The sequence below is a fragment of the Sphingomonas sp. Leaf407 genome (genome assembly GCF_001425385.1).
GTDB lineage: Bacteria > Pseudomonadota > Alphaproteobacteria > Sphingomonadales > Sphingomonadaceae > Sphingomonas.
On record NZ_LMQO01000003.1, the window covers coordinates 337,656 to 391,248 of the forward strand.

The following is a 53,593-nucleotide window of genomic DNA, read 5'->3' on the forward strand; positions in this document are numbered from 1 at the left end:
GGCGATTTTTCGGACATTTTCGAGGGGCTGTTCGGCGGGCGCGGCAATGCCGGTGGTCCGGGCGGCGGTTTCGCCAGCGGGTTCGGCCGCCGACCGCAGCCCAAGGGCGCGAACGTCGCCTATCGCCTGAAAGTCCCGTTCGAGGATGCCGCGACGCGCAGCCCGCAGCGCATCACGCTGGCCGACGGCAAGACGCTCGACCTGAAACTGCCCGCAGGGGTCGAGAGCGGTACGCAGATGCGGCTGTCGGGCAAGGGCGAGCAAGGCCCCGGCGGGGCGGGCGACGCGATTGTGACGATCGAGGTCGAGCCGCATCGCTTCTATGTCCGCGACGGCGACGACGTTCGCGTCGACCTGCCGATCACGCTGTCCGAAGCGGTGCTGGGCGCGAAAATCCGCGTGCCGACCGTGGAAGGCGCGGTGATGCTGAGCGTGCCGCGGGGATCGACCTCGGGCAAGACGCTGCGGCTGAAAGGGCGGGGGTTCCACCGCAAGGATGCGACGCGCGGCGATCAGTTGGTGACGTTGCTGGTCGATCTGCCGGTCGATGACGATGCGCTGGTCGAATTCGTCCAGCGGTGGGATGGACCGGCGACGGACCCCCGGGGCCGCTTCGGCGTTTGACGCCGACCTGAACCCGGCTGGAGCAGCCATGACCCAGCCGTCGCCCGAAAGCCCCGAAGCACGCCACCGGCGCGGCCGCCCGGCCCTGTCGCGATTGCGCCCGTCGGCGCGGGCGATGGAAGTGGCGAAGCGGGTGGTCGTCGGCACGTTCAACGACGGCTTCACCCATGCCGGCAACCTCGCCTATCTGTCGCTGCTGACGTTGTTCCCGTTCTTCATCGTCGCGGCGGCGATCGCGCGGGCGTTCGGCCGCAGCGACGACAGCGTCCATGCCGTCAGCGCCTTCCTCGAAACCGTGCCGGCCGAAGTGGCGAGCGTCCTCCAGCAGCCGATCCTCGACGTGTTGCAGGCACGGTCGGGATCGCTGCTGTGGCTCGGTGCGCTGGTGGGGCTGTGGACGACCACCGGGTTCATCGAAACGGTGCGATCGATCCTGCGGCAAGCGTATGGCGTGCCGTTCTCGCGGCCATTCTGGGAATATCGGCTGGGATCGATCGGGCTGATCGTCGGGTCGGTCGTGCTGTTGATGGTAGCGTTCAGCCTGCAGGTCGTGCTGGTCGGCGTCGAGCAACTGATCTATCGCGCGTTGCCGTTCCTTGCGCCCTATGCCGCGTATCTGTCGATCGCGAAGCTGTTTCCGGCACTCGCCCTGCTGCTGGCGCTCTACATCCTGTTCTATACGCTGGCCCCCAAGCGATACCGTCAGTCGGGTTGTCCCAAATGGCCGGGCGCGGTGGCGACGGCCGGGGTGTGGATCGGAACGACGCAGCTCCTGCCGCTCGCGCTCGACATGCTGGGGGGGTATGACCGCACCTATGGCAGCCTTGCGGGCGTGATGATCGCGCTGTTCTTCTTCTATATCGTCGGGCTGGGCGTGGTGATCGGCGGCGAATTGAACGCGGCGCTGGCGGAGACGCCCGAAGCCGCGCTAGAGGGGCCGACGGACGAAGAAAAAGGGAAAGTCGCGTGAACGGACTGATGCAGGGCAAGCGCGGGGTCATCATGGGACTCGCCAATGATCGGTCGCTGGCCTGGGGCATCGCCAAGCAACTGGCCGCGCAGGGGGCCGAACTGGCCTTCACCTATCAGGGCGAGGCGCTGGAGCGCCGCGTGCGGCCGCTGGCGGGCGAGCTGGGATCGGACTTTCTGATCGAATGCGATGTCGCGACGATGGAGTCGCTCGACACCGCGTTCGAGCGGATCGCGGCGCGCTGGCCGACGATCGACTTCGTCGTCCACGCGATCGGCTTTTCGGACAAGAACGAGCTGCGCGGCCATTATTACGACACCAGCCTCGACAATTTCCTGATGACGATGAACATCAGCGTCTATTCCTTCACCGCCGTCGCCAAGCGCGCGCGGGCGCTGATGCCCAACGGCGGATCGCTGGTGACGCTGACCTATTACGGGTCGGAAAAGGTCGTGCCGCATTACAATGTGATGGGTGTTGCCAAGGCGGCGCTCGACATGTCGGTCAAATATCTGGCGATGGACATGGGGCCGGAGAATATCCGGGTGAATGCGATCTCGGCGGGTCCGATCAAGACGCTGGCCGCCAGCGGCATCGGCGATTTCCGCTACATCCTGAAATGGAACGAGCTGAACTCGCCGTTGCGCCGCAACGTCACGATCGACGATGTCGGCGGGGCGGGGCTGTATCTGCTGAGCGACCTGTCGAGCGGCGTGACCGGCGAGATCCACCATGTCGATGCCGGCTACAACGTCATCGGCATGAAGGCCGAGGACGCACCCGACATCGCGTTGTCCTGAGGTCATCGTGGCGGTGATCCGTGCCGCGACCGGCGGCGATGCTCCGGCGGTCGATGCGTTGCTGCGCACCTGTTTCCCACGGGATGAGGAAGCGCGGCTGGTGCAGCACCTCGCCATCGACGGCGATCTGGTGCTGGTGCTGGTCGCGGAGGATGCCGGCGCGATCACCGGCATGGTCGCCGCCAGCCGGATGCACGTCACCGCCGATACGCGCGAGGTGGCGGCGGTCGCCATCGCGCCGCTGGCGGTGGCGCGCGAGGGGCGTGGGCAAGGGGTGGGCGAGGCGCTGACCGCCGCCGCCATCGCCCATCTGCGTAGCGGTGGCGCGGAACTGGCGTTCGTGCTGGGCGATCCGGCGTTTTACGACCGCTTCGGCTTCGACGCCGCCGTCGCGGCGGGTTTTGATAGCCCTTATGCCGGCGAGCATTTCATGGCGCTGCGCCTGAACGACGGGCCGTGCATCCACACCCCCGGCACGGCGACCCACGCCAGTGCGTTCGCGGCGCTCGGAGACGATTGATGAGCCACAACAGCTTCGGGCATCTGTTCCGGTTCACCACTTGGGGCGAGAGCCATGGGCCGGCGCTGGGCGCGGTCGTCGACGGGTGTCCGCCGGGGTTGCTGCTGAGCGAGGAAGACATTCAGCCGTTCCTCGACGCACGGCGGCCGGGCACCAGCCGGTTCACGACGCAGCGGCGCGAGCCGGATGCGGTGCGCATCCTGTCGGGCGTGTTCGAGGGTCGGACGACCGGCACGCCGATCAGCCTGATGATCGAGAATGTCGACCAGCGGTCGAAGGATTATTCGGAGGTCGCCAAGGCCTATCGTCCCGGTCATGCCGATTACGCCTATGACTCGAAATATGGTTTTCGCGACTATCGCGGCGGTGGCCGGTCGTCGGCGCGGGAGACGGCGGCGCGGGTCGCGGCGGGTGCGGTCGCGCGACTGGTCATCCCCGAAGTGACGATCACCGCATGGGTCGAATCGATCGGCGGCGATGCGATCGATCCGGCGAAGTTCGACCGGCAGGAAATTGGCCGCAATCCGTTCTTCTGTCCCGATGCCGCCGCCGCCGCGCGCTGGGAGGCGCTGGTCGACGGCGCGCGCAAGGCGGGATCGTCGCTCGGCGCGGTGATCGCCTGCGAAGCGGTCGGCGTGCCGGCGGGGTGGGGGGCGCCGCTCTATGCCAAGCTCGATGCCGAACTGGCGAGCGCCGCCATGTCGATCAATGCGGTAAAGGGCGTCGAGATCGGCGACGGCTTCGCGGCGGCGGCGCTGTCGGGGGAGGCGAATGCCGATCCGATGCGCCCCGGCGCGAACGGGCCGGAGTTTCTGGCGAACCATGCCGGGGGGATCGCGGGCGGCATCTCGACGGGACAGCCGGTCCGGCTGCGCGTGGCGTTCAAGCCGACCAGCTCGATCCTGACGCCGGTCGAGACGATTTCGCCGCAGGGCGAAGCGGCGGTGATCGCGACCAAGGGCCGCCACGATCCGTGTGTCGGCATCCGCGGCGTGCCGGTGGTGGAGGCGATGGTCGCGCTGGTGCTGGCCGACCAGAAACTGCGGCATCGCGGGCAGACCGGCTGAACCGGCCGGACCGGCCATCGTCGATCGGCAACGGCTGGTCCGGGAAATGTTGGTATCCTGCGATGGGTTGAGCAGGACTGGTGGAGCCAATCGGACGCCCGGGGACTTGAACCTCCTGCTTGATGCAAGGAGACTTCCGATGCGTAAGACCATCTTTACCGGCCTGCTGATCCTCGCGGGATCGACCGCCGCCATCGCGCAGGTGCCGCAGACCCCGACGTCGCCGACCTCACCGACGACGACACCCGGCACGATCGATCCGACCCGTCCGACGCAGCCCGCGCCGCTGACGACCGGTCCGACCAACCCGGTGCCGGAACCCACGACGCAGCCCGACGATCCGGCACGTCCGACCGATCCGTCGACAACCACGACCGACGATACGACCCCGCCGAATACCACCGGCGATACACCGGTCGGCACGCCGCCGGGCGCGACGCCCCGCTGACGCGGTACGGATTGCGTATGAAAAAGGCCCGCCCGGAGGTTCCGGGCGGGCCTTTTTCGCGTCGGTCGACGTGCGATCAGTCGGCGAAGGGATCGCGGACGAGGATCGTATCGTCGCGCTCGGGGCTGGTCGATACCAGCGTCACCGGGCACTGGATCAGTTCCTCGATCCGGCGGATGTACTTGATCGCCTGCGCCGGGAGTTCGGCCCAGCTCCGTGCGCCCGCGGTCGATTCGGACCAGCCGGCAATGGTTTCGTAGATCGGCTCGACCGCCATCTGGTCGGCGGCATGGGCGGGGAAATAATCGAGCGTGCGATCGCCGAGGCGATAGCCGGTGCAGATGCGGATTTCCTCGAACCCGTCGAGCACGTCGAGCTTGGTCAGCGCGATGCCGGTCACGCCCGATACCGCCACCGCCTGACGCACCAGCACGCTGTCGAACCAGCCGCAGCGGCGCTTGCGCCCCGTGACCGTGCCGAATTCATGGCCACGCTCGCCCAGCCGCTGGCCGGTGGCGTCTTCCAGTTCGGTCGGGAAGGGGCCGGAACCGACGCGGGTGGTGTACGCCTTGGCGATGCCGAGCACGAAGCCGACCGCGCCCGGTCCCATGCCCGAACCGCCCGCCGCCGTGCCGGCGATGGTGTTGGACGAGGTGACGAAGGGATAGGTGCCGTGATCGATGTCGAGCAGCACGCCCTGCGCGCCTTCGAACAGGATGCGCTTGCCCTTCGCACGGGCGTCGGCGAGCACGCGCCACACCGGCTGGGCATAGGGCAGCACGAAGCCGGCGATCTCGCGCAGTTCGGCGATCAGTTGCGCCCGGTCGATCGCGCTCTCGCCGAAGCCGGCGCGCAGCGCGTCGTGATGCGCGGTGAGGCGATCAAGCTGCGGTTCGAGCTGGTCGAGATGGGCGAGGTCGCAGACGCGGATCGCGCGGCGGCCGACCTTGTCCTCGTACGCCGGGCCGATGCCGCGACGGGTGGTGCCGATCTTGCCGGCGCCGCTCGCATCCTCGCGCAACCCGTCGAGGTCGCGGTGGAAGGGGAGGATCAGCGTGCAGGTTTCGGCGATCATCAGCGTGTCGGGCGTGACCGAGACGCCCTGATCGCGCAGCCGCTCGATCTCGGCCTTGAGTGCCCAGGGGTCGAGCACCACGCCGTTGCCGACGATCGACGGCGTGCCGCGCACGATGCCCGAGGGCAGCAGCGACAGTTTATAGGTGGTGCCGCCGACGACCAGCGTATGGCCGGCATTGTGCCCGCCCTGAAACCGGACGACCATGTCGGCGCGTTCCGCCAGCCAGTCGACGATCTTGCCCTTGCCCTCGTCACCCCATTGGGCGCCGATCACCGCTACGTTGGCCACTCCGTCCAATTCCTCGATACTGTCCGCGTATGTGGACGGCGCTTAGGCGCGTCGCGGGGCCGCGTCCACCGTGCGCGGTGCCGAAGGCGGCGGAATGTGACGATAGAGTTGCGATTCCTCCTGCCGGATGCGCTGGCCGAGCGCGGCGAGCACGGCACGGGTAGCGTGGACGAAGCCGTCGGGATCGGCGGCGAGGGCGGTGCCGTCCCAGTCGCGCATATAGGCTTTGAACGCATCGGCGAGGCCGCCCATCTGCGCCTGCATCCGCCGCGACAGATTGGCGACCTCCGGCGACGGATCGCGTTCGAGCAGCGGGTAGAGCAGCTGGTCCTCGGTCGCGAGATGGGCGAGCAGCAGGCGGCTGAGCTGCCAGCGGGCCCGGGCGACGGCACCCGGATCGAGCGGACGGGTGGCGCACAGGCCCAGCAAGCCGGCGGCGACCGCTTCGATCGCCTTGTGTTCCTCACTCAGTCGATCCCGGTGCAACATCGCTCGATTCCCCCGGTGCGGTGCGGATGACAATACATATGGATCGTATGAAAACGCTAACAAAGCATGAGGGATACGCGCCCTCGACATCCGTGAAACCCGCGCGCACAACCGGGCGCACAGGATAATCGCAGGAGAGCGTGCCCATGAAACTTGCCAGCCTCAAGCATGGCCGCGACGGCCGGCTGGTCGTCGTTTCGACCGACCTGGCGTGGTATGCCGATGCGAGCGCGATCGCGCCGACGTTGCAGGCGGCGCTGGACGATTGGGACCGGGTGGCAGGCGACCTGCGCAACCTTGCCACCGATCTCGACCATGACGTGATTCCCAAGGACCGGTTTCACGAGCGCGACGCGGCATCGCCGCTGCCGCGCGCGTATCAATGGGCCGATGGCTCCGCCTATGTGAACCATGTCGCGCTGGTGCGGCAGGCGCGCGGCGCGGAGATGCCCGACAGCTTCTGGCACGATCCGTTGATGTATCAGGGCGGGTCGGACGGGTTCCTTGGCCCGCGCGATCCGATCCCGGCCGGCGACGATAGCTCGGGCCTCGATTTCGAGGGCGAGGTGGTGGTCGTGACCGGCGATGTCGCGATGGGCGCGTCGCGCGAGGAGGCGCTGGCGGCGGTGCGGCTGGTCGGGCTGACCAACGACGTCAGCCTGCGCGGGCTGATTCCCGGCGAACTGGCCAAGGGGTTCGGCTTCTTCCAGTCGAAGCCGGCCTCGGCCTTCTCGCCCGTCTTCGCGACGCCCGATTCGCTGGGCGACTGGTGGCGGGACGGCAAGCTGCACCGCCGGCTGTGCGTCGATCTGAACGGCGTGGCGTTCGGCCGGGCGGAGGCGGGCGAGGACATGACCTTCGACTTCGGCACGCTGATCGCCCATGCCGCGAAGACCCGCGCGCTGGGGGCGGGGACGATCATTGGCTCTGGCACCGTGTCCAACCGCGATGCCGACGGCGGGCCGGGCAAGCCGGTGGGCGACGGCGGGGTCGGCTATTCGTGCCTCGCGGAACTGCGCACCGTCGAGACGATCCGGGGCGGCAAGGCGGCGACGCCGTTCCTGAAACGCGGCGATACCGTCCGCATCTGGGCCGAGGACGACCGGCATCATCCGATCTTCGGGGTGATCGAACAGGTCGTCGGCGGGTAACGTTCAAGGGAACGGGGGTGGCCCCTCGACGATTTGTAGCGGAGTCGTAACCGTCGGGGGCCATGCCATGATTCACGCCAAACCGCTGCGCTGGGCGCTGCCGCTGTTGCTCGCCGGGTGTGCGACGATGCCGGGCGCGCCGCCGGTGGCGCAGGTATCGCGGGCGGGCGCGGTGGCGACACCGGCCGAGCGCTTCGGGCCGTTGTTCGAGGCGGTGCAGATGCGGCGCATCTTTCCCGACGGCAAGACCTTCGTCGATGCGGTGCCGAGGCGGAGCGACGCGGCGATCCTTGCCGAGTATCGCCGTGGAAGCTTTGCCGATGACGCGGCGCTCCGCGCGTTCGTCCTCGCCAATTTCGACGTGCCGGGGCTGGAGACGCCGCCCGCGTCCGCCACCGGGCCGCGCCTGCCGATCGCGCGGCATATCGCCGAGCTGTGGCCGCATCTGACCCGCGATCCCGTCACGCCGCCGCCGGGGTCGAGCGCGCTGGCGGTCAGCGACCGGTTCGTGGTGCCGGGCGGGCGGTTTCGCGAGTTGTACTATTGGGACAGCTATTTCACGATGCTGGGGCTGGCGGCGGACGGGCGGCAGGACCTGATCGAATCGATGGTCGCGGGCTTCACCGATCTGGTCGAGCGGTACGGCCATGTGCCCAATGGTACGCGCAGCTATTATCTCAGCCGGTCGCAGCCGCCGTTCCTCTATCTGATGATGGGGCTGTCGAAGGTGCACGACCCGGCGGTGTTGAAGCGGCGGCTGGCGGCGCTGAAGCGCGAGCACGCCTTTTTCACCGCGCCCGAACGATCGGTGACGTTGCCCGACGGCGCGGTGCTCCAGCATTACTGGGATGGGCGCGACACCCCGCGCGACGAATCTTGGCGCGAGGATGTCGAGACGGCGCGGGCGAGCGGGCGGCCGGCGGCCGAGGTGTATCGCCACCTGCGCGCCGGGGCGGAGAGCGGCTGGGACTATTCGTCGCGCTGGCTGGCCGATGGGCGGACGCTGGCGACGATCGATACCGCCAACCTGCTGCCCGCCGATCTCAACAGCCTGTTGTGGGGGCTGGAGCGATCGATCGCCGATCTGGCGACGCGGACCGGCGATGCGGCGACCGCGCGCGACTTTGCGGCGCGGGCCGCGCGGCGCGGCCAGGCGATCGAGCGCTGGCTGTGGAGCGAGGGCGAGGGGCGCTATGGCGATTATGACGTCGCCCGCCGGCGGTTGCGCGGCGGGGCGAGCGCCGCCACCGCCTTTCCGCTGTTCGTCGGGCTGACGACCGGGCCACGCGCCGCGCGGGTGGCCCGGACGATCGAGGCGCGGCTGGTCGCGCCCGGCGGCCTGCGCAGTACCGAGGTGGAGACCGGGCAGCAGTGGGACCGGCCGAACGGCTGGGCGCCGCTGCAATGGGTGGCGGTCCACGGCCTCGACCGGGTGGGCGAGCGGGCGCTGGCCGACCGGATCGCCGGCCGCTTCCTGACCACGGTCGAGCGCGAATATGCCGCCTCGGGCAAGCTGGTCGAGAAATATGACGTCGAGGCGGTGCGGCCGGGCGGGGGTGGCGAGTATCCGTTGCAGGACGGGTTCGGCTGGACCAACGGGGTGACGCGGGCGTTGCTCGACCGGGCGTCGGCGGGGCGGAATTAGGCCGGACTTGCTATCCTCCCTGGAAGGGAGGGGTTGGGGGTGGGTTGGTCGGTTGTGGGGCGGTTGCGGTTCCTCTTTAGCCTACCCACCCCCGACCCCTCCCTTGTCAGGGAGGGGGGATTAGTACGTTTCGTACCGAAAGTCGGTCCAAAGTTTACAAAGTTTACACTAGCGACGTGTTTGTTGCGAATGCGTAGCATTCCGATGTGGCACGATCATCCGCTCGCCGCACGGAATTTGGCGAACATGTCGGCGAGCGTCAGGCGGGTGTCGATCGCGGTATAGACTCGCATCGGCCGGCCGCCGGGCATGGGCGCATAGCCGCCGCGATCGGTGATGCGCGGGGTCGGGCGCAGGCGATAGGCGCTCGATGAGGTGTCGGCGTCGAACGCCGATTGCAGCGCGGTGAGCGTGACCAGCGGACTGTCGCCCAGCGCATAGGTCTCGCCGAGCCGGTAGCGGGCCAGCGCGATCGTCGCTTCGAGCCGGTCGAGCAGATAGTCGCCGAGCGCGCCGGTGCCGCGCAGCCCCTCGACCAGTTCGGCATGGCTGACGAGCAGCGTGCGATAGACGTCGCGCGCGACCTGCCAGATTTCGACGCCCGAATCGTTGAACACGGTTTGCGCGGCGGCGAGATCGATGGTGAGGTTGTATTCGGGGGTGGCGGTGCGGAGCGGATCGCCGTGTTCGGGTCCGCCGATCCAGACCAACTTCATGCGCGAGGCGATGCGCGGGTTGATCCGCAATGCCTCGGCGAGATCGGTAAGCCCCGCGCCTGCGGCGTAGAACAGCGGCAGGTCGGTATCGGTGCGCAGCGCCTCGGCGATGATCCGGCGGGCGGCGAGGGTCGCTTCGGGCGGTGCGCCGGGCGGCGGCGCGGCGTTGCGGCCGGCGATCAGAACGGGGCGCTGCGCGAGGCGCATCCGGTCGATCACTTCGCTGGCGACGCGCACCGCATGGTCGGCCTGCGTCGTGCTTTTGTCGAGGAAGTCGTCGAGGTGGATGTGCGATCCGATCACCAGCGGCACGGTGACGGCGGGCGAGAGCAGATGATGCGCAAGCTGGAACAGCCCGTCGGGATCGCCCGAAAAATCATTGTCGAGGATGACGCGCGAGCGGGGGCGGGCGCTCAAGGTCTGCGCGGCGGCGGGGCGGGGGAGGATCGCGGCGCAACCGGCCGCGCCGATGCCAGTCAGGATCGATCGTCTGTCCATCGCGGGTTCCTCCTGTCGCGTCGCGTCCGGGCGGCATCCTGCCGCAGCGTGGCGGTGTAGGACAGGGGGTGGGTCCGATCGACCTTCAGTTCCAGACCCCAAAAAACCGTCACCCCGGAACAGGCCCGGGGTGACGAAGGGGCAACATGACGGATCATGTGCCGCTACGCCGCCCAGGCGGCGACATCCTCCTGCGCGCCGATGAGGGCGAGGCCGTGGGCGACCGAGGTGAGTTCGCCGCCGCTGGCCAGCCGCCCCTCGCCGAAGCGGGTGGCGAAGGCGCGGCGGATGGCGGGGGTGAGCGAGGTGCCGCCGGTCAGGAACACGCGGTCGATCGCGTCGGCCGATACGCCGGCGGTGTCGAGCGCGCGCTCGACAACGCCCATGATGCGCTCGATGTCGGGGGCGATCCAGTCCTCGAACTGGGCGCGGGTGACGGGGGCCTCGATTGCGATGCCGCCGCCTTCGAACGCGAAGGTCGCCTCGTCGCCCTGCGACAACGCGCGTTTGACCTGGCCGACCGCGTCGTAGAGCGGATAGCCCTGTTCGCCCTCGATCACCGCGACCATGCGTTCGATCGCCGCCGGATCGGTCGCGGCGCGACGCAGCGTTTCGAGTTCGGCGAGCGTCTTGCGGTTGCGCATCAGCGCGAGGCGCGACCAGTCGCCGAAGTCGGTGAAATGGCCGGGCGGGATTTCCAGCACCTTGTCGAACGAACGATAGGTGCCGCCCTTGCCGAGCAGTGGCAGGACGAGGCGGTCGAGGATGCGGCGGTCGAACTGGTCGCCGGCGATGCCGATGCCCGCCGAGCCGAGCGGGGTAGCGCGGCGCTCCGACCCCGGTGCCTCCAGCCGGACGATCGAGAAGTCGCTGGTGCCGCCGCCGAAATCGGCGACGAGGATCGTCGCGGCGGCATCCAATGTCGCGGCGTGGCTGAACGCCGCGCCGAGCGGCTCGTGGACATAGACGATCTGCACGCCCAGCGCGGCGAACATCGCGTCGTAGCGGGTGCGTGCCAGCGCCTCGTCGGGGCGGTGGCCGGCATAGGTGACGGGGCGGCCGACGACGATCCGCTTCGCCCCGGTCAGCGCGCCGCCGGCGTGGCTGGCGAGATGATCGAGGAAGGTCCGGCCGAGGTCCTCGAAGCGGTAGCGGCGCTGGAAGATCGGCGCGCTGTCGAACGAGGCGCTGGCGGCGACCGATTTGAACGATTGCAGGAAGCGGCAACCCTCCGGGAACTGGAGATATTCGTCGATCGCCCATGGGCCGGCGGCGTGGGCGATGCCGCCGGGCACCTCGTCCTGCCAGAAGCACAGTGCCGAGCGGAACACGCTGTCGGGACCGTGCGGGGTGGCGAGCGGGACCAGCGTGGCGCGGCCGTCGTCGCCCGCCCGCGCGAGGACGGTGTTGGTCGTGCCGAAATCGAGGCCGAGGACGGGGGGCATGGGGCACGTACTCCGGTAGCGGCGGGGTGCCGTACACCGGTGGTGGCGATGGCAACAAGCCGTTCGTCACTGCCTTGGGACCGATCGACGTTCAGCCGGACGGCGGGTCATGGCCTCTCCCCTCCCTGACAGGGAGGGGAGCAGGTTGTGAAGGGATTGCGGTTGTCGACACCTGCCTGCGCGGGGATGACGTAAAGGAACCACACCCCCTTCGACACCGCCGTCCCCACGCGCTAGGGGTAGCGACAATGTCCGACTCCTTTCTCGACCTTGACCTGCCGGCGGTGCCGGAGGCGGCGCAGCCGTACCGGGTGCTGGCGCGCAAATACCGGCCGCAGACGTTTTCGCAGCTCATCGGCCAGGATGCGATGGTCACGACGCTGGGCAACGCCATCGCGCGCGGGCGCCTCGCCCATGCGTTCCTGCTCACCGGGGTGCGCGGGGTCGGCAAGACGTCGACCGCGCGGCTGATCGCCAAGGCATTGAACTGCATCGGCCCCGACGGGCAGGGCGGGCCGACGATCGATCCGTGCGGGGTGTGCGAGCCGTGCCGCGCGATTGCCGAGGGACGGCATATCGACGTGATCGAGATCGACGCCGCGTCGAACAACGGCGTCGACAGCGTGCGCGAGATGACCGAGGCGGTGCGCTATGCCGCGGTGTCGGCGCGCTTCAAAATCTACATCATCGACGAAGTCCATATGATGTCGACGCCGGCGTTCAACGCGCTGTTGAAGACGCTCGAAGAGCCGCCGGCGCACGTCAAGTTCCTGCTGGCGACGACCGAAGTCCACAAGGTGCCGGTGACGGTGCTGTCGCGCTGTCAGCGGTTCGACCTGCGACGCATCCCGGCGGAATTGCTGGCCGGGCATTTCGCGCATGTCGTCGAGGCCGAGGGGGTCGAGGCCGAGGCGGAAGCGCTGCAACTGATCGCGCGCGCGGCCGAGGGGTCGGCGCGCGATGGCCTCTCGATTCTCGACCAGGCGATCGCGCACGGCGGGCTGGAGGGTGACGGCGTGCGCGCCGATGCGGTGCGGCAGATGCTGGGGCTGTCGGATCGCGGGGCGATCCGCGCGCTGTTCGACCTGTTGTTGCAGAGCGACGCGGCGGGGGCGCTGCGGGCGCTGCGCCAGCAATATGATCTGGGCGTCGATCCGGCGTCGGTGCTGCGCACGCTGCTCGAGACGGTTCACGGCGTCACCATCGTCAAGGTCGGCGGGGATCGCGGGGCGGGCCAGTCGGCCGAGGAGCGCGCGGCGTTCGATGGGTGGAGCGCGCTGTCGTTCCCGATGCTGCACCGGTTGTGGCAGTTGCTGCTGAAGGGGCATGAGGAAGTGTCGCGCGCGGCGCTGCCGATCGAGACGTGCGAGATGGCGCTGCTGCGGATCGTCCATGCCTCGTCGCTGCCCGATCCGGGGGCGCTGGCGAAGCAACTGGCCGCCGGGCAGGTGCCTAGCGTTCCGGCGCCGGTCGCCGCGCCGCCCGAGCCGGTCGCGCCGCCCAGCCCGGAGACGATGGAGGCGGTGGCGCAGTTGCTCTCGAAGCACGGCCGCCATTCGCTCGAGGCGCAGTTCCGCAATTGCGCGCGGATGCTGCGGCTGGAGCCGAACCTGCTGGAGCTGAGCGGGAGCCGGCCGTTGCCGGCGGACTTCGCGCGCGATCTGGAACAGGCGCTAAAAGGGATCACCGGGGTCCATTGGCGCGTGCTGATCGGCGAGGGGGCGGGCGAGGCGACGTTGCGCGAACAGCACGAAGCACGCGCGATGGACGAACGCGCCGCGATCCTCGCCTCGCCGCTGGTGGTGGCGGCGTTCCGGGCGTTTCCCGATGCCGAACTGATCGAATGGAAGAAGGTGGAACGATGAAGAATCTCGACGATATCATGGCGATGGCGCAGAACGTGCAGAACGAACTGACCAAGGCGCAGGCGAACCTCGACACGATCGAGGTCGATGGCCAGTCGGGCGGCGGGCTGGTGAAGGTCCGCGCGTCGGCCAAGGGGCGCATCCTCGGCGTCGACATCGACGATTCGCTGTTGCAGGTATCCGAAAAGCAGATGCTGGAGGACCTGATCGTTGCCGCGTTCAACGACGCGCGGGCGAAGGCGGATGCGGCGAGTTCGACCGAGATGTCGAAGCTGACCAGCGGCCTGCCGCTGCCGCCGGGGTTCAAGCTGCCGTTCTGATGGTTGATCGGTAGGATTGCTCCCCTCCCTGACAAGGGAGGGGTCGGGGGTGGGTTGCTAGGGCAGGTCAGCGTCCGCCTTGGGCCGACCCACCCCCAGCCCCTCCCTGTCAGGGAGGGGAGTTGACTGAGGGCGGCCCGTTTCCGGCGAGGGAGTGGGCCGTTCGTCGTTGCGGACGGTTGATACGCTGCTGGAACAAGCTTCCGGGCGGGCGGTTGTTGCTGCAATCTTTCCGCAACGGAGTTCTTGTCATGGCCGAGGATCGCATCGAGACGACGACGAACGGCGCGCCGCATACCACGATCATCGAACGGCGCGGGTCGGGCGGCGGGTTGCTGATCGGGCTGGCGGTGCTGATCGCGGTGATCGTCGCGGCCTATTTCCTGCTTAATCAGGCGAACAACGACAATGCGCGGACCGGTGCGGTGACATCGGCGGCCAAGAGCGTTGGCGATGCTGCGGACAAGGCCGGCGACGCGGTGGAGCGGGCGACGAAGTAAGCGGTCAGGGTCGATCGACCTTCAGCATTGCCGGCCAGTCTTCATCATTTTCGGCCGCAACAGCCACCCCTTTCGTCACCCCGGACTTGTTCCGGGGTCCACGGCTCGGCAACCGGTGCGCCTTGAGGCTGTATCGACAGCGTTTGCGGCGAGGTGGACCCCGGAAGAAGTCCGGGGTGACGACGCGCGAAGGAATGCCGATCCGCTCAGTTCAGGCAGCCGTCGAAGCCCTGACGGCGGACGACGCCGATGCGGGTTTCGATCGTGCGGGCGTAGCGGCGGGTGAAGCCGGTCGGCGCGATGCCGGCGCGCTTCTTGGGCAGCGGCAGGACGGCGGCGATCTGCGCCGCTTCGCGCGGGGACATGCGCGCGGCGGAATGTTTGAAATAGCGCTGGGTGCCGGCTTCCACGCCGTACGTGCCGATGCCGGTTTCGGCGACGTTGAGATAGACTTCCATGATCCGGCGCTTGCCCCACATCGCCTCGATCAGCACGGTGAACCATGCCTCCAGCCCTTTGCGGAAATAACCGCCGTTCTGCCAGAGGAAGACGTTCTTCGCGGTCTGCTGGCTGATCGTCGAGCCGCCGCGGATGCGCCCGCCGGTCAGGTTGCGGCGCGCGGCGTTGGCGATCGCGGCATAGTCGAAGCCGTTGTGCGCGCAGAAGCGGCTGTCCTCACCAGCGATGACCGCGCGGGCCATGTCGGGATCGATGCTGGACAACGGCCGCCAGCTTTTGGTGACGCCGTGGCCGGTGGGGACATCGCCGAGCATCGTCAGCGTGATCGGCGGCGGGACGAAGCGCAGGATCAGCACCAGCACGACCGATAGCACGACGAAGCCCAGCACGAGCTTGATCGCCCAGCCGAGGAGGCGGCGGTGCCACGTCGTGGCGGCGGGGCGGGAGCGGGGGGCGGTGCGGGCGGCCATGCCATGCTCGCTACGCTTTGGGGGTGGGGGAGGGCAAGGTGGCAACTGCGCGCGGCAGGAGTCGGGAGGGGGTGGGGCGGCGGTCGCGTGGTGTCTTGATGCTTCCCGCGCTTTCGGGGTTCGCTTGCCGGGTGCGTTGGCGGCTTCGACCGCTGCCTGTGCTGACGGTGTGAGGAGCACAGGTCGGCAATTGCGGTCGCGGCTGGAGCCGGGAGGGCATGGGTTATGGATTCCGGCCTTCGCCGGAATGACGGAGGGGGGTGGGGCGACCGTCGGTGGTCGCCCCGATGGGTTACACCGCCGCCAGCATCCGGCGGTCGCCGGCGAGGCGCATCATCGCCTTTTGCAGTTTTTCGAACGCGCGGACCTCGATCTGGCGGACGCGCTCGCGGCTGACGCCGTAGACCTGCGACAACTCCTCAAGCGTCTTGGGATCGTCGGTCAGGCGGCGTTCGGTCAGGATGTGCTTCTCGCGGTCGTTGAGGTCGTCCATCGCCTCGACCAGCATGCCGTGGCGGACGTCGGCCTCCTGCGCCTCGGCGACGACCGAATCCTGCAACGGGCTGTCGTCGGCCAGCCAGTCCTGCCACTGGCTCTCGCCATCCTCGCGCATCGGCACGTTGAGCGACGTGTCGCCGCCCATCGCCATGCGGCGGTTCATCGAGGTGACTTCCTCCTCGGTGACGCCCAAGTCGGTCGCGATCTTGTGGAGATGTTCGGGGCTGAGGTCGCCGTCCTCGAACGCATCGAGCTTCGACTTCATCCGGCGCAGGTTGAAGAACAGTTTCTTCTGCGCGGCGGTGGTGCCCATCTTCACGAGGCTCCACGACCGCAGGATGAATTCCTGGATCGAGGCGCGGATCCACCACATCGCATAGGTGGCGAGGCGGAAGCCGCGATCGGGTTCGAACTTCTTCACGCCCTGCATCAGCCCGATATTGCCTTCGGAGATCAGCTCGCTGACCGGCAGGCCATAGCCGCGATAGCCCATCGCGATCTTGGCGACCAAGCGCAGGTGCGAGGTGACGAGCTGCGCGGCCGCCTCGGGATCGCCATGTTCCTGGAACCGCTTGGCGAGCATATATTCCTGCTCGGGTGCCAGGATCGGAAATTTGCGGATTTCCGACAGATAGCGGTTGAGGCTCGCCTCGCCGCCGAGCGCCGGGATCGTCGCCGGGACGTTGCTGCCAGTTGCCATCGTCTAAACTCCCTTTGTCCCTGTCAGGACGTGCCGCAGTGCGGCGTGTCCGACCTTATACGTGAAGATGCCCCAACAGTTCCTGCATGTCTGCCGGAAGGTCGCTATCGAACGCCAAAGCGTTTTTTAGCACGGGGTGGATGAACCCGAGATGTGCGGCGTGCAACGCCTGCCGCCGGAAGCCAAGGCGCCCCAGCAGCGACTGGAGCGCGGGCCGCCGCCCGGCATAGACCGGATCGCCGAGCAGCGGGTGGCCGATCGACGCCATATGCACCCGCACCTGATGCGTCCGCCCCGTTTCCAGCCGGCATTCGATCAGCGTCGCGTCGCGCAAGGGGCGAAGCGGGCGATAGTGCGTCACCGCATGTTTGGCATGGGGGGCACGAACGATCGCCATCTTCTTGCGATCGTTGGGCGAGCGCGCGAGCGGGGCGTCGACCTTGCCGGTCGAGGTCGTCACCCGCCCCGCGACGACCGCCAGATAGCGGCGATCGATGCTGTGATCCTTGAACTGGCTGGCAAGTCCCTCGTGCGCGGCATCGCTCTTGGCGACGACCAGCAGCCCCGAGGTATCCTTGTCGATGCGGTGGACGATGCCCGGGCGCGCGACGCCGCCGATCCCCGACAATTGCCCCGCGCAATGGTGGAGCAGCGCGTTGACCAGCGTGCCGTCGAGATTGCCGGCGGCGGGATGCACCACCAGCCCGGCAGGTTTGTCGACGACGATCAGGTGATCGTCCTCATAGGCGATCGACAGCGGAATATCCTGCGCCACCGTATCGAGCGGCACGGCGGCGGGAACGGCGATGGTGAAGCTCTGCCCGGCGGCGACCTTGCGCGACGAATCGGTGATCGGGCCGGCATCGCCCGCGACATGGCCCGCCGCCATCAGCGCCTTGATCCGTTCGCGCGACAGGTCGGCGACGACATCGGCCAGCGCCTTGTCGATCCGTTGTCCGTGCAGCCCATCGGGAATGCGTGCGGTGATCGTGGAAACCCCCCGGTCCATCCGTTACGAGATGGGAATGACGCCGATCTTTTCAAGCGAACTGCTCCTCGCCCTGCTGCGCGAGGGGGCGGCGAGTCCGGTCGAGCGCTGCGGTATCCTGCGCGGCCAGGGCGCGCGGATCGTGCGTGCGGACGCGACGGCGAACGTCGCGCCCGACCCGGCGCGGCATTTCGAGATCGATCCCGCCGCGCTGCTGGCGGCGCACCGCGATGCGCGGGGTGGCGGCGCGGCCATCGCCGGCTGGTATCACACCCATCCGGGCGGGCGGCCCGACCCGTCGCCGACCGACGCGGCGCAGGCGGCGGCGGACGGCATGCTGTGGCTGATCGTCGGCCACTGCACCGCCCGGCTGTGGCGCGCGGTGGCGGGCGGGGCGGTGCATGGCCGGTTCGATCCCGTGGCTTTCACGGTCGAACTGCCCAATCGCGTTGAAAAAAAATGTCTGGCGGTCCACATGGAGGATGGCGAACGGACAGTGTCGTTCCGCCCGTCAAGGATTGCACCGCTTTGAGCCTCAGCCCCGCCGATTTCGCCAGCCTGCTGTGTTCGCGGTTGTGCCATGACCTGCTGAGTCCGGTCGGGGCGCTCAACAACGGGCTGGAACTGCTGGCCGACGAGCATGACCCGGACATGCGCGCCCGCTGCCTCGAACTGCTGGCGGACAGCGCGCGGGCATCGGCCAACAAGCTGAAATTCTTTCGCCTCGCGTTCGGTGCGGCGGGCGGCTTTGGCGATTCGATCGACACGCGCGAGGCGAAGGCGGCGATCGAGGGGCTGTTCGTCGACAACCACCGGGTCAAGCTCGGCTGGATGGTCGACGCGCCGTCGCTGCCCAAGCCGGCAGTGAAGGTGCTGCTGAACCTTGCGCTGATCGCGGGCGATGCGCTGGTGCGCGGCGGGCAACTGGACGTGGGCGCCGAGACGGGCGGTGGCGGTGTCGAGATCGTGGTGCGCGCCGACGGGCAGCGCATCGTGCTCGACCCCGAACTGCGCGGCGCGCTGCTGGGCGATGCGGCGATGATGACTCCGCGCGCGGCGGCAGCGTGTCTGGTGCGCGAACTGGTCGAGCAGGGGAATGGCGAGTTGCAGGTGTCGCCGGTCGATTCGCCGGTGCTGTTGTTCGGGGCGTCGTTTCCGCCGCGCTAGACGGGATCGACCTTTAGTTTTGGCGGGGGGGATTTGCCCCCCCCGCGTCATCCCCGCGCAGGCGGGGATCCATACACGCCAACGCCAGTGATGGAATCGCGCCCGTTGCGTCTATGGGTTCCCGCCTGCGCGGGAACGACGAAAAGGCGTAACATCGGCTGAATATCCCGTCCGGCCCAAGGGCCGATCGACATTTGGCATTTCCGGCCGAAACGGCCGCCCCTTTCGTCACCCCGGACTCGTTCCGGGGTCCACGGCTCGGCGATCGGTACGCCTTGAGCCTCGATCGACCGCCTTTGCGGCTAGGTGGACCCCGGAACAGGTCCGGGGTGACGACGCGCGAAGGAATGTCGCGTCCGGCCCACGGCTGCGCTGACCATCGGACCGATTGCGAAACGACGATCGTTTTGCGATGCCTCCTGCGGGGGTGATCTATGAGCGAATCCGGGACAGGCGAAGCCGCGCGGCCATGGTTGCGCGAAATCGGCAGTATCGTGCTCGGCGTCCTGATCGCGCTGGCGATCGGCGAGGTTGCCGACGGGTTGCGCCACCGCGTCAATGCGCGGGCGACGCTGGCGGTGATACGGACCGACCTGGGCCGGAACGGCGTCAGCCTCGAGGAACGGATGATGAAGGGGCGGTGCTACCTGCGCCGCCTCGACGAGCTTCGCGCCGAGCTGGCGGCGGCGCGACGGACGGGCAGGTTGCGGCCGATCGGCGCGATCGGCCGGCCGAACATCCGGCCGTTCTATCAACCGGGCTGGAATACGCTGCTCGGCAGCGGCGAGCTGAACTATCTGCCACGTCGGCAGATCGACGGTATCACGTCGTATTTCAGCATGGTCGAAACCTATGACGAGATGCAACGGGAGGAGCAGTCGGCGTGGGCGAGGCTGCGGGTGCTGGAGAATCGGACGGGGCCGGTCGAAGGCGATCTGATGGCGGAGCTGGAAACGACGATCGAGGAAACCCGTAATCGCTCCGAGATACTGAACGTTACCGCACGGCAGATGTGGATCTTCCAGCACTATCTGGGCGTGGCGACCGATCGGAGCTTTTTCGACAACGGCACCACGGCGGCGATGGCGCGCGCCAGTGTCGTCTGTCAGCCGTTGCAGGTCGCCGCCTCCTAACCCCCTCTTAACGACCCGTCGTCCATGCTGCCCCTTACGAACGGGCGGAGCCGCATGGACGATCTGTTGCAGGAATTCATCGCGGAAACCCGCGAGACGCTGGAGCCGCTGGCCGGCGAGATCGTCGCGTGGGAGGCCGCGCCCGACGATCGCGCTCGGCTGGATGCAATCTTCCGCTTCGTCCATACGGTGAAGGGAAGCTGCGGTTTCCTCGATCTGCCGCGCCTGTCGCGCCTGAGCCATGCCGCCGAGGATGCGCTGTCCGAGGTGCGCGACGGGCGGCGGCGGCCCGACCGGGCGCTGGTCGATGCGGTGCTGGCGATCGTCGACCGGATCGGCGCGCTGGTCGAGGCGATCGATTCGGGTACGTCGCTGGGCGACGGGGACGAGGACCGGCTGATCGCCGCGCTGGCCGAGGGCGGGCCGGCGGTGGTCGAGGTGCCGGTGGCGATGCCGGCGCCCGCCGCCGGGCGGGTGGCGCAGCGCAGCGTGCGGCTGAACGTCGATCTGCTCGAACGCATGATGAGCGGCATGTCCGACATGGTGCTGGTGCGCAACGAACTGGTGCGGCGGCTGCGCGAGATCGACCTCGATCCGCAACTGGAGGCGGCGGTGGAACGGCTGTCGGCGTCGGTCGCCGACATGCGCGATGCCGTCACCCGGACGCGGATGCAGAAGATCGAGACGCTGTTCTCGGCATTGCCGCGCATGGTGCGCGATACCGCCGCGACGCTGGGCAAGGCGGTGACGCTGACGATCGACGGCAGCGACGTCGAACTCGACCGCGAGATGATCGAAGTGATGCGCGATCCGCTGCTGCATGTCGTGCGCAACGCGATCGACCATGGCATCGAGGCGCCGGCGGAGCGCCGCGCGGCGGGCAAGCGCGAGGCCGGCCGGCTGCATATCGTCGCGCGCCAGTCGGGCAACCAGATCATCGTCGAGATCGCCGACGACGGGCGCGGGATCGATACCGAGGCGCTGGTCCGCAAGGCGGTGCGCGGCGGGCGGAGCGAGGCGGAACTGCGCGCACTGTCCGAGCGCGAACGCTGCGAACTGGTGTTCGCGCCCGGATTGTCGTCGCGCGACGTCGTGACCGAGATTTCGGGACGCGGCGTCGGCATGGACGTGGTCAAGGCGTCGGTCGACCAGATCGGCGGGCGCATCACCCTCGACAACATGCCCGGACGGGGCTTGCGCATCGTGATGCAGGTGCCGCTGACCCTGTCGATCGTGTCGACGATCATCGTGACGGCGGGCGGCCATCATTTCGCGATTCCCCGGCAGGCGATCAGCGAGATCGTGAGCCAGCGTGGGCGCAATATCCGGGTCGACACCGTCGGCGGCACGCGGGTGGCGGCGGTGCGCGACCGGCGGATGGCGGTGGTCGACCTGTGCGAGCTGATCGGCGCGGACAGCACCATCGCGCCGGGTGCGCAGATGCTGGTGGTGGTCGGCATCGGCGGCGGCGACTTCGCGCTGGCGGTCGATCAGGTGTGCGATACCGAGGAACTGGTGGTGCGGCCGGCCTGTCCCTCGGTGATGGCGTGCGGCCTGTATGCCGGGCAGACGCTGCCCGATACCGGCCAGCCGATGCTGCTGCTCGACTGCGCCGGCGCGGCGCAACTGGCCGGGCTGCGCTTCGACGATACGCTGCGGCAGGCGGCGGTCGAGGAAGCGGTCGTGGAGCCGGGGATCGCCGCGCTGCTGTTCGAGGATCTCGACGGACAGCGGCGCGTGTTGCCGCTGGCGGCGATCGACCGGATCGAGAAGGTGCCGCGCGACGCGCTGCGCCAGAGCGCGGGACGGTTGCGGATGACGATCGACGGGCGGATCGTGCCGGTCGAGGCGATGGGGCCATGCGACGGGACCGGGCCGGTCGAGGTGCTGCGGCTGACCGACGGCGCGATCGAGGTGGCCTATGCGATCCGCGAGGCGATCGACATCGTGACGCTGCCGGCGGAGATGGTGCCGGCGCGACAGGCGGGGCCGATCGCGGGCGTGGTGATGCTGGACGGCGACCAGACCGAGCAGGTCGACGTGCTGTGGCTGTTCGAGCAGCATGCCGAAGGCAGCATGGCGGCGCGGGCGGCGCGGCCGACCTGCCTGCTGAGCGATGGCGGCGGATGGATGGCGACGTTCTTGCGCCCGATGCTGGAACAGGCGGGATACCGCACGATCGACCGCGCGGAGAGCGATGCCCCGCCGGCGATCGTGCTGGCGCAGGCGGGCGATGCGCATGTCGCGTCGGGTGGCGCACCGGTGGTGCGGCTGCGCGAGGCACTGGCCGACAGCGGCGATGGCAGCATCTATCGCTACGACCGCGAAGGCGTGTTGCGCGCGGTGCGCATGGCGGTGGGGGAATGACGATGGTCGAACTGCTGCTGATGGCGACGATCGATGGACAGGCGGTGGCGATCCGGTCCGATCAGGTGGAATCGGTGGTCGACATCGGCACGGTCACGCCGGTGCCGCTGGCAAGGCGGGCGGTGCGCGGGCTGGCGGCGCTGCGCAGCCGGGTGGTGACGGTGATCGATACCGGCGTCGCGCTGGACGAGGCGATCACCCCGCCGCCGCGTCGTCGCGCGGTGGTGACGCGGGTCGACGGGCATCATTACGCGCTGCTGGTCGATGCGCTGGACGACGTGCTGGAGTTCGAGGTGCAGCCGCTCACCCCCGGGCTGGTGCTGTGCCCGCGCTGGGCGGCGGTGGCGGACGGCATGATCGAGCGTGGCGACACGCCGGTATTGATCGTCGACCTGCCCGCCATCGTCGCGCGGGTGACGGGTGAAGGGCGGATCGCTGCGTAGCATTTCGTATCCGGCGCTTAACGCGACGCTTACGAAGTTCGGCCATGGTGACGGCGTGATAGTGGTAGAGGGTATCCGATGAAGAGCTGCCTGGTCGTCGATGACTCGAAGGTGATCCGCAAGGTCGCGCGCCATATCCTCGAGACGCTCGACTTCGAGGTGCGCGAGGCGGCGGACGGGCGCGAGGCGCTGGCCTGCTGCACCGAGCGTTCGCCCGACGTGATCCTGCTCGACTGGAACATGCCGGTGATGAGCGGCATGGATTTCCTGCGCGCGCTGCGCCAGAGCGAGGGCGGCGACCGGCCAAAGGTGGTGTTCTGCACGACCGAGAACGGCATGGCCTATATCCGTGCCGCGATCGAGGCGGGGGCCGACGAATATGTCATGAAGCCGTTCGACCGCGAAACGCTGGAGAGCAAGCTCCAGATCGTCGGCGTTTCGTAAGGCGCCGGTCGGAATGGCCCGGTGATGGCGCTGGCCCGACCTTCGAGTGATACCGTGACGCACCATGACGTGCGGGTGATGGTGATCGACGATTCAGTGGTCACGCGGGTGATCGTCGCCCGGATCATCGATGCGATGGCGGGGCATGCGGTGGTCGCGGCGGTCGGCGGGATCGGCGCGGCGCTGGCGGTGCTGGCGCGTGAGCGGATCGACGTGATCCTGCTCGACCTGAACCTGCCCGGGATCGACGGGCTGTCGGGGTTGCCGACGCTGGCGGCACTGGCCCCGCAGGCGGCGATCCTGGTGCTGTCGGCGACGTGCGACGACGGATCGGCGGCGGCATTGCACGCCCGGTCGCTGGGCGCGGTGGCGACGATCGCCAAGCCCGCCTCCTCGGCGATGGTCGGGCGGTTCGCCGAACGGTTGCAGACGGCGGTGGTCGATGCCGTGCAGTCGCCGGGCCCTGCCGCCCGGGATGCGTGGGACGTCATCGCGATCGGCGCGTCGACCGGCGGCATCCACGCGCTCGCCCCGTTGCTGGCGGCGATCCCGGCCGAGTGCGACGTGCCGATGTTGCTGACGCAGCATCTGCCGGCATCGTTCACCGGCTATTTCGCCGGGCAACTGGCGCGGCTGGCGCGGCGACCGGTGGATGTCGGGGCCGACAGCCTGCGCATCCGGCGCGGACGGATGGTGCTGGCACCGGGCGATGCGCATCTGCGGGTGGTGGCGACGACCGACGGCGCGGCGATCCGGCTCGACCGGACCCCGGCGGCGAGCGGTTGCCTGCCCTCGGTCGATCCGATGTTCGAATCGGTCGCGCGGGTCTATGGCGCGCGCGCGCTGGTGGTGGTGCTGTCGGGCATGGGGCGCGACGGGTGCCGGGGCGCGGCGCAGGTGAAGGCGCACGGCGGCGCGGTGGCGGCGCAGGAGCGGCAGTCCTCGGTCGTCTGGGGAATGCCGGGCGCGGTGGTCGAGGCGGGGCTGGCCACGACGATCGGGACGCCCGAACAACTGGGCGCGTTCATCGCCAGGGGGCGGCGGCCGGCATGACGATGGCGCTGCCCCTCGCCCCGCGCGGATCGGCGGTCGCGACGATCGTCGCGCTGCTGGAGGCGCGCACCGGGCAGCAGCTCGACGCCGGGCGGACATGGCGGATCGACAGCGCGCTGCAACCGATGCTGCGCGAACGCGGCCTCGCCACGCTCGACGAACTGGTCGCGCGGATGTCGGCGGACACCGAACGCGGTCTGGGCGACGCGGTGGTCGATGCGCTGCTCAACCAGGAAACGTCGTTCTTCCGCGATGCCGGCGTGCTCGAACTGGTCGCCGGGGCGGCGGGCGACATGATGCGCGAGACGCCGGATCGCAAGGTGCGGCTGTGGTCGGCGGCCTGTTCGACCGGGCAGGAGCCGCTGTCGCTGGCGATGCTGTTCCACGAGCATCATCTGGCGAGCGGGCAGGCGATCCCCGAAATCCGCGCGACCGATATTTCGGCACGCGCGCTGCGGCGCGCGCGCGACGCGCGCTATACCCAGTTCGAGGTGCAGCGCGGCCTGCCGATCCGGCGGCTGATGACATGGTTCGACCAGCGCGGCGAGCTGTGGGAAGCGAAGGCGGAGTTGCGCTATCGCATATTGTACTCGCAACAAAATCTGATCGCCGAGCCGCCGATGGCCGGGCGGTTCGACATCATCCTGTGTCGCAACCTGTTGATGTACCTGTCGCCGCCGATGCGACGGCGGGTGCTCGACCGGATCGCCTGTTCGCTGCGGCCCGGCGGCGTGCTGGTGCTGGGCGCGGGCGAGACGGTGATCGGGCATTGCGACGCGCTGGTCCCGTCCGAGCGGTATCGCGGACTCTATCGACCGGCGCTGCGGTAGCGGCCAATCCTGTTGCGTTTCGCGCGGTCCCGCCGCAAGCCAGATGCGAAGCGTGATGGAGGGTGCGGGCAAGTGGACTGGATCGAGACGCCGTCGCCCAATTTCAACGAACGGCGGCTGCCGGTGACGATGCTGGTGCTGCATTATACCGGCATGATCGATGCGGCGTCGGCGATCGCGCGGCTGACCGATCCGAACGCCGAAGTGTCGGCGCATTATGTGATCGAGGAGGATGGCTGCATCCACCGGCTGGTGGCCGAGGACAAGCGCGCGTGGCATGCGGGCAAGTCGCACTGGCGCGGCATCACCGACGTGAACAGCGCGTCGATCGGCATCGAACTGGTCAATCCCGGGCATGAATGGGGCTATCGCGCCTTTCCCGATGCGCAGATAGGCGCGCTGATCCCGCTGCTCCACGCGATCAAGGAACGGCACGGCATCACCCGTGGCAATGTCGTCGGCCATTCGGACATCGCGCCGGCGCGCAAAGATGATCCGGGCGAGTTGTTCCCGTGGGGGAAGCTGGCGCGATTGCGCCTTGCGCTGCCACGTCCGGCCAAGGGGCTGATGGACCCCGGCTGGAGCGACGCGGGATTCCTGCTGGCGCTCGAACGCTTCGGCTATGACGTGACCGACGAGGTGGCGGCAGTGACGGCGTTCCAGCGGCGCTTTCGCCCCGAGGTGATCGACGGGGTGGTCGACGGCGAATGCCGCATGCTCCTGCTCGCGCTGTTGTTGCCCAAGCCGCAAGGCGACGATTGAATCGCGCCGGCCGATTGGCTAGGGGCGGCTGCGTCAGAGGGTCGGGCGGCCGCGCTGCGCTTCGTGCGTATCGAGGAAAGTCCGGGCTCCACGGAAACAACGGTGCCGGGTAACGCCCGGCGGGCGGATCGCTTCGGCGATACGTTCAGGGACAGTGCCACAGAGAGCAGACGGCCTTTGGCTTCGGCCGGGTTACGGTGAAAGGGTGCGGTAAGAGCGCACCGCGCGGACGGTAACGGACGCGGCATGGCAAACCCCACCGGGAGCAAGACCGAATAGGGGCGGCATGGAGCGCGGCAACGCGCTTCGGGGCATGTTCCGGCCCGCTGCCCGGGTTGGTTGCTGGAGGCGCCACGCAAGTGTCGCCCGAGAGGAATGGTCGCCTATCCCGCTTCGGCGGGTGGACAGAACCCGGCTTACAGACCCTCTGACACTGGTTTTGATCCGCCTGACGGCGGATGCGGTGCCGGCCCGCTCCCCCTCCCGGCCACCCATCAAGGATACGCTGTGGGTGGCCGGGAGGCACATCACCCGCAATGGGTTGCGCCGGGCGGCGCAGGGCCTATTTCGGCAGGCCATGGCACGGCACACACGATCGAACGACTGGGGTTTTCCCCGCTGGCGCGGCTATACCGCCGGGCGCGAGGCGCAGCCGGTGCGGCTGTGCGACCGGCACGGCTGCGAGGCGCCGGGCGACCGGCCCGCGCCCAAATCGCCCAACAGCCCCGACCGCTGGTATTTCTGCGAAACGCACGCCGCCGAATATAATAAGGGCTGGAACTACTTCGAGGGGCTGAACGAGGAAGAGGCCAAGGCCCGCGAGGCGGACGAGCGGCGGACCGCCAACGGCTATGCCGCGTCGGCGTCGAACGCCTGGGCCGGATCGGGCGACGGCAGCCGATCGCGCGACGAGATGCGCGCGCTCGACGTGCTGGAGTGCGATCCCGACGCCGATTTCGACACGATCCGCCTGGCATGGCGCAAGCTGGCCAAGGTGTATCACCCCGATGTGCGGCCGGGCGATGCCGAGGCGGCGAAGCAGTTCCACGCGATTCAGGCGGCGTATGACGTGCTGCGCGTCGCCGAGGAACGGCGGAGCTGGAAGCCGGCATGAAGCGTGACGTCCGCTCGCGCTGGCAGAAGGCGGTGCTGGTGTGCGCGAAATGCTCGAAGAAGCTCGACGCCGGTTTCGGCGATGACGGCAAGCCGCTGGCCAAGGCGCTGCGCCGGCACCTGAAGCTGAAGAACGGGCCGAAGGCGGCGGCGGGCGTGGTCGAGGTCAAGTGCCTCGACGTGTGTCCCAAGGGCGCGGTGGTCGTGGTCGACAGCGCGGCCCCGGGCGAATGGCTGCTGGTGCGGCCGGGCGACGACCTGGACACGGTAGCGGCGCGGCTGGGGATGGGGCGGTAGGCGTTCAGTCGTCGAAGGGAAGCGGCAGGTCGGTGCCGCCGCCGACCCCGAACAGCGCCTGCACCGCTTCGTTGACGTCGATCTGGTCGCGACGTTCGCGTAAAGGACATTCGCCTTCGCGAGTCGCGGTGATCTGCCAGCGCGCGCCGGCCTGTCGTGCAGGGTTCCACCCCGGACCGCCGCCACGATCTACCCCGGTCTGCTCCATCTCCACCATATAGACCAATCGGATACGGCGTTCGTCATATTGCCCGGTCAGCGTGAGGCTGCTCGTCGAACTGCTGCTGGTCGCCAAGGCGCTGGGTGGCGGGCGGCTGTTGCTGCAACTGCGCCGGCCGTCGATCCGGCCGTTGCCGAACGCGAGCCTCATCCGGTTGCAATGGTCGCCCATCGGCATCGGGCTGGTCTCGCTCGCCGCGCGGCGCAGCATCGCCTCGATCGCGCCCGAGGGGAGGCATTGGGTGAAGTTCATCGGCTGCGCACCGACTCCCCCACCGCCGAGCAACAGTGTGGCGCTGCGCCGGAAGCGCCACAGGCCGCCGCGCATCGTCGGGGTACTGCCGGTGACGACGATGTCGGGCTGTTCGCCGGTCACGACGATGTCGGGACCGTCGGGCGCGCGAGGCGTCGGCGGTGGTGTGGCGGGCTGGCGTGCGCCGGGATCGGCGAGCATCGCCGCCTCCGCCGCATCGTCGAGCGAGTCGATACGGCCGGCGATGCAGGCCTTTGCCTCGTCGACTTCCCGGTGCCCCGATTTCACGCAGGCGCGCAGGATCGCGCACATGATGCGGTCGATCCGGTCGTCGCCGCTCGAAATATCGATGTCGCAGGTGCGGACCCAGCGTCCGTTCGTCGCATACCGGATGCGGACCTTGCGCAGCTTGCGGGCGATGACGACGATGTCGGGGCCGTCGATCGCCGGTTCCTGCTGCGCCGGCTGCGGGGCATGGGCGGCGGGCGGGACAATGCCCATGCCGGCGGCGGCGAGCAGTCCGGTCCAGCGCAGTCCCACCAGCATCCACGCCTCCCGTCATGCCCGGTCGATCGCCGGAGTTCGCGGGGGCCAGCCTATGTCGGAAAAGCGCCGTCCGCCAGTGGGTTCAGGCGAGGCGACCGGCGGTTTCGCGGATGAGCGCGATCATGTTGGGAATGCCCTGCGTCCGGTTCGAGCTGAGCTGATTACGCAGGTCGAACGGGGCGAGGGCCGCGTCGACATCGGTGGCGAGGATCGCGGCGGGATCGCGGTCCTGCACCGTCGTCAGGACCAGCGCGATGATCCCCTTGGTGATCGCGGCGTTGCTGTCGGCGAGGAAGTGGAGCGTGCCGTCGTCCCGCGTCTGCGGATAGACCCAGACCGAGGCCGAACAGCCCCGCACCAGCGTCGCGTCGGTCTTGAGCGCGTCGGGCATCGGTTCCAACTGGCGGCCCAGATCGATCAGGAGCCGGTAGCGGTCGTCGCCGTCGAGAAAGTCATAGTCGTCGCGGATGTCGTCGATGCTCTGCATGGACGCCGCTATACCCGCTGCGCCCTACAGTTCCACCCCGGCGGCGATCGCTTCCAGCTTGCGGATGCGTTCCTTCAGGTCGGCGATCTCGATCCGGGTGCCGGCGTTGGGCACCGGGGCGCTGAACGGCTTGTCGCCCAGGCGCTGCTGCTGGAGCGAGAGCCAGCCGCGCCAGCCCGAGAGCATCGTGACCGAAACGATGGCGACCGCGCCGAGCGAGGTGAGGGCGAGCGCCAGGAGGAAGGTGGGGTTCATGGGGATCACGCTCCCTTGGGATCAGTTGAGGGGTTTGTCGCGCAGTCGGTCGATCTCGTCGGAGAGATCGACGCCGCGGTCGGTGATGATGCGTTCGAGGACGCGGACCCGCTGTTCGAGGCGTTCGGTCTGCGCGGCATATTGCGCGGCCTTTTCGGCAAGCGCGTTGGCTTCCACGGTCAGGCGGCGTTCGCGGTGTTCCAGCCATGGCTTGAACACCAGATTGGCGAGGATGGCGATGATCGGGATCGATACGCCGAGCAGCGGAATGAGAAGCGGACTCATCGACGTTCCTTTCAGTTCGCGCGGCCGCGCAGTTGTTCGATCTCACGGTCCAGCGAATGCGCGCCGTCGGTCACGATCCGCTCGACATTGGCGAGCCGGTCCTTGATCGAGCCGAGTTCGGCCTTCAATTGCGCGTTTTCCTGGCTGAGCAGGCGGACCCGTTCGACCGTCTGCGCGTCGGCTCCCTTGGGATAGACCGCCTGGCCCCATGCCCCGTCAAGGGGGTAGCCGTTCTTGACGCGCAGCCAGGTGGTGAAGATCCAGCCGCCGATCGCGGCGAGGCCGATGACGGTGGCGATGACGATCAGCGTGGAGGGGGGCATGGTCGAAACTCCTGTTCGGTTCAGTGCAGCGCGTCGATTTCGCGGGCGGTGCGGACGGCGGGGTCGGTGGCGATGCGTTCGAGGACGGCGATGCGTTCTTCGAGGCGCAGGACCTTGCCCTGCAACTGCTCGTTCTGCTGCGCCATCAGCAGCGCCTGCCGTTCGACGGCGATCCGGTCGCGGTTGCGGTGACGCTTGCCCTTGCCTTCATACTCGTCGTCCAGCGGATAGCCGTGCTTCGCGCGGATCGCCGTCTTCACGATGCCCGCCGCCATGACGATCGCGATGATCGCCAGCACGAACCCCGGTCCACCCCAACCCATCGTCTTACTCCCTCATTCGCGCCCCGGCGGGGACCGGATCAGCGCAGGCTGTCGATCTCGTCCGCCAGACGGGTGTTGCGGCTGGTATAATACATTTCAATATCGGCGAGGCGACGGTCGATGTCGCGGAAGGTCGAGCGCATTTCCGATGCGGTGCGCGTCGGGTTCGACCGTACGCCCTGCCAGAATTTCTCGTCCTCATGGCTGTCGTAGAGGCCGTAGGGCTTCTTCTGCGCCATCCAGGCGATCATGAAATAGGCGATGACCGTCCAGGGGAAGCCGCCGGCCAGCGTCAGCAGCACCGTGCCGATGCGGATCCACATGACCTCGACGCCGGTATAGTCGGCGATGCCGGCGCACACGCCCGACATCTTGCCATTCGCCTTGTCGACATAGAATTTCGTGCGTGCGCCGGACATCAGTCCCTCCGTGAATAATCGTGGTTGCGGAAATCATTTTCCGGGAAGTCCCGGCGTGGTGCCGAGGGGCGGAAGTCCGGGTTGTCGGCGGCGATGATCCGCTCGATCGTCTGGAGCCGCTCCTCGAGCCGCCGGGCGGTGAGGTGCATGTCGTCGAGCAGCCGTTCGTCCTCGTTCGTCAGCGTCGGCGACTGTTTCCACTTGGTGATATAGTGGAGGATCAGCCACGGCAGCCCGATGAACAGGACGCTGATGACGACCGCCACGGTCAGGAATTCGCCCATCGCGCTCAGCCCTCCCGGTTGAGGCGGGCCTTCAGCGCGGCCAGCTCGGCATCGATCTTGTCGGACGAGCGCAGCTCGGCGATCTCTTCCTCAAGGCTCTTGGGCGCCTGGCCCATGCCGGCGGCATCGGCGCGACCTTCGGCCAGATCGGCGCGGCGTTCCAGCACGTCGAAGCGGCTGAAGGCGTCGGCCGTCTTGCTGCCGGCATACATCTCGCGCAGCTTGGTGCGGTTGTTGGCGGTTTCCATCCGGGTCTGGATGGCGCTCTGCCGGGTCCGTGCCTCGCGCAGCTTGCTCTGCAGCTTGGCGATGTCGACTTCCGAGGCGCGCAGCGCATCGTCGAGCACGACGATCTCGCTGTTGAGCTGTTCGGCCATGTCGACCGCCTTCTGCCGTTCGACGAGCGCGGCCTTGGCCAGATCCTCGCGATCCTTGCTCAGCGCCAGCTCGGCCTTTTCGGTCCAGCTTTCCTGAAGCTTGTCGAGCTTGCCGATATGGCGGCGCATTTCCTTCTGGTCGGCGATGGTGCGCGCGGCGGACGCGCGGACCTCGACCAGCGTCTCCTCCATTTCGAGGATAATCATGCGGATCATCTTCGCGGGGTCTTCGGCCTTGTCGAGCAGGTCGGTGACGTTGGCGGCGATGATGTCACGGGTGCGGGAAAAGATACCCATCGGTTACTCCTGAAGGAATTGGGTGGCCGGAGCGGAACGGGGCAGAACCGCCCCGGCCTGCCGCGTCACGCCATGGGCGCTGCGGCAAGGGTGAAGGCGAACGGACCGGAAGCGGTCGTCAGCCCAAGGGCGAACAGGCTGACCACGATCGCACCGGCCATGCTGGCGAGCGACTGGGAAAGCGAGATGTTCGAGAGGTTGCGCATTGGGGGGTCTCCCTGAAACCTTTGTGTCGTGGCGCCCTGTGTCGGGCTTGTAAATTGCCTTGCAGGAGCCGTGCCAGTTTCAAAAATGGCAGTTTTGCGTCGGTTCTGGTCGCGGTGGATACGAGTGCGAAATGACGACTTGCGAATTGTTGGGAAATTACGCCACACATCCGCCCCATGGAACGTGCATCCCAGGTCGTCGGCCAGTCCGGCCCGTTTCTCGACGCGCTGGAGCGCGCCAGCCGTGCCGCCGCGCTCGATCGCCCGGTGCTGGTGATCGGCGAGCGCGGCACCGGCAAGGAACTGGTCGCCGAGCGGCTCCACCGCCTGTCAGGGCGGTGGGACCAGCCGCTGGTGGTGATGAACTGCGCCGCGCTGCCCGAAACGCTGATCGAGGCCGAACTGTTCGGGCATGAGGCGGGCGCGTTCACTGGTGCGACCAAGGCGCGCACCGGCCGGTTCGAGGAGGCCGATGGCGGTACGCTGTTCCTCGACGAACTGGGGACGCTGTCGATGGGGGCGCAGGAGCGGTTGTTGCGCGCGGTGGAATATGGCGAGGTGACGCGGATCGGATCGTCGCGGCCGATCCGGGTCGACGTGCGGATCGTGGCGGCGACCAACGAGCATTTGCCCGACCGGGTCGACAGCGGCACGTTCCGCGCCGATCTGCTCGACCGGTTGAGTTTCGAAGTGGTGACGCTGCCGCCGCTTCGCGCGCGGCCGGGCGACATCATGGTGTTGGCCGATTTCTTCGGGCGGCGGATGGCCGCCGAGATCGGGCGCGACGAATGGCCGGGGTTCGGCCCCAATGCGGTCGACCAGTTGATGGAGCATCGCTGGCCGGGAAATGTTCGCGAACTGCGCAATGCGGTCGAACGCTCGGTCTATCGCTGGGAACGGCCGGGGCCGATCGACCTGTGCGAGATCGATCCGTTCGCCTCGCCCTATCGCCCGCGCGGGGGGCCGGCGGCGACGCCTGCCGCCGTGGCGCCGGGCGCGGTGGCGGCGGAACCGGCCGAGCGCGACAATCCGGGCGACGACTTCAAGACGCGGGTCAACCGGTTCGAACGGCAGTTGCTGACCCGCGCGATGGCCGAGGCCCGCTATAACCAGCGGACGTGTGCCGATGCGCTGGGGCTGACCTATGACCAGTTGCGCCATGCGCTGAAACGCCATGGATTATTGGGGCAGGGGGGATAAGGGGCGGTTGCGTCTCGGCTCGCCGCTCCTAGATGTTGCCCGGACGTAACGACCGGAGCCAAGCCGTTCGAGCGGCGTTCGGTTGCTCGACGTTTTGTGCCCACAGGAGGACCCGATGGCATTCACCCTTCCCCCGCTGCCCTATGCCTATGACGCGCTGGAGCCGACGATCGACAAGGAGACGATGACGCTCCACCACGACAAGCATCATCAGGCCTATACCGACAAGCTGAACGAAGCGGTGTCGGAGGATGCGAGCCTCGAGGGCAAGTCGATCGAGGAACTGCTGGCGAATGTCGGCAGCGGGTCGGCCAAGCTGCGCAACAACGGCGGCGGCTATTGGAACCACATCTTCTTCTGGGAAACCATGAAGGGTGGCGGCTCGCAGCCGTCGGGCGCGCTCAAGGACGCGATCGACGACCAGTTCGGCGGGGTCGACGCGCTGAAGGAACAGTTCAACGCGGCGGGCGTGAACCAGTTCGGGTCGGGCTGGGCATGGCTGATCGTGGGAGCGGACGGCAAGCTCGCCATCACCTCGACGCCGAACCAGGACAATCCGCTGATGGACGTCGCGGCGGTGAAGGGCACGCCGATCCTCGCCAACGACGTGTGGGAGCATGCCTATTACGTCACCTATCGCAATGCGCGTCCGGCGTATCTCAAGGCGTGGTGGGACGTGGTCGACTGGGACAAGGTCGGCGAGCGGTATGACGCCGCGGTGAAGTGATTGTAAGCCCTCTCCCCTTGAGGGGAGAGGGTTGGGAGAGGGGGCTGTCCGCTGGGGCGGCCCCTTTTCTCCATGCGCTATGCCCGCCACCATCGTCATTCCGGCGAAGGCCGGAATCCATGGACGCGGGCGGATTCCACAAAGCCGCTACCACCCGACACAATGGATCCCGGCCTTCGCCGGGATGACGAGTGGCGGGCCGATGTTTCGCTCCAACGTCAGTCGGCCGGTGGCAGCGGCGCGTCCTTTTCCAGTTGCAACCCGTGGCGCAGCAACATCGGAATGTTCGCCCCGGCGAACAGCAGCGTCAGCGGGACCGCGCCCCACAGCTTGAACCCGACCCAGAAATCCCACGACGAGTGCCGCCACACGACCTCGTTCAGCACCGCCATGAATGCGAAGAAGCCGGCCCAGTTGATCGTCAGCTTGCGCCATCCGGTGGCGCTGAGCCCCGGATAGGCCGTCTCCAGCATCTGTTGCAGCAGCGGGCGGCCCGTCACCACCCCGAAGGTCAGGATCGAGGCGAACATCGCATAGACGATCGTCGGCTTCATCTTGAGGAAGGTATCGTCGCGGAAATAGAGCGTCAGCGCGCCGAACACGATGACGAGGCCCGCCGACAGCCACAGCATCGGCGAGACATGGCCGGTCTTCCATTTCGACACGATGATCGAGATCAGACTGGCGATCATGAACGCGATGCTGGCGATGATGACCTGCGCCAGCGAATCGACCATGTCGGGCAGCGACAGCTTCGACGCCAGTAGATTGGCGACGAAGAACACGCCGAGCGGCCCATAGTCGAGCGCCATGCGGAACAACGGCGAGGCGGGTTTCGGAGCGGTCGTCATTTGCGCACCCGTTCGACGCCGGCGATGATGCGGGATACTTCGTTGGCGTCGAAACCGCGCAGGTCGTCGGCCGTCTCGCCCACGCCGATCGCGTGGATCGGCAGGCCGAATTTCTCCGCCGCCGCGACCAGTACGCCGCCGCGCGCGGTCCCGTCCAGCTTGGTCATGACGAGGCCGGTGACGCCGGCCGTCTCCTTGAACACCTCGATCTGGTTGAGCGCATTCTGACCCGTAGTGGCGTCGAGCACGAGCACCACGTCATGCGGCGCGGCGGGATTGAGCCGGCCCAGCACGCGGCGGACCTTGGCGAGTTCGTCCATCAGCTCGCGCTTGTTCTGGAGGCGGCCGGCGGTGTCGACGATCAGCACGTCGATGCCGGTGGCGGTCGCCTGTTTCACCGCTTCATAGACGATGCCGGCGGCGTCGCCGCCTTCCGCCCCGCTGACGATCGGCACGCCGATGCGGTCGGCCCAGGTGCGAAGCTGGCCGATCGCGGCGGCGCGGAAGGTGTCGCCCGCCGCCAGCATCACGCCGTAATCCTGATCGACCAAGGTCTTGGCGAGCTTGGCGATGGTGGTCGTCTTGCCCGAGCCATTGACGCCGATGACGAGGATTACCTGCGGCCGGGGAAACGCCTCGATCTCGAGCGGGCGGGCGACCGGGGCCAGCACCTTCTCGATCTCCTCGGCGACCACCAGGCGGATGCCCAGTTCCTCCATGTTGCGTTCATATTGCCCGTCGGCCAGCCGGGCGCGGACCCGCGCGGCGGTGGCGGGGCCGAGGTCGGACGCGATCAGCGCTTCCTCGATCTCGTCCAGCGTCGCATCGTCGAGGCGTGCGGCAGAGAGGCCGACGAGGTTGCCGGTCAGGCGGTCGGAGGTTTTTTTCAGACCGCCGAGCAGGCGTTCGTGCCACGAAAGGCTCATAGGGGCATACCGATCAAGCGATCGCCTTCGACATGGGTGAGCCGCGCGGACACGATCGTGCCGGGCGGCGAGGGGGGAAGGAGGACGTCGGCGAAGCCGGGCGTGTGCCCGCGCGTGCCGGGCCGTTCGACGAGGATGGCGGCAGTGGTGCCGACCTGCCCCTGCAACCAGCGCTGACGCCGTGTGGCGGCGGCGGCGCGCAGGCGATCGGCGCGACCCTTGGCGACCGGTGGCGGCACCTGCGGCATCCGCGCGGCGGGGGTGCGGGCGCGGGGGCTGTAGGGAAAGATATGCGCGTGGACGATGTCGCAGTCGTCGATCAGCGCGAGGCTGTTCGCGGCCATCACCTCGTCCTCGGTCGGGAAGCCGGCGATGAGGTCGGCACCGATTGCGATCTCGCCGCGCGCGGTTTTGAGTCGGTCGACCAGCGCGACCGCATCGGCGCGGCTGTGGCGACGGCGCATGCGCTTGAGGACCATGTCGTCGCCCGCCTGGAACGACAGATGGACGTGCGGCATCACGCGCGGCTCGGTCGTCAGCAACTCGAACAGCAGCGGATCGATAACCGCCGGGTCGAGCGACGAGAGCCGTAGGCGGGCAAGCGCGGTGCGCGCGAGGATCGCCGCGACCAGACTGCCGAGGCGCGGCATGCCGGTCAGATCGTCGCCGTAGCTCGACAGGTCGACGCCGGTCAGCACGACCTCGCCATGGCCCGCATCGACCAGCGCCGCGACCTGCGCGACGATGCCGTCGATCGTGGCCGAGCGCGACGGGCCGCGCCCGGCGGGAATGGCGCAGAAGGTACAGGCGTGGTCGCACCCATTCTGCACCTCGACGAAGGCGCGGGTCTGGCCCGAGAACCCGGCCGACAGGTGCGGCGCGGTGTCGAGCACGCGGTCGATGGTGCGCACGACCACCGGATCGGTAGAGGCCCATGCAGCGGGTTTCAGCTTGTCCGAATTGCCGATCACCCGGTCGACTTCGGCCATGGCGGCGAAGGCGGCGGGATCGATCTGCGCGGCGCAGCCGGTGACGATCAGTTCGGCATCCGGCCGTTCGCGGCGCGCGCGGCGGATCGCGCGGCGGGTGCTGGCGACCGCATCGTTGGTGACGGCGCAACTGTTGACCACTACCGCGTCACGGGTCCCCAGCATCGCGCGGATCGCATCGCTTTCGGCGATGTTCAGCCGGCAGCCGAGCGTTATCATGGTGGGACCAACGGAGGATGGCATGGGCGGTGATCTAGGGACAGGCGCGGGGGAAGTCCACGCGGCAGCGAAGCAAGTGCTGGACTTCTGGTTCGACGAGGTGGGCGAGGGCCGGCATTTCGCCAAGGATGAGGCGATCGACCGGACGATCGCCGAGCGGTTCGGCGCGCTGCGCGACGCGGTACTGGCAAGCGAGGCGGCGGCGTGGCGCGACGACGAACATCATCTGCTCGCCGCCGTGATCCTGCTCGACCAGTTCTCGCGCAACATCCATCGTGGCAGTCGCCAAGCGTTCGCCGCCGATCCGCTGGCGCTCGAACTGGCGCTGATCGGGATCGCGCGGGGCGACGACCGCGAGTTTCAGCCGCTCGAACGCTCGTTCCTCTACATGCCGCTGATGCACAGCGAGGACCGGGGCGTAGCGCGCTTTTCGGTGCGCTGCTTCGAATCGCTCGGCAATGCCAGCAACCTGAAGTTCGCGCGCGACCATGCCGCCGTGATCGATGCCTATGGCCGCTATCCGTCGCGCAATGCCGCGCTCGGCCGGGTGTCGACCGACGCCGAGCAGGCGTATCTCAGCCGACCAGACGCCGGCTGGTGATCGTCGGCACGTCGGGATCGCTGCCGCCGCGCAGCAGTCCGCGTGCCCCCAGCATCCGCCTTGTATCGGCGATCGAGGTCGGGCGGCCGTACGCCCAGCCCTGACCCTTAACGCAGCCGAGCGCCGCCAGCCGTTCGGCAATGGCGGCGCTCTCGATCCCCTCGGCGGTGACGGGGAGGTTCAGGCTGTCGCCCAGACCGATGATCGCCTTCACGATCGCCGCCGAATCGGCGCTGTCGAGCAGCGACAGGACGAAGCTCTTGTCGATCTTGATCCGGTCGAACGGCAGCGCGCGCAGATGGGCGAGGCTGGAATAGCCAGTGCCGAAATCGTCGAGCGCGACGCGGACGCCCTGATTCTTCAGGCTGCCGATGATCGACTGGGCGAGCGCCAGATTGTCGAACAGCGCGCTTTCGGTGATCTCCACCTCCAGCCGGTTGGGCGCGAAACCGGCCTCGATCGTCGCCTTGATGATCTTTTGCGCCAGCCATGCGTCGCGCAACTGGACCGGCGAGATGTTGATCGACAGCGACAGCCCCGGGTCCCAGTCGCGCGCGGCGGCGAATGCCTGTCGCATGATCGACAGCGATAGGTCGCCGATCAGCCCGGTTTCCTCCGCCACGGGAATGAAGCGGTCGGGGGTGATCTCGCCATGCGTCGGATGGGTCCAGCGCGCCAGCACCTCGAAGCCGGTCAGCCGGCCGCTCGCCAGATCGACCTGCGCTTCGAAACAGGGCGTGACCTGCCCGGCAGGGATAGCGATGCGCAGTCCGCTCTCCACATCGTTGCGGTCGTTCAGCGCGCGTTCCATCGCCCGGTCGAACCACGCATAGCGATTGCGGCCGCCTTTCTTTGCCCCATACATCGCGATGTCGGCCGAGCGCATCAGTGCGTCGATCGTCGCGCCGTCGCTGTCCGACCGGGCGATGCCGATCGACGCGGTGATGTGGCAGCGTAGGCCATCGGCCTCGACCGGCTGCGCGAGCGATTCGACCAGCCGACGCGCGATCGCGTCTACGGTTTCGGGATGGCGCGCGTCGAACACAAAGGCGCAGGCGAATTCGTCTCCGCCGAACCGCGCGGTGAGCGCGGCGGGCGGCATGGCGGCGGCGATGCCGATCGCGACGCTGCGCAGCACCGCATCGCCCGCGACATGGCCATGCATGTCGTTGACGGTCTTGAAATGGTCGAGATCGACGATCAGCAGCGCGACCGCCATCTTGCGCCGCGCCGCGAACGACAGCAGCGCCGCACCCGATTCGCCCAGGCTGCGGCGATTGAGGAAGCCGGTCAGCGGATCGCGCGCGGCGAGCAGTTGCGCGCGTTCCTCGGCGGCGGCGCGCAGGCGAACCTCCTCGCTCAAGGCGCGGTGGCGGAACCAGCCGAACAGGATCAGCGCCATGTTGAGCAGGAGGGCCACGACCAGCGACCGCTCGATCGGCGGTCCACCGGCGAAACGATAGGCCACGGCGCTCGACACCACCGCCGCGCCGACGCCCAGAAACAGGAGGGTTGCCGCCGCGCTGAAGACGAGCGCCCACCATTGCCGCCGCTCAGGGGGCGACGGATCGGGTGCGACGTCGATGACGCGGGGGCGGTCCGGTTCCATGCGGCGACAAGGATGCCGTCCGAGGAGTATAGAAGTTGTTAAGAAGCTGTTTGGGACCTCGTGGAAGCACGAGTTCCGAGCCGGCACCGCAGGACGCGCATCAACGCATTCCGCCGGCGGGTTGCATGGCGCGACCCTTTGGGGTAGGGGAGCGGATCGTTTCTTCCGGGAAGCGTTCAGCATTGCCGCCCATGGGCGACGCCGGCCGACGAGGTTTCGTCCGCCGGCGTGTTTTGCTTGAGCCTTTTCTGGGGGTGTCAGGATGGAGTGGTCCGCGTGTTCGAGAGTCTGAGTGACCGGCTGGGAGGGGTGTTCGATCGCCTGCGCGGTCGCGGCGCGCTGACCGAGGCCGATGTGCGGACCGCGATGCGCGAAGTCCGCGTGGCGCTGCTCGAAGCCGATGTCGCGCTGCCGGTCGCCCGCCAGTTCGTCGACAAGGCGACCGAGGCCGCCGTCGGCCACAACGTGCTGCGATCGATCACGCCGGGGCAGCAGGTCGTCAAGATCGTCCACGACGCGCTGGTCGACATGCTGGGGCCGGACACCGCCGAGCTGGACGTCGACGTCACGCCGCCCGCCGTCATCATGCTGGTCGGCCTGCAAGGGTCGGGCAAGACGACGACCACCGCCAAGCTCGCCAAGCTGTTGAGCAAGCGCGAGGGCAAGAAGGTGCTGATGGCGTCGCTTGACGTCAATCGCCCGGCGGCGCAGGAACAGTTGGCGGTGCTGGGCACGCAGGTCGAGGTCGCGACGCTGCCGATCTTGGCAGGCCAGCAGCCGGTCGACATCGCCCGGCGTGCGCTGCAATCGGCGAAACTGCAGGGCTATGACGTCGTCATGCTCGACACCGCGGGCCGGCTGCACGTCGACCAGGCGCTGATGGACGAGATGAAGGCGGTGTCCGACATCGCCCGTCCCAACGAAACGCTGCTGGTCGTCGACGCGCTGACCGGTCAGGACGCGGTCAACGTCGCGCAGAACTTCTCGGATCAGGTGCCGCTGACCGGCGTGATCCTGACGCGGATGGACGGCGATGCGCGCGGCGGCGCCGCGCTGTCGATGCGCGCCGTTACCGGCAAGCCGATCAAGTTCGCCGGCACCGGCGAGAAGCTCGACGCGATCGAGCCGTTCCATCCCAAGCGCGTCGCCGGCCGTATCCTCGGCATGGGTGACGTCGTCTCGCTGGTCGAGAAGGCGGCGGAATCGATCGAGGCCGAGGATGCCGAGCGCATGGCCGGGCGGCTCGCCAAGGGCCAGTTCGACATGAACGACCTGCGCGGGCAACTGGCGCAGATGCGGCGGATGGGTGGTCTGGGCGCGCTGGCGGGCATGATCCCCGGCATGAAGAAGGCGCAGGCGGCGATGGCGTCGGGCGCGATGGACGAAAAGATCCTGCTGCGCATGGACGCGATGATTACGTCGATGACGGTCAAGGAACGCGCCAAGCCCGAACTCATCAACGCCAAGCGCAAAATCCGCATCGCCAAGGGTTCCGGCACCACGGTGCAGGACATCAACAAGCTGCTCAAGATGCATCAGGAAATGCAGTCCGCGATGAAGAAGCTCAAGAAGATGGGCGGCATCAAGGGCATGATGGCGATGCTGGGCAAGGGCGGTCCGGGCGGCGGCATGGCTGGCCTTGGCAATGCGCTGGGCGGACAAGGCTTGGGCGATCTGCTCGGCAAGGCGGGGGGCGAGATGCCCGGCCTGCCGGGGCTGGGCAGCGGCATGGGCGGGAAGGGCGGCATGCCGCAGCTTCCCCCCGGCTTCGGCAATCTCATCAAGAAGAAGTAACCGCCGGCAACGATCCGGCTTACACGAACCAACGAAGGAAGAAGACTCACATGGCACTCAGCATCCGTCTGTCGCGTGGCGGCTCGAAGAAGCGTCCCTATTATCGCATCGTCGTTGCCGATGCGCGTAGCCCGCGCGACGGCCGCTTCATCGAGAAGATCGGCACCTACAACCCGCTGCTCGGCAAGGAAGACGAGAAGCGCGTCGTGCTCGACGCCGAGCGTGCGACCCATTGGCTGGGCGTCGGCGCACAGCCGACCGACCGCGTCGCCCGCTTTCTCGACAAGGCCGGCGTGAAGGAACGCGCTGCCCGCGACAACCCCAACAAGGGCAAGCCGGGCGAGAAGGCCGTCGAGCGCGCCGAGGAGCGCGCCGAAAAGGCGAAGGCCGCCGAAGAAGCCGCCAACGCTCCCGCCGAAGCATAAGGGCATCGTCCCGCGTCCGCCGCATGTCGGCGGACGCGGGCAGCCTTTGGTCGCGCCTGCGCGTTATCGCCTGTCCCACGACAGGAGCATGGCCGCATGACCGACCCGGAAACCAGCCCAGCGCATGACGACGACGCCACCAACCAGGGCCGTTCGGCGGAAGACCCCGCCGAAGGCCGCGACGACGCCCCCGAAGGCGACGCAGACTCCCCCGGATAAGCCGGGCGGCGGCGAGCGGCGGGTGGTGCTCGCCGCCATCGCCGGTGCCCATGGGCTGAACGGCGAGGTGCGGCTGAAGCTCTTCACCGACGATCTGTCCAGCTATTCGCGACTGAACGGCGGTGCGTTGACGCTCCAGTCGGTGCGTCCGGCGACCAACGGCGTCATCGGCCGCTTTCGCGAGATCGCCGATCGGACGAAGGCCGAGGCGATGCGTGGCACCGAGCTGTGGATCGGCCGCGACGAACTGCCCCCGCTTGGCGAGGGCGAATATTATCACGCCGATCTGCTCGGCCTGCCGGCGGTGTCGACCACCGGTGAGGCGCTGGGACAGATTGTCGCGATCGACGATTTCGGCGCGGGCGACGTGATCGAGATCGAACGGCCGACGGGCAAGCGCTTCATGGTGCCGATGCAGCCGCATGCGGTGCCCGAATGGAACGACGACCGGCTGGTGGTCGAGGCGATCTTCGCCGCTGAATAGCGCGTCAGTCGCCGGCGAGGCTGGCGGCGAAGGCGGCGCGGATGTCCGCCGGGGCATCCGACAGCCGCCGGGCGAGCCGCTGGCGCAAGCCCGTGTCGGCACAGGCCGACCCGCGTTCCATGCTCCAATAGCCGAATTCGCGCGCCGCGACGCTCCGGTCGGAGAGGATGCGGATGTCGTGATGCCGCCGATCGGCGGCGATCCGGGCATAGGCGTTGGCAACGCTGTCCGCCGGACCTTCGAGCACTTGCAGGAAATGGCCGTCGTTGAACCACAACAGTCCGGTGATCCCGTCGACCGCATTGTTGTGCCGCGATTGCTGCAGAATGTCGTCGAGATCGATAGGGTCGCCGCACAGGCTGGTGTAGAAAATCTGGCGCAGGGGAACGTTGGTCACCCGAAAGGAATAGGATCGCGTCCGGGCAGGATCAAGAGCGCGGACCGTCCGCTCAGAACCCCGGCGCTGTCAACGGCCAGCCGAGCCCGAGCATCAGCCGCACGCCGATCCAGCCGGCGACGACAAGCACGACGCCGGCGCTGTCCGGTAAGCATATCCTGATCGAAGCGGCATGGATGCCGGCCAACACCGCCTCCATGGAGCAATGTCAGCGATCGAGCTGATGCATGCGCCAAGGGAATATCTGGTGGTAGCGTACGGGCGAAAGCAAGTCGTGGGGACCGGGCGCTATCGCCCGCGCGGTTTGGGCGGATCGGGGGGCGGCGGGCCGATGTCGGCGTCGGGGTCGATCGCTTTCGTCAGCAGGCGGCCGACGAACGTCACCGGATCGGCTCCGCGCTTGTAGCCGTATGCTTCCATCTCGCGGCGGGCGCAGCGCCCTTGCCCGGCGAAGATGCCGCAGCCTTGCCGGAACGGATCGGTCGTGGCGGTGCGGGCGGGTTCGCCCGCCACCGCCCCCTCGGCGAAGGGTTCGCGCGGGGTAGCGAGGGGCAGGCGGTGGCGGCGGTCGTCGCGGGCGCAGACGACCAATGTGTCGGGATCGGTCGAGCGGCATTCGTCGGCGGCGGCGCGTTCGGCGGCGGCGGCGAGGATGCGGTCGATCGACTGGGCGGCGGCCGGGGCGGGGAGTAGCGCAAGCGTCGTCAGCAGCCAGCGCATCGTGCGGTCTCCGGTCGTCGTCGGTGCCGCGACGATAGGCCGACGTCCCGATGGCGGCAACCGCTCAGCGGCGCAGCGGGTGGCGTTCGGACAGCAGGTTGCGGATCGTGGTGGCGGCGACGCCGGCCTCGCCCATCGCGTGGCTGATCTGGTCGAGGCCCTTCACCACATCGCCCGCCGCGAACAGGCCGGGGATCGAGGTGCGCTGGTGATCGTCGACCTCGAGGCAACCGTCCGCCGTCGCGGCGGCTCCCGCCGCCACCGCCAGTTCGGACCGGATGTGTGAGCCGAGCGCCGGGTAGACGCTGTCGAAGCTCCGGTCGCCCGCCGCGGTGCGGACGACGAACCGGTCGCCGTCGATGCGATAGTCGCCGCACGGCCCGTCGACCCGCTCGATCCCGGCGGCGTCGAGCGCGGCGAGACAGGTGTCGTCGAGGTCGTGGTCGCTGTCGGGCGCGATCAGCGTGACGTCGGCGGTAAAGCCGCGCAGGAACAGCGCCTCGCGCATGCCATGGTCGCTGGTGCCGATCACGCCGACGCGGGCGTCGGTGACTTCATAGCCGTCGCAGATCGGGCAGTAGCGCAGCAGTCCGCGGCGCAGCGCCTCGTCATGGACGGCGTTGGTCAGGCCGCGCGGGCGGTGGTTCACCACCCCGGTCGCCAGCAGCACGGTGCGGCCGCGCGTGGCGCCGGTGGCGGTGTGGACGACGAAGTCCTCGCCGTCGCGCTCGATCGCGGTGACGCTCGCCGCCTCGCAGGTTGCACCGTACATCGCGGCCTGGTCGTGCATCCGTTTCAGCAGCTCGGTGCCGGCGATGCCGCCGGGGAAGCCGGCGTGATTGTGGGTGCGCGGGATCAGCGCCGCGCGGCTGGAGCCGCAGTCGAACATGCGGATCGAGAGGTGGAAGCGCGCGAGATAGATCGCGGCGGTGAGGCCAGCGGGGCCGGCGCCGATGATGATGCAGTCCGCCGGTGCTTCGGGCATGTCGTTCCATTCGTATTGGTACGGGCGCAAATGGTGCGCGCGGCCTTTCGTTCCCGGTCGCATGCTGGCAGGGGAGCGGCCATGAGTTTCGCCGCGACCGTCCTGACCCTCTATCCCGAGATGTTTCCCGGACCGCTCGGCGTGTCGCTCGCCGGGCGGGCGTTGCGCGAAGGGCGTTGGTCGCTCGACACGGTGCAGATCCGCGACTTCGCGACGGACCGGCACAAGTCGGTCGACGATACCCCGGCGGGGGGCGGCGCGGGGATGGTGCTGCGCGCCGATGTGCTGGCCAGCGCGCTCGACAGCGTCGCGCCCGGGCGGCCGGTGCTGGCGATGACGCCGCGTGCGCCGCGACTGACGCAGGCGCGGGTGCGGACGCTGGCGGAAGGGCCGGGCGCGGTCATTCTGTGCGGGCGGTTCGAGGGGTTCGACGAGCGGCTGTTCGAGGGGCGCGCGATCGAGCCGGTGTCGATCGGCGACTATATCCTGTCGGGCGGCGAGATGGGCGCGCTGGTGCTGCTCGACGCTTGCGTTCGGCTGCTTCCCGGCGTAATGGGCGCGGCTTCCAGCGGTGTCGAGGAAAGCTTCGAAAGCGGCCTCCTCGAATATCCGCAGTACACCCGTCCCAATGAATGGGAGGGGCGCACGATCCCGCAAGTGTTGCGATCGGGGGATCATGCGAGGATCGCCGCGTGGCGCAGGTCACGTTCGGAATCCGACACACGGCTATGGCGGCCGGACCTGTGGGAGCGTCATGTCGACGCTCGGGTCCAGTCGCCCTCTGGCGCGCACGACAAAGACGAAGGTCACAAGCAATGAACCTCCTCCAGACGCTCGAAGCGGAACAGATCGCCAAGTTCCTCGAATCGAAGTCGATCCCCGATTTCCGCGCCGGCGACACCCTCAAGGTCGGCGTGAAGGTCGTCGAAGGCGAGCGTACCCGCGTGCAGAACTACGAAGGCGTGTGCATCGCCCGGTCGAACGCCGGCATGGGTTCGTCGTTCACCGTCCGCAAGATGAGCTTCGGCGAAGGCGTCGAGCGCGTTTTCCCGCTGTATTCGCCCAACATCGATTCGATCGAGGTCGTGCGTCGCGGTGTCGTGCGTCGCGCCAAGCTGTATTATCTGCGTGGCCGCACCGGCAAGTCGGCGCGTATCGCCGAGCGTCGCGATCCGCGCCCGGCCAAGGCGACCGCCGCCGAGTAATCGGCGGGGCACCTGCCCGGTGAATGCGGGGGCGTGGCGACCATGGTCGCCGCGCCCCTTTTTCATGGTCGCCGGCTGATCGAGCAGGGCGATCGATCGCGCCGGGAACCGCCAAAGTTTACAAAGTTTACACTAACCACGTATGTCGCACGTCAGCAGGGCGGCGCTGCCTGTCCGACCAGCGCGACGGGATCGGCGACGCTGGCCAGTTCGGGAGCCTCGACGCGGAGGTGTGCGGTGCCGCTGCGCCATTGTGCCCGCCACCAGTCGTTGCCGGCCGCGACGTCGATGCGTGGCAGCAGCGTCCGTGCGTGATGCAGCAGTTCGTCGGGCGGGATCAGCGCCCGGTCGTCGGCCAGCGCATGCGACAGGTCCTTGGCGATCACGACGTTCGTCGCCTTCGGCATGTCGGTCGCGCGTTGCGCCAGATCGGCGAGCAGGTTGCGCCGTGCCGCATCCCATTCGCCCGGCGTGAAGCCGGTGGTGGCGAGCGCGCAGGTCGTCCGGCGCAGCGCCTGCGCTGCCGCTTGCCATTGCCCCTCGGCGAAATAGTCCCAGACCATGATCTGGCGATGCCCCTGTTCGCCGTTTTCGATGAACACCCCGCGCTTGCCCGGCGGATTGCCGGGTTCGAGCGCGGCCAGCCGGTCGCCGACCGCACGGGTGAGCAGCAGGTCCATCAGTTGCGCGCGGCGTTGCTGGTCGCGCGAGGCGGGCGGGGCGGGCGTCGGCATCACCACGGCGAGCAGGGCCGCGCGGCGACCGTCGGCGCGGGTGGCGACGCTGACCGGGCCGATCCGCTCGGGCCGGAACTGCGGATAGCGGGCGGGCCGCGACGGCGGCGCGGTCTGTGCCCAGTGTCCGAAATGCCGTTCGATCAGCGATCGTATCGCGGCTGGTTCGACATCGCCGACGATGACGAGCATCATGTTTTGGGGCTGGTAGAGCCGGTGATACAGCTCCCGGATCGTGGCGACGCTGGCGGTCGGTACGTCGTCGGAGTTTTGCGCTTCGAGCAGATCGTTGGGCGAACCTGGCGCGACCGCTGCGATATAATCGGCATAGATGGCGTTGCCCTGCCGTTTGTCGGCCATTTCGGCGATGACCGAGGCACGTTCGCCATCGACCGCGTCGGCGCGAAAGGTCAGGTCGCTCGCGGCTTCGCGCAGCAGCGCGACGGTGGCTTCCAGATCGGCCGGCGAGCGCGTTTTGGTGGAGAGGAAATAATTGCTCTCGCGCCAGCTCGTCGTCGCGACCTCCGGGGCGGGAAAGGTGTGTTGCAGCCCGATGCGGATGAAGTGATCGCGATCGTCGGGCGATCCGCGCGTCGGGCTGTGGAACACGACATGCTCGATCAGATGGGCAAGGCCGCGCTCGCCGGGGCGGCGTTCGGCGATGAAGCCGCCCTCGTTGCGCATCAATATGCCGACGCCCGGTTCGCCGCCGCGCCGGGGCAGGATTGCGAAGCGGACGCCGTTGCGCAACCGGCCGGTGACGGGCATGCCCCATCCGCCCGGCGGCACCGTCGCGCGGGCGGACGGCTGGCGCGCGCGCGGGGCGGCGTCGGCGGTGACGCAGCACGCGACGAGCGGGAGGACACCGAGCGCCATCGACAACCAGTTTCGCATTCGTCGCAGTCTCCAGACGGATCGCCTATCCAGCCCCGTGGTGCTGGAGATTTGGGGCAGGATCGTGACGGAGGGCGACCCTATCGATCGTCGGCGCTGTAGGACAGCGGTCCACACCGGGGCGTGGCGTCAATGCTAGGGCCGATCGACATTCAGCTATTCCGGTGTAGTTCGTCGTCGAAAACACCACCCTCCCTTGTCACCCCGGACTTGTTCCGGGGTCCACCTAGCCGCGAACGCTGTCGCAAGTGCTTCGAGCGGCATCGATCGCTGCACTGTGGACCCCGGAACAAGTCCGGGGTGACGGAAATGTTCTTCGCTGGCGTCACGGCCGACTGAATGTCGATCGGCCATAGTAGAGCGACATCGCCACGACGAACAGTCCGATGCCGAGGATCGAGAACGCACCGCCGAACACGAGCGCGCCGGAGATACCGGCTTTGGTCCGTCCGTGACGGAGATCGTCGATCGATCGGCGCAGGCAATACAGCTGGGTCCAGACCAGCAGCGCAAGGCAGGATCAACGGTCGGCTTCGGCAGGGGAGATCTGCCCTACACACCCTCACGTCATCCCCGCGCAGGCGGGGATCCATATACGTCGACGGCGGTGATGGAACCGAACCCGCAGCGTCTATGGGTTCCCGCCTGCGCGGGAACGACGAAAAGGGGCGGCATTGGCTGAATGTCGATTCGGTCTGGCGCGACAATCAGCCATTCGGTCATGCGGGAGTCACGGCCGCCGCCCCGTACCAACCGAAACACCGCTCGGCCGCCGCGACCGCGCGTGCGGTCCAATCGGCGCCGGTGGCGGCAGCGTCGATCGCGGCGCGGATCGTGCGCCAGTCGCCGGCACCGTGCCCGGCGGCGAGATAGGCTCGCGGGAGGTCGGGAGCGACGCTGCGGGCGAGCATTACCCCGCCCAGCCGCGATCCCTCGACGACGTAGAACATGCCCCATGCCGCCGCCGGATCGTGCGGAAGGCTGACGGCCATCGGCGCGGGCATGGCGAGGCCGAGCGCGGCGAGATCGGCGGCGAGCACGGGGGTGCGCGGGTGGAAGCCGGGCAGGGCGGGGCAGGCCGCCAGTGCCACCTCGACCGGCGGCAGGATGCGGGCGTGGGCGGTGAGGAACGCGGCATAGCCGGCGCGGTCGGTCAGGTCGAAGCGGGCATAGGCGGCGTCGACCGCGTCATGCGCCGCCGCCGTCGCCGCGCGCAGCGCCTGGGAAGCGGTCATGCGTCCTCGGGCACGCCCACGGGTGCGGAGACGATGAAGCGCAGCCCCGGCGCATTATCGATCTCCTCGATCGTGCCGTCGAGCCGCTGGACCATCGCGTTCAGCATGCGGGTGCCGAAGCCCTGCCGCGTGCCGAGCCGGCCCTGCCCCCGGTCGGCGACGGTCAGGCGGAAGCGGTTGCGGAACTGCTCCAGCGTCACCGCGATCGGGCCGGGCTTGCCGTCATAGGCGTATTTCTGGGCATTGATGACCAGTTCGACGAGGATCAGCCCGACCTGTACCGCCGCATCGGCGTTGATGAGCATCGGCGCCACGTCCATCGTCAGGCGCCCGCGCCATTCGTCGCCCATCGACCCCTGCATCTCGCCCAGCAGATCCTCGATATAGCGGCCGAGGTCGACGGCGGTGACGGTGTCGTCCGAATAGAGCCGGCGATGGACCAGCGCGACCGCCGACAATCGCCGCTGCGCTTCGGTCAGGTGGCGGGTCAGCGTCTCGTCATTCTCGGCATTGGCCTGCATCGCGAGGAAGGCGACGACGAGTTGCAGGCTGTTCTGGACGCGGTGGTTGACCTCCTTGATGAGTGTGTCCTGTTGCGCCAGCAGCACGTCCTTGTCGGCGACCGCGCGGTTCAGTTCGCGGTTGAGATCGGTGATGCGGCGGCGCTGGCGCAGGTCGAAGAACATCCGCGACAGGCGGTGCGCGCCCTCGATCTCGGCATTCGACCATGGCCGGGCCCAGCCGCGGATTTCCTCGCTCCACGCCTCGAACGAAGCGCGCGGGGTGAGGTGCTCGCCCGGTGCCACGGCGACCGCCTTGTGCGGGTTGCCGGCCCATTTGACGGTCTGCAATTCCTCGGCGCGGAACCACAGCAGGACGACCGGTTCGTCGACCGAGAGGACGATGGCGAGCAGGCCGCTCGCCAGATCGCGATAGGCGCGGGCGGCGGGCAGGCGTTGTTCGAGGCTGGCGGTGTGGAGCGGGCTGACCCCCTGTCGCCGGACCCATGCCGATATATCGGCGATGTCCTCGCGCGCGGGCACATGGCCGGTGGTGTGGAGCGAGGTTCCCCGATGGAGCGCGAAACCGTCCGCGCCGAGCATCCGTTGCAGCTCGTGGCCGACCAGCGCGGCGAGCTGATCGGGATCGCCGTCCTGCGCCAGCCGCAGGCCAAGCGCATCCTCGGCGGCGCGCAGGCGCAGGCGTTCGCGATAGTCGGCGGCCTCTTCCTTGGCCCGTATCTGTTGCGCGAGGGTGGCGGCGACCAGCTCGCAGGTCTTGCGCTGGAGCCACGACAGCGCGCGCGGGCTACGGTGGTGGCAGGCGACGAGGCCCCACAGCACCCCGTCCTTGACGATCGACACCGAGGCGGAGGCGGCGACGCCCATGTTGTGGAGATACTGGATATGGATCGGCGAGACGGCGCGGATGCCGACATCGCTCAGGTCGACCTGCGCCAGCGCCGAATCGGACGCGACGATCGGCGCGGGGGCATAGCCGACGTCGGGGATCACCCGCACCCGGTTGCGGATATAGAGCGCGCGCGCCTGTCGCGGAATGTCGGAGGCGGGGAAATGGTGGTTGAGGAAGCTGCCCATGCCATCGGCATGGCGTTCGGCGACGACCTTGCCCGAATCATCGTCGAGGAAGCGATAGATCATCACCCGGTCGAACCCGGTCAGATCGGCGAAGATCGCCGCGGCGCGCGCCGCCAGATCCTCCAGATCGATCGCGCGCGAAAACTCCTCCGCGCCGCGCGCGATCCACGCCAGCGCGTCGTCGGTGCCCGGCGCGCCGGGGGTGCGCGGTTCGAGTTCGATCAGCCAGTGGCGCCCCTCGCGGTGGGCGACCGCCGACCGGTCGCCGCCGATCAGCGGCGTCAGCGTGTGGGTGGTGCCGTCGCCCGCGAGGATCGCGACCCCGGCCTCGCCGAACACGGCGGCGAGCGACGTGTTCCACCAGACGGTGCCGACCAGCGGGGCATAATCGCCCGCCGCGCCGACGACCATCAGGCTGTCGGCATCGGCGATCAGCAGCACGCCGTGCGGCTGGATCGCGCCGGGGACATGGATCGCCTCCCGGTCGCAGGCCGTCAGGTCCTGCCCCAGCGCGGAGGGCGATCGCGCGTCGACCGGATCGAAGGGGGTATGCACTTCAGGAATCGTCGCCAAACCCGCGCCTTTCCACAACATGTCGTGCCCGCCCGATATGCCGGCGAGGGTCGTACCATTTTCGTGATATACCGCTTCTTATCATCCGACGCCGGTCGGTCCATCCAGTACCTGACGGACGCGGGCGGCAAGGTCGACGCGCTTGTACGGTTTGTTGATGAGATCGAATTCGGTGCCGCGCGCATCGACCCGTTCGATCGACGCCTCGGCATAGCCGGTGGTGAGCAGGATCTTCAGGCGCGGGCGCTGCCGCCGCGCCTCGCGCGCCAGCATCACCCCGTTCATGCCGCCGGGCATGATGAGGTCGGTGAACAGCAGGTCGATCGGCCGGCCGCTTTCGAGGATGGCGACCGCGTCGGGACCGTTCGAGGCGCGCAGGATGCGATAGCCGAAGTCGCCGAGGATCGCCTCCGCCAGATCGCCGACGTCGCTCTGGTCCTCGACCACCAGCACGGTTTCGCTGCCCTGCGATTCGGCTTCGGCGCGCGGCATGCGCTGGCCGAGCGGATCGGCTGCGCTGTCGACGGCGGGAAAGAGCAGGCGGATGGTCGTGCCCTTGCCCTCCTCCGATTCGATGCGCAGCGCGCCGTTCGACTGTTTCATGAAGCCATAGACCATCGACAGGCCGAGGCCGGTGCCCTTGCCCTGATCCTTGGTCGTGAAGAATGGTTCGGTCACGCGGTCGCGGATGGCGGCGGGAATGCCGGTGCCGGTGTCGCTGATCGCCAGTTCGATATAGTCGCCGCTGGCCACGTCGCCGAAACCGGCGTCGGACGGGTCGATCCGCGCCTTTTCGACGATGATGCGCACGGTGCCGCCGCCAGGCATCGCGTCGCGGGCGTTGAGCAGGATGTTGAGGATCGCCGTTTCCGCCTGCACCGGATCGATCCGCGCGTTGCAGTGCGAGCCGCAGCGCGTCAGTTCGATTGCCAGATGCGCGGTGCCGATGGTGCGTGCGAACAGCGGCATCATCGAATCGACCAGATCGTCGACGTTGACGACACGGCCCTGCAACTTCTGCCTGCGCGAAAAGGCGAGAAGCTGCTGCGTCAGCCCGGCACCACGTTCGGCCGCCTGCATCACCGCCTTCAGCGAGCGGCGCGCGCGGGCGGGATCGATCGGCCGGTCGTCGGCGCGGTCGATCTGGTTGAGCAGCATGTCGGTGAACCCCTGGATCACCGTCAGCAGATTGTTGAAATCATGCGCGATGCCGCCGGTGAGCTGCCCGACCGCCTCCATCTTCTGCGCCTGGCGCAAGCCGTCCTCGGCATCGCGCCGGCGGCTGACGTCGAGCTGCGAGGCGAAATAATAGCGGACCTTGTCGTTCTTGTCGAAGACCGGCGAGATGAACAGCGCGTTCCAGAAGGCGCTGCCGTTCTTCTTGTAGTTCAGCACCTCGACCGAGGTTTCGCGCTGCTGTTCGATCGCGCGGCGAATCTCGTCGATGGTGTCGCGATCGGTTTCCGGCCCCTGCAACAACCGGCAGTTCCTGCCGATCAGTTCGTCCCAGCCATAGCCGGTCATCGAGAGGAACGCCGGGTTGGCGAAGATGATCGGATTGTCGGGCAGGTTGGGATCGGTGACGGTCATCGGCATGCGCGTCGTCTTGACCGCCGCGAAGAAGATTTCGTTGTTCGGATCGCGCATGTCGTCGTTGGCTTGCGCCAGATGCGGCGGCGGACCGCCCGTCGCGCCCGTTTCGGTATTCGCAGGGCTCGCCATGGGGGTACTCTACCGGTTCGAAACTTCCCGTCAAAGCCGCTGGCGTACCGTTTTGTTCCGCGTGCGATACGGACCTTTGCCCGCGATCGGAACGTTTTGCCGACATGAATCCCGTACGCCACGCCATCGCCACCCAAGTCCGCGCCCTTACCGGCGCGGGCGATGGCGCGATTGACCTGATCCGCGCGCCGGGCGACGACGGGCTGTTCGGGCCGGGGTCGGTAAGCTGGCGGGTGCATGGCGATTTCTCGTCGATGATGATCGGCGGCACCGCCGCGCTGTTGATGCAGATGCTGCATCCAGGTGCCTTGGCCGGGGTGTGGGATCACAGCGATTTCCGCCGCGACATGCTCGGCCGGCTGAAGCGCACCGCGCAGTTCATCGCCGCCACCACCTATGGCGGGACCGCCGAGGCCGAGCGGCTGATCGGGCGGGTGCGCACGATCCACGATCACGTCCATGGGGTGCTGCCCGACGGCACGGCGTACAGCGCGAACGACCCGCATCTGCTGACATGGGTGCATGTCGCCGAGGTCGACTGTTTCCTGCGCGGCTATCTGCGCTACCGCGATCCGATGCTGTCGCGCGCCGATCAGGACCGGTATTTCGCCGAGAATGTCGTGGTGGCGCGGGCGCTGGGGGCCGTGGACGTGCCCGACAGCCGGGCGGCGGTCGACGCCTATCTGCTCGGCATGCGCCGCGAATTGCGCTTCGACCACCGGACGCAGGCGGTGCGCGATGCGCTGGTGAAGCAGCCGCTGAAAAGTCCGTTCCTACGCGGGTTCGGCGCGATCAATGCGGCGGCGGCGATCGACCTGCTGCCGCCATGGGCGCGGGCGATGCTGGAACTGGATGCCGGCAGCGCCGGGGCGCGGGTCGCGGCGCGCACGGGCGCGCAGGGGATGGCGCGGGTGTTGCGCTGGGCGTTGAACGGGTCGGCGTCGGAGAAGACGGCGCGGGCGCAGGGGTAGGCGGATGTCTGCTACAGCGTAGTTGCCGAGATTGGGAAGTTCTGCCACAAACTTTCCAATCTGGAGCGCAGCATGGCGAATTTAAGCTTTCAGATTGATGAGGGTGGGCTACGCCCAGCGCTACTCGGCATGACACGTTCACAAGTCGACAAAGTTCTTGGCGATCATCCGAAAGTAGATCGTGCAAGCCTTAACGGTGAAGAGGCATTCCGCTACCATGGCAACCACGTCCGGGTCGTGTTTCGGCACGATCGCGCCGTCGAGGTCGCCCTTGTCCCACCGGTGGACGTTACCTTTCGAGGACGCTCAATTTTCTCGAATAGCGAGATTTGGCGTGACTTGGCCGAGCTCGACGGAGATGCAAAAGAAACACTCGGATTTATTGTCCTTTGCAACTTAGGTTTGACACTTACTGGGTTTCATGACGGCGACAGCGCTCAACTGGCGGTAACGGCGTTCGAATACGGTCGTTGGGATGCGCTGAAGGATCAAATGCGTCGCCTTCGCCAATGAGCGGTCGTTCTGCGATCCATCGAAACTAGCTTTGAAAGTTATGCCTACAACGGCGGCAACCCGGCTCTCAACTCCTCCACCCACGCCCGCGCCACGCCGTCCGACGGCGCGCGCCAGTCGCCGCGCGGGGACAGCGCGCCGCCGGCCGATACCTTGGGACCGTTGGGCAGCGCCGAGCGCTTGAACTGGCTGGTCTGGAAGAAGCGCCACAGGAATTTCTCCAACCATGCCGCGATCACCGGCAGGGCGTAGGCACCCTTCGCATCCTCGGGGAAGTCGATCGGCCAGTGGCCCTTGGTCGCATCGGCCCAGGCGTGGTGACACAGGAAGGCGACCTTCGACGGGGCCATGCCGTACCGCACGATATGGTGGAGGAAGAAGTCGTTGAGCGCATAGGGGCCGACGCGGTCCTCGGTGCTCTGCATCCGGCCCTGATCGTCGGCGGGGACCAGTTCGGGCGAGATTTCGGTGTTGAGGATCGCGTCGAGTACGGTGTCGGTGGCCGCATCGAACTGGTCGGTGCGGATCGCCCAGCGGATCAGATACTGGATCAGCGTCTTGGGCACGCCGGCGTTGACGC

63 protein-coding genes and 1 other RNA gene (2 of these 64 only partly in view) are annotated in these 53,593 nt (G+C 68.1%); 34 read left to right on the forward strand and 30 right to left on the reverse strand.

What is annotated here, in order from left to right; all coding sequences use genetic code 11:
- The 6 genes from ASG37_RS10975 to ASG37_RS11000 all read left to right on the forward strand — a co-directional run.
- Window positions 1-624: the 3' portion of a DnaJ C-terminal domain-containing protein gene (locus ASG37_RS10975; protein ID WP_055759670.1), read on the forward strand. The gene continues 321 nt to the left of window position 1, outside the view; the window shows 624 of its 945 coding nt (coding positions 322-945); its start codon lies beyond the left edge, outside the window; the stop codon is at window positions 622-624.
- Window positions 625-652: 28 nt separating this feature from the next.
- On the forward strand, window positions 653-1,594 hold the full coding sequence (locus tag ASG37_RS10980) for a YihY/virulence factor BrkB family protein (RefSeq protein WP_055759673.1): 942 nt from the start codon (window positions 653-655) through the stop codon (window positions 1,592-1,594).
- Window positions 1,591-2,394 carry an enoyl-ACP reductase FabI gene (gene fabI / locus ASG37_RS10985; protein ID WP_055759676.1) on the forward strand — a complete coding sequence of 268 codons (804 nt, stop codon included), beginning with the start codon at window positions 1,591-1,593 and terminating at the stop codon, window positions 2,392-2,394. The genes ASG37_RS10980 and fabI overlap by 4 nt, the downstream gene beginning before the upstream one ends.
- A 7-nt stretch (window positions 2,395-2,401) precedes the next feature.
- Window positions 2,402-2,914: a GNAT family N-acetyltransferase gene (locus ASG37_RS10990; protein ID WP_156349124.1), complete on the forward strand. Its 513-nt coding sequence runs from the start codon at window positions 2,402-2,404 to the stop codon at window positions 2,912-2,914.
- Window positions 2,914-3,981: a chorismate synthase gene (aroC, locus tag ASG37_RS10995; protein WP_055759683.1), complete on the forward strand. Its 1,068-nt coding sequence runs from the start codon at window positions 2,914-2,916 to the stop codon at window positions 3,979-3,981. Before ASG37_RS10990 ends, aroC begins: the two co-directional genes overlap by 1 nt.
- Window positions 3,982-4,120: 139 nt before the next feature.
- A complete protein-coding gene (locus ASG37_RS11000) occupies window positions 4,121-4,429 on the forward strand; it encodes a hypothetical protein (protein ID WP_055759686.1) in 309 nt (102 codons plus the stop codon).
- Window positions 4,430-4,505: 76 nt separating this feature from the next.
- On the opposite strand, the gene ASG37_RS11005 is transcribed toward ASG37_RS11000, so the two are convergent.
- The gene (locus ASG37_RS11005) at window positions 4,506-5,795 is read right to left on the reverse strand and encodes an adenylosuccinate synthase (RefSeq protein WP_055759690.1); all 1,290 of its coding nucleotides are present in this window, start codon (window positions 5,793-5,795) and stop codon (window positions 4,506-4,508) included.
- Window positions 5,796-5,837: 42 nt separating this feature from the next.
- Window positions 5,838-6,284, reverse strand: coding sequence for a hemerythrin domain-containing protein (locus ASG37_RS11010; protein ID WP_055759694.1), 447 nt, complete (start codon window positions 6,282-6,284; stop codon window positions 5,838-5,840).
- 146 nt (window positions 6,285-6,430) lie between these two features.
- Between ASG37_RS11010 and ASG37_RS11015 the strand changes: the two genes are divergently transcribed.
- Window positions 6,431-7,435: a fumarylacetoacetate hydrolase family protein gene (locus ASG37_RS11015; protein ID WP_055759696.1), complete on the forward strand. Its 1,005-nt coding sequence runs from the start codon at window positions 6,431-6,433 to the stop codon at window positions 7,433-7,435.
- 67 nt (window positions 7,436-7,502) lie between these two features.
- Window positions 7,503-9,080 carry an alpha,alpha-trehalase TreF gene (treF, locus tag ASG37_RS11020; protein WP_082448249.1) on the forward strand — a complete coding sequence of 526 codons (1,578 nt, stop codon included), beginning with the start codon at window positions 7,503-7,505 and terminating at the stop codon, window positions 9,078-9,080.
- 215 nt (window positions 9,081-9,295) lie between these two features.
- Here the strand turns inward: treF and ASG37_RS11025 are convergent, their stop codons facing one another.
- Window positions 9,296-10,294 (reverse strand): nucleoside hydrolase, encoded by a 999-nt coding sequence (locus ASG37_RS11025; protein WP_055759698.1) that lies wholly within the window; start codon window positions 10,292-10,294, stop codon window positions 9,296-9,298.
- Between the two features lie 164 nt (window positions 10,295-10,458).
- On the reverse strand, window positions 10,459-11,739 hold the full coding sequence (locus tag ASG37_RS11030) for an Hsp70 family protein (RefSeq protein ID WP_055759700.1): 1,281 nt from the start codon (window positions 11,737-11,739) through the stop codon (window positions 10,459-10,461).
- 248 nt (window positions 11,740-11,987) lie between these two features.
- On the opposite strand from ASG37_RS11030, the gene ASG37_RS11035 reads away from it, so the two are divergent.
- The 3 genes from ASG37_RS11035 to ASG37_RS11045 all read left to right on the forward strand — a co-directional run bounded on the left by ASG37_RS11035 (window position 11,988) and on the right by ASG37_RS11045 (window position 14,424).
- Entirely contained in the window at window positions 11,988-13,604 is a 1,617-nt protein-coding gene (locus ASG37_RS11035; protein WP_055759702.1) for a DNA polymerase III subunit gamma/tau, read from the forward strand.
- Complete coding sequence (locus ASG37_RS11040; protein WP_055759705.1) at window positions 13,601-13,924, forward strand: YbaB/EbfC family nucleoid-associated protein; 324 nt, start codon at window positions 13,601-13,603, stop codon at window positions 13,922-13,924. The genes ASG37_RS11035 and ASG37_RS11040 overlap by 4 nt, the downstream gene beginning before the upstream one ends.
- 251 nt (window positions 13,925-14,175) lie before the next feature.
- Window positions 14,176-14,424 (forward strand): hypothetical protein, encoded by a 249-nt coding sequence (locus tag ASG37_RS11045; protein WP_055759708.1) that lies wholly within the window; start codon window positions 14,176-14,178, stop codon window positions 14,422-14,424.
- A gap of 206 nt (window positions 14,425-14,630) precedes the next feature.
- Here the strand turns inward: ASG37_RS11045 and mtgA are convergent, their stop codons facing one another.
- The 3 genes from mtgA to ASG37_RS11060 all read right to left on the reverse strand — a co-directional run bounded on the left by mtgA (window position 14,631) and on the right by ASG37_RS11060 (window position 17,560).
- Entirely contained in the window at window positions 14,631-15,353 is a 723-nt protein-coding gene (mtgA, locus tag ASG37_RS11050) for a monofunctional biosynthetic peptidoglycan transglycosylase (protein WP_055759713.1), read from the reverse strand.
- A 292-nt stretch (window positions 15,354-15,645) separates the two neighbouring features.
- A complete protein-coding gene (gene rpoH / locus ASG37_RS11055; protein WP_055759716.1) occupies window positions 15,646-16,551 on the reverse strand; it encodes an RNA polymerase sigma factor RpoH in 906 nt (301 codons plus the stop codon).
- A 55-nt stretch (window positions 16,552-16,606) separates the two neighbouring features.
- A complete protein-coding gene (locus ASG37_RS11060; protein WP_055759719.1) occupies window positions 16,607-17,560 on the reverse strand; it encodes an RluA family pseudouridine synthase in 954 nt (317 codons plus the stop codon).
- A 16-nt stretch (window positions 17,561-17,576) separates the two neighbouring features.
- Here ASG37_RS11060 and ASG37_RS11065 point away from each other — a divergent pair, with 16 nt between their 5' ends.
- From ASG37_RS11065 to ASG37_RS11115, 12 genes are all read left to right on the forward strand, one after another.
- Window positions 17,577-18,071 carry a Mov34/MPN/PAD-1 family protein gene (locus tag ASG37_RS11065; RefSeq protein ID WP_082448252.1) on the forward strand — a complete coding sequence of 165 codons (495 nt, stop codon included), beginning with the start codon at window positions 17,577-17,579 and terminating at the stop codon, window positions 18,069-18,071.
- Window positions 18,068-18,706, forward strand: a complete 639-nt coding sequence (locus ASG37_RS11070; protein WP_055759724.1) for a histidine phosphotransferase family protein — start codon at window positions 18,068-18,070, stop codon at window positions 18,704-18,706. Before ASG37_RS11065 ends, ASG37_RS11070 begins: the two co-directional genes overlap by 4 nt.
- 434 nt (window positions 18,707-19,140) lie before the next feature.
- Window positions 19,141-19,839, forward strand: coding sequence for a hypothetical protein (locus ASG37_RS11075; RefSeq protein ID WP_055759727.1), 699 nt, complete (start codon window positions 19,141-19,143; stop codon window positions 19,837-19,839).
- 54 nt (window positions 19,840-19,893) lie between these two features.
- Window positions 19,894-22,206: a chemotaxis protein CheA gene (locus ASG37_RS11080; RefSeq protein WP_055759730.1), complete on the forward strand. Its 2,313-nt coding sequence runs from the start codon at window positions 19,894-19,896 to the stop codon at window positions 22,204-22,206.
- Window positions 22,203-22,649 (forward strand): CheW domain-containing protein, encoded by a 447-nt coding sequence (locus ASG37_RS11085; protein WP_321163096.1) that lies wholly within the window; start codon window positions 22,203-22,205, stop codon window positions 22,647-22,649. The genes ASG37_RS11080 and ASG37_RS11085 overlap by 4 nt, the downstream gene beginning before the upstream one ends.
- Before the next feature lie 78 nt (window positions 22,650-22,727).
- Entirely contained in the window at window positions 22,728-23,093 is a 366-nt protein-coding gene (locus ASG37_RS11090; protein WP_055759733.1) for a response regulator, read from the forward strand.
- Window positions 23,094-23,147: 54 nt separating this feature from the next.
- Window positions 23,148-24,146, forward strand: coding sequence for a chemotaxis protein CheB (locus ASG37_RS11095; RefSeq protein ID WP_235525188.1), 999 nt, complete (start codon window positions 23,148-23,150; stop codon window positions 24,144-24,146).
- Complete coding sequence (locus ASG37_RS11100) at window positions 24,143-24,976, forward strand: CheR family methyltransferase (RefSeq protein ID WP_156349125.1); 834 nt, start codon at window positions 24,143-24,145, stop codon at window positions 24,974-24,976. The genes ASG37_RS11095 and ASG37_RS11100 overlap by 4 nt, the downstream gene beginning before the upstream one ends.
- A gap of 129 nt (window positions 24,977-25,105) precedes the next feature.
- Window positions 25,106-25,738 (forward strand): N-acetylmuramoyl-L-alanine amidase, encoded by a 633-nt coding sequence (locus ASG37_RS11105; protein WP_082448305.1) that lies wholly within the window; start codon window positions 25,106-25,108, stop codon window positions 25,736-25,738.
- Window positions 25,739-25,771: 33 nt separating this feature from the next.
- Window positions 25,772-26,173: RNase P RNA component class A (rnpB, locus tag ASG37_RS12395), an RNA gene on the forward strand.
- Between the two features lie 142 nt (window positions 26,174-26,315).
- Window positions 26,316-26,852 carry a J domain-containing protein gene (locus ASG37_RS11110; RefSeq protein WP_055759745.1) on the forward strand — a complete coding sequence of 179 codons (537 nt, stop codon included), beginning with the start codon at window positions 26,316-26,318 and terminating at the stop codon, window positions 26,850-26,852.
- Window positions 26,849-27,148, forward strand: coding sequence for a hypothetical protein (locus ASG37_RS11115; RefSeq protein ID WP_055759748.1), 300 nt, complete (start codon window positions 26,849-26,851; stop codon window positions 27,146-27,148). Before ASG37_RS11110 ends, ASG37_RS11115 begins: the two co-directional genes overlap by 4 nt.
- A gap of 4 nt (window positions 27,149-27,152) precedes the next feature.
- Here the strand turns inward: ASG37_RS11115 and ASG37_RS11120 are convergent, their stop codons facing one another.
- From ASG37_RS11120 to ASG37_RS17680, 10 genes are all read right to left on the reverse strand, one after another.
- Entirely contained in the window at window positions 27,153-28,166 is a 1,014-nt protein-coding gene (locus ASG37_RS11120) for a hypothetical protein (RefSeq protein ID WP_055759751.1), read from the reverse strand.
- Window positions 28,167-28,248: 82 nt separating this feature from the next.
- Complete coding sequence (locus ASG37_RS11125) at window positions 28,249-28,653, reverse strand: SufE family protein (RefSeq protein ID WP_055759754.1); 405 nt, start codon at window positions 28,651-28,653, stop codon at window positions 28,249-28,251.
- A 24-nt stretch (window positions 28,654-28,677) separates the two neighbouring features.
- Complete coding sequence (locus ASG37_RS11130) at window positions 28,678-28,908, reverse strand: hypothetical protein (protein WP_055759755.1); 231 nt, start codon at window positions 28,906-28,908, stop codon at window positions 28,678-28,680.
- A gap of 21 nt (window positions 28,909-28,929) precedes the next feature.
- Entirely contained in the window at window positions 28,930-29,193 is a 264-nt protein-coding gene (locus tag ASG37_RS11135; protein WP_055759756.1) for a hypothetical protein, read from the reverse strand.
- A gap of 11 nt (window positions 29,194-29,204) precedes the next feature.
- Window positions 29,205-29,516 (reverse strand): hypothetical protein, encoded by a 312-nt coding sequence (locus ASG37_RS11140; protein ID WP_055759759.1) that lies wholly within the window; start codon window positions 29,514-29,516, stop codon window positions 29,205-29,207.
- A 20-nt stretch (window positions 29,517-29,536) separates the two neighbouring features.
- Window positions 29,537-29,839, reverse strand: coding sequence for a hypothetical protein (locus tag ASG37_RS11145; RefSeq protein ID WP_055759762.1), 303 nt, complete (start codon window positions 29,837-29,839; stop codon window positions 29,537-29,539).
- 38 nt (window positions 29,840-29,877) lie between these two features.
- Complete coding sequence (gene pspC / locus ASG37_RS11150) at window positions 29,878-30,258, reverse strand: envelope stress response membrane protein PspC (protein WP_055759767.1); 381 nt, start codon at window positions 30,256-30,258, stop codon at window positions 29,878-29,880.
- Entirely contained in the window at window positions 30,258-30,542 is a 285-nt protein-coding gene (pspB, locus tag ASG37_RS11155; protein WP_055759770.1) for an envelope stress response membrane protein PspB, read from the reverse strand. Before pspB ends, pspC begins: the two co-directional genes overlap by 1 nt.
- A 5-nt stretch (window positions 30,543-30,547) precedes the next feature.
- Window positions 30,548-31,216 carry a phage shock protein PspA gene (gene pspA, locus ASG37_RS11160; protein ID WP_055759773.1) on the reverse strand — a complete coding sequence of 223 codons (669 nt, stop codon included), beginning with the start codon at window positions 31,214-31,216 and terminating at the stop codon, window positions 30,548-30,550.
- Window positions 31,217-31,281: 65 nt separating this feature from the next.
- Window positions 31,282-31,422: a hypothetical protein gene (locus ASG37_RS17680; RefSeq protein WP_156349126.1), complete on the reverse strand. Its 141-nt coding sequence runs from the start codon at window positions 31,420-31,422 to the stop codon at window positions 31,282-31,284.
- Between the two features lie 177 nt (window positions 31,423-31,599).
- Between ASG37_RS17680 and pspF the strand changes: the two genes are divergently transcribed.
- Together pspF and ASG37_RS11170 are read left to right on the forward strand one after the other, a co-directional pair.
- Window positions 31,600-32,622: a phage shock protein operon transcriptional activator gene (gene pspF / locus ASG37_RS11165; protein WP_055759777.1), complete on the forward strand. Its 1,023-nt coding sequence runs from the start codon at window positions 31,600-31,602 to the stop codon at window positions 32,620-32,622.
- Window positions 32,623-32,737: 115 nt separating this feature from the next.
- The gene (locus tag ASG37_RS11170; protein ID WP_055759781.1) at window positions 32,738-33,349 is read left to right on the forward strand and encodes a superoxide dismutase; all 612 of its coding nucleotides are present in this window, start codon (window positions 32,738-32,740) and stop codon (window positions 33,347-33,349) included.
- A gap of 218 nt (window positions 33,350-33,567) precedes the next feature.
- On the opposite strand, the gene ASG37_RS11175 is transcribed toward ASG37_RS11170, so the two are convergent.
- The 3 genes from ASG37_RS11175 to mtaB are packed head-to-tail and all read right to left on the reverse strand — an operon-like array spanning window position 33,568 to window position 36,334.
- The gene (locus ASG37_RS11175; protein WP_082448254.1) at window positions 33,568-34,200 is read right to left on the reverse strand and encodes a septation protein A; all 633 of its coding nucleotides are present in this window, start codon (window positions 34,198-34,200) and stop codon (window positions 33,568-33,570) included.
- On the reverse strand, window positions 34,197-35,126 hold the full coding sequence (gene ftsY, locus ASG37_RS11180; RefSeq protein ID WP_055759784.1) for a signal recognition particle-docking protein FtsY: 930 nt from the start codon (window positions 35,124-35,126) through the stop codon (window positions 34,197-34,199). Before ftsY ends, ASG37_RS11175 begins: the two co-directional genes overlap by 4 nt.
- Window positions 35,123-36,334 carry a tRNA (N(6)-L-threonylcarbamoyladenosine(37)-C(2))-methylthiotransferase MtaB gene (mtaB, locus tag ASG37_RS11185; protein WP_414888117.1) on the reverse strand — a complete coding sequence of 404 codons (1,212 nt, stop codon included), beginning with the start codon at window positions 36,332-36,334 and terminating at the stop codon, window positions 35,123-35,125. Before mtaB ends, ftsY begins: the two co-directional genes overlap by 4 nt.
- Between mtaB and ASG37_RS11190 the strand changes: the two genes are divergently transcribed.
- A complete protein-coding gene (locus ASG37_RS11190; RefSeq protein WP_235525189.1) occupies window positions 36,333-36,935 on the forward strand; it encodes a DUF924 family protein in 603 nt (200 codons plus the stop codon). The two genes, mtaB and ASG37_RS11190, sit on opposite strands and share 2 nt — an antisense overlap.
- On the opposite strand, the gene ASG37_RS11195 is transcribed toward ASG37_RS11190, so the two are convergent.
- Window positions 36,910-38,544: a putative bifunctional diguanylate cyclase/phosphodiesterase gene (locus ASG37_RS11195; RefSeq protein WP_055759794.1), complete on the reverse strand. Its 1,635-nt coding sequence runs from the start codon at window positions 38,542-38,544 to the stop codon at window positions 36,910-36,912. The genes ASG37_RS11190 and ASG37_RS11195 overlap by 26 nt on opposite strands.
- 276 nt (window positions 38,545-38,820) lie before the next feature.
- Here ASG37_RS11195 and ffh point away from each other — a divergent pair, with 276 nt between their 5' ends.
- The 4 genes from ffh to rimM all read left to right on the forward strand — a co-directional run bounded on the left by ffh (window position 38,821) and on the right by rimM (window position 41,466).
- Entirely contained in the window at window positions 38,821-40,338 is a 1,518-nt protein-coding gene (ffh, locus tag ASG37_RS11200) for a signal recognition particle protein (protein WP_055760531.1), read from the forward strand.
- A 50-nt stretch (window positions 40,339-40,388) separates the two neighbouring features.
- A complete protein-coding gene (gene rpsP, locus ASG37_RS11205; RefSeq protein WP_055759797.1) occupies window positions 40,389-40,763 on the forward strand; it encodes a 30S ribosomal protein S16 in 375 nt (124 codons plus the stop codon).
- A 96-nt stretch (window positions 40,764-40,859) separates the two neighbouring features.
- Window positions 40,860-40,982 carry a hypothetical protein gene (locus ASG37_RS18145; protein WP_268795739.1) on the forward strand — a complete coding sequence of 41 codons (123 nt, stop codon included), beginning with the start codon at window positions 40,860-40,862 and terminating at the stop codon, window positions 40,980-40,982.
- Window positions 40,983-41,004: 22 nt separating this feature from the next.
- Complete coding sequence (rimM, locus tag ASG37_RS11215) at window positions 41,005-41,466, forward strand: ribosome maturation factor RimM (protein ID WP_055759801.1); 462 nt, start codon at window positions 41,005-41,007, stop codon at window positions 41,464-41,466.
- Between the two features lie 4 nt (window positions 41,467-41,470).
- Here rimM and ASG37_RS11220 read toward each other — a convergent pair whose 3' ends face one another.
- The 4 genes from ASG37_RS11220 to ASG37_RS11230 form a co-directional block, all read right to left on the reverse strand.
- A complete protein-coding gene (locus ASG37_RS11220) occupies window positions 41,471-41,863 on the reverse strand; it encodes a BLUF domain-containing protein (protein WP_235525190.1) in 393 nt (130 codons plus the stop codon).
- Window positions 41,864-41,915: 52 nt separating this feature from the next.
- Complete coding sequence (locus ASG37_RS17685; RefSeq protein ID WP_156349127.1) at window positions 41,916-42,062, reverse strand: hypothetical protein; 147 nt, start codon at window positions 42,060-42,062, stop codon at window positions 41,916-41,918.
- Window positions 42,063-42,151: 89 nt separating this feature from the next.
- Window positions 42,152-42,583: a hypothetical protein gene (locus ASG37_RS11225; protein ID WP_055759804.1), complete on the reverse strand. Its 432-nt coding sequence runs from the start codon at window positions 42,581-42,583 to the stop codon at window positions 42,152-42,154.
- 64 nt (window positions 42,584-42,647) lie between these two features.
- Window positions 42,648-43,568, reverse strand: a complete 921-nt coding sequence (locus ASG37_RS11230; protein WP_055759808.1) for an NAD(P)/FAD-dependent oxidoreductase — start codon at window positions 43,566-43,568, stop codon at window positions 42,648-42,650.
- Between the two features lie 81 nt (window positions 43,569-43,649).
- On the opposite strand from ASG37_RS11230, the gene trmD reads away from it, so the two are divergent.
- A complete protein-coding gene (trmD, locus tag ASG37_RS11235) occupies window positions 43,650-44,387 on the forward strand; it encodes a tRNA (guanosine(37)-N1)-methyltransferase TrmD (protein WP_055759811.1) in 738 nt (245 codons plus the stop codon).
- Window positions 44,384-44,773 (forward strand): 50S ribosomal protein L19, encoded by a 390-nt coding sequence (rplS, locus tag ASG37_RS11240; RefSeq protein WP_055759814.1) that lies wholly within the window; start codon window positions 44,384-44,386, stop codon window positions 44,771-44,773. Before trmD ends, rplS begins: the two co-directional genes overlap by 4 nt.
- 152 nt (window positions 44,774-44,925) lie before the next feature.
- Here the strand turns inward: rplS and ASG37_RS11245 are convergent, their stop codons facing one another.
- From ASG37_RS11245 to ASG37_RS11260, 4 genes are all read right to left on the reverse strand, one after another.
- Window positions 44,926-46,401, reverse strand: coding sequence for a M16 family metallopeptidase (locus ASG37_RS11245; RefSeq protein WP_055759817.1), 1,476 nt, complete (start codon window positions 46,399-46,401; stop codon window positions 44,926-44,928).
- A 719-nt stretch (window positions 46,402-47,120) separates the two neighbouring features.
- Entirely contained in the window at window positions 47,121-47,636 is a 516-nt protein-coding gene (locus tag ASG37_RS11250; protein ID WP_055759820.1) for a hypothetical protein, read from the reverse strand.
- Window positions 47,633-49,807, reverse strand: a complete 2,175-nt coding sequence (locus ASG37_RS11255) for a histidine kinase dimerization/phosphoacceptor domain -containing protein (RefSeq protein ID WP_235532991.1) — start codon at window positions 49,805-49,807, stop codon at window positions 47,633-47,635. Before ASG37_RS11255 ends, ASG37_RS11250 begins: the two co-directional genes overlap by 4 nt.
- Window positions 49,808-49,888: 81 nt before the next feature.
- On the reverse strand, window positions 49,889-51,529 hold the full coding sequence (locus ASG37_RS11260) for a histidine kinase famiy protein (protein WP_082448260.1): 1,641 nt from the start codon (window positions 51,527-51,529) through the stop codon (window positions 49,889-49,891).
- Window positions 51,530-51,633: 104 nt separating this feature from the next.
- Between ASG37_RS11260 and ASG37_RS11265 the strand changes: the two genes are divergently transcribed.
- A complete protein-coding gene (locus ASG37_RS11265; RefSeq protein WP_055759823.1) occupies window positions 51,634-52,500 on the forward strand; it encodes an oxygenase MpaB family protein in 867 nt (288 codons plus the stop codon).
- A gap of 129 nt (window positions 52,501-52,629) precedes the next feature.
- Window positions 52,630-53,013, forward strand: a complete 384-nt coding sequence (locus tag ASG37_RS17690; protein ID WP_156349128.1) for a hypothetical protein — start codon at window positions 52,630-52,632, stop codon at window positions 53,011-53,013.
- Between the two features lie 44 nt (window positions 53,014-53,057).
- Here ASG37_RS17690 and ASG37_RS11270 read toward each other — a convergent pair whose 3' ends face one another.
- Window positions 53,058-53,593, reverse strand: partial view of an NAD(+) synthase gene (locus ASG37_RS11270; RefSeq protein WP_055759827.1) — the final stretch only. It continues 1,519 nt past the right edge of the window; the window shows 536 of its 2,055 coding nt (coding positions 1,520-2,055); its start codon lies off the right edge, out of view; it ends in the stop codon at window positions 53,058-53,060.

What these genes read in the sequence shown, in the direction of transcription:
- ASG37_RS10980 (WP_055759673.1), top strand. Translation starts at nt 653, where the DNA reads ATGACCCAGCCGTCGCCCGAAAGCCCCGAAGCACGCCACCGGCGCGGC.
- aroC (WP_055759683.1), top strand. Translation starts at nt 2,914, where the DNA reads ATGAGCCACAACAGCTTCGGGCATCTGTTCCGGTTCACCACTTGGGGC.
- ASG37_RS11000 (WP_055759686.1), top strand. Translation starts at nt 4,121, where the DNA reads ATGCGTAAGACCATCTTTACCGGCCTGCTGATCCTCGCGGGATCGACC.
- ASG37_RS11010 (WP_055759694.1), bottom strand. Translation starts at nt 6,284, where the DNA reads ATGTTGCACCGGGATCGACTGAGTGAGGAACACAAGGCGATCGAAGCG.
- ASG37_RS11015 (WP_055759696.1), top strand. Translation starts at nt 6,431, where the DNA reads ATGAAACTTGCCAGCCTCAAGCATGGCCGCGACGGCCGGCTGGTCGTC.
- treF (WP_082448249.1), top strand. Translation starts at nt 7,503, where the DNA reads ATGATTCACGCCAAACCGCTGCGCTGGGCGCTGCCGCTGTTGCTCGCC.
- ASG37_RS11025 (WP_055759698.1), bottom strand. Translation starts at nt 10,294, where the DNA reads ATGGACAGACGATCGATCCTGACTGGCATCGGCGCGGCCGGTTGCGCC.
- ASG37_RS11030 (WP_055759700.1), bottom strand. Translation starts at nt 11,739, where the DNA reads ATGCCCCCCGTCCTCGGCCTCGATTTCGGCACGACCAACACCGTCCTC.
- ASG37_RS11035 (WP_055759702.1), top strand. Translation starts at nt 11,988, where the DNA reads ATGTCCGACTCCTTTCTCGACCTTGACCTGCCGGCGGTGCCGGAGGCG.
- ASG37_RS11040 (WP_055759705.1), top strand. Translation starts at nt 13,601, where the DNA reads ATGAAGAATCTCGACGATATCATGGCGATGGCGCAGAACGTGCAGAAC.
- ASG37_RS11045 (WP_055759708.1), top strand. Translation starts at nt 14,176, where the DNA reads ATGGCCGAGGATCGCATCGAGACGACGACGAACGGCGCGCCGCATACC.
- mtgA (WP_055759713.1), bottom strand. Translation starts at nt 15,353, where the DNA reads ATGGCCGCCCGCACCGCCCCCCGCTCCCGCCCCGCCGCCACGACGTGG.
- rpoH (WP_055759716.1), bottom strand. Translation starts at nt 16,551, where the DNA reads ATGGCAACTGGCAGCAACGTCCCGGCGACGATCCCGGCGCTCGGCGGC.
- ASG37_RS11060 (WP_055759719.1), bottom strand. Translation starts at nt 17,560, where the DNA reads ATGGACCGGGGGGTTTCCACGATCACCGCACGCATTCCCGATGGGCTG.
- ASG37_RS11065 (WP_082448252.1), top strand. Translation starts at nt 17,577, where the DNA reads ATGACGCCGATCTTTTCAAGCGAACTGCTCCTCGCCCTGCTGCGCGAG.
- ASG37_RS11075 (WP_055759727.1), top strand. Translation starts at nt 19,141, where the DNA reads ATGAGCGAATCCGGGACAGGCGAAGCCGCGCGGCCATGGTTGCGCGAA.
- ASG37_RS11080 (WP_055759730.1), top strand. Translation starts at nt 19,894, where the DNA reads ATGGACGATCTGTTGCAGGAATTCATCGCGGAAACCCGCGAGACGCTG.
- ASG37_RS11085 (WP_321163096.1), top strand. Translation starts at nt 22,203, where the DNA reads ATGACGATGGTCGAACTGCTGCTGATGGCGACGATCGATGGACAGGCG.
- ASG37_RS11090 (WP_055759733.1), top strand. Translation starts at nt 22,728, where the DNA reads ATGAAGAGCTGCCTGGTCGTCGATGACTCGAAGGTGATCCGCAAGGTC.
- ASG37_RS11100 (WP_156349125.1), top strand. Translation starts at nt 24,143, where the DNA reads ATGACGATGGCGCTGCCCCTCGCCCCGCGCGGATCGGCGGTCGCGACG.
- ASG37_RS11105 (WP_082448305.1), top strand. Translation starts at nt 25,106, where the DNA reads ATGCTGGTGCTGCATTATACCGGCATGATCGATGCGGCGTCGGCGATC.
- ASG37_RS11110 (WP_055759745.1), top strand. Translation starts at nt 26,316, where the DNA reads ATGGCACGGCACACACGATCGAACGACTGGGGTTTTCCCCGCTGGCGC.
- ASG37_RS11115 (WP_055759748.1), top strand. Translation starts at nt 26,849, where the DNA reads ATGAAGCGTGACGTCCGCTCGCGCTGGCAGAAGGCGGTGCTGGTGTGC.
- ASG37_RS11120 (WP_055759751.1), bottom strand. Translation starts at nt 28,166, where the DNA reads ATGCTGGTGGGACTGCGCTGGACCGGACTGCTCGCCGCCGCCGGCATG.
- ASG37_RS11125 (WP_055759754.1), bottom strand. Translation starts at nt 28,653, where the DNA reads ATGCAGAGCATCGACGACATCCGCGACGACTATGACTTTCTCGACGGC.
- ASG37_RS11130 (WP_055759755.1), bottom strand. Translation starts at nt 28,908, where the DNA reads ATGAACCCCACCTTCCTCCTGGCGCTCGCCCTCACCTCGCTCGGCGCG.
- ASG37_RS11135 (WP_055759756.1), bottom strand. Translation starts at nt 29,193, where the DNA reads ATGAGTCCGCTTCTCATTCCGCTGCTCGGCGTATCGATCCCGATCATC.
- ASG37_RS11140 (WP_055759759.1), bottom strand. Translation starts at nt 29,516, where the DNA reads ATGCCCCCCTCCACGCTGATCGTCATCGCCACCGTCATCGGCCTCGCC.
- ASG37_RS11145 (WP_055759762.1), bottom strand. Translation starts at nt 29,839, where the DNA reads ATGGGTTGGGGTGGACCGGGGTTCGTGCTGGCGATCATCGCGATCGTC.
- pspC (WP_055759767.1), bottom strand. Translation starts at nt 30,258, where the DNA reads ATGTCCGGCGCACGCACGAAATTCTATGTCGACAAGGCGAATGGCAAG.
- pspB (WP_055759770.1), bottom strand. Translation starts at nt 30,542, where the DNA reads ATGGGCGAATTCCTGACCGTGGCGGTCGTCATCAGCGTCCTGTTCATC.
- pspA (WP_055759773.1), bottom strand. Translation starts at nt 31,216, where the DNA reads ATGGGTATCTTTTCCCGCACCCGTGACATCATCGCCGCCAACGTCACC.
- ASG37_RS17680 (WP_156349126.1), bottom strand. Translation starts at nt 31,422, where the DNA reads ATGCGCAACCTCTCGAACATCTCGCTTTCCCAGTCGCTCGCCAGCATG.
- pspF (WP_055759777.1), top strand. Translation starts at nt 31,600, where the DNA reads ATGGAACGTGCATCCCAGGTCGTCGGCCAGTCCGGCCCGTTTCTCGAC.
- ASG37_RS11170 (WP_055759781.1), top strand. Translation starts at nt 32,738, where the DNA reads ATGGCATTCACCCTTCCCCCGCTGCCCTATGCCTATGACGCGCTGGAG.
- ASG37_RS11175 (WP_082448254.1), bottom strand. Translation starts at nt 34,200, where the DNA reads ATGACGACCGCTCCGAAACCCGCCTCGCCGTTGTTCCGCATGGCGCTC.
- ftsY (WP_055759784.1), bottom strand. Translation starts at nt 35,126, where the DNA reads ATGAGCCTTTCGTGGCACGAACGCCTGCTCGGCGGTCTGAAAAAAACC.
- ASG37_RS11190 (WP_235525189.1), top strand. Translation starts at nt 36,333, where the DNA reads ATGGTGGGACCAACGGAGGATGGCATGGGCGGTGATCTAGGGACAGGC.
- mtaB (WP_414888117.1), bottom strand. Translation starts at nt 36,334, where the DNA reads ATGATAACGCTCGGCTGCCGGCTGAACATCGCCGAAAGCGATGCGATC.
- ASG37_RS11195 (WP_055759794.1), bottom strand. Translation starts at nt 38,544, where the DNA reads ATGGAACCGGACCGCCCCCGCGTCATCGACGTCGCACCCGATCCGTCG.
- rpsP (WP_055759797.1), top strand. Translation starts at nt 40,389, where the DNA reads ATGGCACTCAGCATCCGTCTGTCGCGTGGCGGCTCGAAGAAGCGTCCC.
- ASG37_RS18145 (WP_268795739.1), top strand. Translation starts at nt 40,860, where the DNA reads ATGACCGACCCGGAAACCAGCCCAGCGCATGACGACGACGCCACCAAC.
- ASG37_RS17685 (WP_156349127.1), bottom strand. Translation starts at nt 42,062, where the DNA reads ATGGAGGCGGTGTTGGCCGGCATCCATGCCGCTTCGATCAGGATATGC.
- ASG37_RS11225 (WP_055759804.1), bottom strand. Translation starts at nt 42,583, where the DNA reads ATGCGCTGGCTGCTGACGACGCTTGCGCTACTCCCCGCCCCGGCCGCC.
- ASG37_RS11230 (WP_055759808.1), bottom strand. Translation starts at nt 43,568, where the DNA reads ATGCCCGAAGCACCGGCGGACTGCATCATCATCGGCGCCGGCCCCGCT.
- trmD (WP_055759811.1), top strand. Translation starts at nt 43,650, where the DNA reads ATGAGTTTCGCCGCGACCGTCCTGACCCTCTATCCCGAGATGTTTCCC.
- rplS (WP_055759814.1), top strand. Translation starts at nt 44,384, where the DNA reads ATGAACCTCCTCCAGACGCTCGAAGCGGAACAGATCGCCAAGTTCCTC.
- ASG37_RS11245 (WP_055759817.1), bottom strand. Translation starts at nt 46,401, where the DNA reads ATGCGAAACTGGTTGTCGATGGCGCTCGGTGTCCTCCCGCTCGTCGCG.
- ASG37_RS11250 (WP_055759820.1), bottom strand. Translation starts at nt 47,636, where the DNA reads ATGACCGCTTCCCAGGCGCTGCGCGCGGCGACGGCGGCGGCGCATGAC.
- ASG37_RS11260 (WP_082448260.1), bottom strand. Translation starts at nt 51,529, where the DNA reads ATGGCGAGCCCTGCGAATACCGAAACGGGCGCGACGGGCGGTCCGCCG.
- ASG37_RS11265 (WP_055759823.1), top strand. Translation starts at nt 51,634, where the DNA reads ATGAATCCCGTACGCCACGCCATCGCCACCCAAGTCCGCGCCCTTACC.
- ASG37_RS17690 (WP_156349128.1), top strand. Translation starts at nt 52,630, where the DNA reads ATGACACGTTCACAAGTCGACAAAGTTCTTGGCGATCATCCGAAAGTA.